54 protein-coding genes and 1 pseudogene (1 of these 55 running past the window's edge) are annotated in these 57671 nt (G+C 56.1%); 29 read left to right on the forward strand and 26 right to left on the reverse strand.

Features of this window, described 5'->3' with window-relative positions; translation table 11 throughout:
- Positions 1–116: 116 nt before the first annotated feature.
- The 7 genes from ACR0JF_RS04130 to ACR0JF_RS04160 all read right to left on the reverse strand — a co-directional run bounded on the left by ACR0JF_RS04130 (position 117) and on the right by ACR0JF_RS04160 (position 6879).
- A complete protein-coding gene (locus tag ACR0JF_RS04130) occupies positions 117–536 on the reverse strand; it encodes a secondary thiamine-phosphate synthase enzyme YjbQ (protein ID WP_170662359.1) in 420 nt (139 codons plus the stop codon).
- A 112-nt stretch (positions 537–648) separates the two neighbouring features.
- Positions 649–1512, reverse strand: a complete 864-nt coding sequence (locus ACR0JF_RS04135) for a sugar phosphate isomerase/epimerase family protein (RefSeq protein ID WP_170662361.1) — start codon at positions 1510–1512, stop codon at positions 649–651.
- An 11-nt stretch (positions 1513–1523) separates the two neighbouring features.
- Positions 1524–2414 (reverse strand): NAD(P)-dependent oxidoreductase, encoded by an 891-nt coding sequence (locus ACR0JF_RS04140; protein ID WP_170662363.1) that lies wholly within the window; start codon positions 2412–2414, stop codon positions 1524–1526.
- Positions 2415–2637: 223 nt separating this feature from the next.
- Positions 2638–3819 (reverse strand): mannonate dehydratase, encoded by a 1182-nt coding sequence (uxuA, locus tag ACR0JF_RS04145; RefSeq protein ID WP_170662365.1) that lies wholly within the window; start codon positions 3817–3819, stop codon positions 2638–2640.
- Positions 3816–4868: a Gfo/Idh/MocA family protein gene (locus ACR0JF_RS04150; RefSeq protein ID WP_170662366.1), complete on the reverse strand. Its 1053-nt coding sequence runs from the start codon at positions 4866–4868 to the stop codon at positions 3816–3818. The genes uxuA and ACR0JF_RS04150 overlap by 4 nt, the downstream gene beginning before the upstream one ends.
- A complete protein-coding gene (locus ACR0JF_RS04155; protein ID WP_170662368.1) occupies positions 4865–5866 on the reverse strand; it encodes a Gfo/Idh/MocA family protein in 1002 nt (333 codons plus the stop codon). The genes ACR0JF_RS04150 and ACR0JF_RS04155 overlap by 4 nt, the downstream gene beginning before the upstream one ends.
- A complete protein-coding gene (locus tag ACR0JF_RS04160) occupies positions 5863–6879 on the reverse strand; it encodes a Gfo/Idh/MocA family protein (protein ID WP_170511765.1) in 1017 nt (338 codons plus the stop codon). Before ACR0JF_RS04160 ends, ACR0JF_RS04155 begins: the two co-directional genes overlap by 4 nt.
- A gap of 123 nt (positions 6880–7002) precedes the next feature.
- On the opposite strand from ACR0JF_RS04160, the gene uxaC reads away from it, so the two are divergent.
- Both uxaC and ACR0JF_RS04170 read left to right on the forward strand, forming a co-directional pair.
- Entirely contained in the window at positions 7003–8346 is a 1344-nt protein-coding gene (gene uxaC, locus ACR0JF_RS04165; RefSeq protein WP_170662579.1) for a glucuronate isomerase, read from the forward strand.
- Complete coding sequence (locus ACR0JF_RS04170) at positions 8347–9543, forward strand: mannitol dehydrogenase family protein (RefSeq protein WP_170662370.1); 1197 nt, start codon at positions 8347–8349, stop codon at positions 9541–9543.
- Here the strand turns inward: ACR0JF_RS04170 and ACR0JF_RS04175 are convergent.
- From ACR0JF_RS04175 to ACR0JF_RS04220, 10 genes are all read right to left on the reverse strand, one after another.
- Positions 9530–10393: a sugar kinase gene (locus tag ACR0JF_RS04175; protein WP_170662372.1), complete on the reverse strand. Its 864-nt coding sequence runs from the start codon at positions 10391–10393 to the stop codon at positions 9530–9532. The two genes, ACR0JF_RS04170 and ACR0JF_RS04175, sit on opposite strands and share 14 nt — an antisense overlap.
- Positions 10390–11271, reverse strand: coding sequence for a DMT family transporter (locus ACR0JF_RS04180; protein WP_170662374.1), 882 nt, complete (start codon positions 11269–11271; stop codon positions 10390–10392). The genes ACR0JF_RS04175 and ACR0JF_RS04180 overlap by 4 nt, the downstream gene beginning before the upstream one ends.
- 3 nt (positions 11272–11274) lie before the next feature.
- Positions 11275–12210, reverse strand: coding sequence for an NAD(P)-dependent oxidoreductase (locus ACR0JF_RS04185; protein ID WP_480524752.1), 936 nt, complete (start codon positions 12208–12210; stop codon positions 11275–11277).
- A gap of 90 nt (positions 12211–12300) precedes the next feature.
- Positions 12301–13305 (reverse strand): Gfo/Idh/MocA family protein, encoded by a 1005-nt coding sequence (locus ACR0JF_RS04190; protein ID WP_170662378.1) that lies wholly within the window; start codon positions 13303–13305, stop codon positions 12301–12303.
- Positions 13302–14804: an altronate dehydratase family protein gene (locus ACR0JF_RS04195; RefSeq protein ID WP_170662380.1), complete on the reverse strand. Its 1503-nt coding sequence runs from the start codon at positions 14802–14804 to the stop codon at positions 13302–13304. Before ACR0JF_RS04195 ends, ACR0JF_RS04190 begins: the two co-directional genes overlap by 4 nt.
- Positions 14805–14828: 24 nt before the next feature.
- Complete coding sequence (locus ACR0JF_RS04200) at positions 14829–15779, reverse strand: phytanoyl-CoA dioxygenase family protein (RefSeq protein ID WP_170662382.1); 951 nt, start codon at positions 15777–15779, stop codon at positions 14829–14831.
- Positions 15780–15789: 10 nt separating this feature from the next.
- Positions 15790–17412 carry a TRAP transporter large permease gene (locus ACR0JF_RS04205; RefSeq protein ID WP_142634770.1) on the reverse strand — a complete coding sequence of 541 codons (1623 nt, stop codon included), beginning with the start codon at positions 17410–17412 and terminating at the stop codon, positions 15790–15792.
- Entirely contained in the window at positions 17412–18158 is a 747-nt protein-coding gene (locus tag ACR0JF_RS04210) for a TRAP transporter small permease subunit (protein ID WP_480668903.1), read from the reverse strand. The genes ACR0JF_RS04205 and ACR0JF_RS04210 overlap by 1 nt, the downstream gene beginning before the upstream one ends.
- 112 nt (positions 18159–18270) lie before the next feature.
- A complete protein-coding gene (locus tag ACR0JF_RS04215) occupies positions 18271–19440 on the reverse strand; it encodes a mandelate racemase/muconate lactonizing enzyme family protein (protein WP_170662383.1) in 1170 nt (389 codons plus the stop codon).
- A 79-nt stretch (positions 19441–19519) separates the two neighbouring features.
- Complete coding sequence (locus ACR0JF_RS04220; protein WP_152458529.1) at positions 19520–20533, reverse strand: TRAP transporter substrate-binding protein; 1014 nt, start codon at positions 20531–20533, stop codon at positions 19520–19522.
- A gap of 198 nt (positions 20534–20731) precedes the next feature.
- Between ACR0JF_RS04220 and ACR0JF_RS04225 the strand changes: the two genes are divergently transcribed.
- Entirely contained in the window at positions 20732–21382 is a 651-nt protein-coding gene (locus ACR0JF_RS04225; RefSeq protein ID WP_170662385.1) for a GntR family transcriptional regulator, read from the forward strand.
- On the opposite strand, the gene denD is transcribed toward ACR0JF_RS04225, so the two are convergent.
- A complete protein-coding gene (gene denD / locus ACR0JF_RS04230) occupies positions 21379–22314 on the reverse strand; it encodes a D-erythronate dehydrogenase (RefSeq protein WP_480668904.1) in 936 nt (311 codons plus the stop codon). The genes ACR0JF_RS04225 and denD overlap by 4 nt on opposite strands.
- A 29-nt stretch (positions 22315–22343) precedes the next feature.
- Entirely contained in the window at positions 22344–23228 is an 885-nt protein-coding gene (locus tag ACR0JF_RS04235) for an NAD(P)-dependent oxidoreductase (RefSeq protein WP_170662389.1), read from the reverse strand.
- Between the two features lie 30 nt (positions 23229–23258).
- On the opposite strand from ACR0JF_RS04235, the gene ACR0JF_RS04240 reads away from it, so the two are divergent.
- Genes ACR0JF_RS04240 through ACR0JF_RS04260 form a run of 5 tightly spaced genes read left to right on the forward strand, consistent with a single transcriptional unit; the run spans position 23259 to position 28241 of the window.
- Entirely contained in the window at positions 23259–24065 is an 807-nt protein-coding gene (locus ACR0JF_RS04240) for an SDR family oxidoreductase (RefSeq protein WP_480668905.1), read from the forward strand.
- Positions 24062–25858 carry an IlvD/Edd family dehydratase gene (locus ACR0JF_RS04245; protein ID WP_170662391.1) on the forward strand — a complete coding sequence of 599 codons (1797 nt, stop codon included), beginning with the start codon at positions 24062–24064 and terminating at the stop codon, positions 25856–25858. Before ACR0JF_RS04240 ends, ACR0JF_RS04245 begins: the two co-directional genes overlap by 4 nt.
- Before the next feature lie 11 nt (positions 25859–25869).
- Positions 25870–26718: a fumarylacetoacetate hydrolase family protein gene (locus tag ACR0JF_RS04250; RefSeq protein ID WP_170662393.1), complete on the forward strand. Its 849-nt coding sequence runs from the start codon at positions 25870–25872 to the stop codon at positions 26716–26718.
- The gene (locus tag ACR0JF_RS04255; protein WP_170662395.1) at positions 26711–27634 is read left to right on the forward strand and encodes a 2-hydroxyacid dehydrogenase; all 924 of its coding nucleotides are present in this window, start codon (positions 26711–26713) and stop codon (positions 27632–27634) included. Before ACR0JF_RS04250 ends, ACR0JF_RS04255 begins: the two co-directional genes overlap by 8 nt.
- A 16-nt stretch (positions 27635–27650) precedes the next feature.
- On the forward strand, positions 27651–28241 hold the full coding sequence (locus ACR0JF_RS04260; protein WP_170662397.1) for a LysE family translocator: 591 nt from the start codon (positions 27651–27653) through the stop codon (positions 28239–28241).
- Positions 28242–28288: 47 nt separating this feature from the next.
- Here the strand turns inward: ACR0JF_RS04260 and ACR0JF_RS04265 are convergent, their stop codons facing one another.
- Entirely contained in the window at positions 28289–29056 is a 768-nt protein-coding gene (locus tag ACR0JF_RS04265) for an SDR family oxidoreductase (RefSeq protein WP_170662399.1), read from the reverse strand.
- A gap of 69 nt (positions 29057–29125) precedes the next feature.
- On the opposite strand from ACR0JF_RS04265, the gene ACR0JF_RS04270 reads away from it, so the two are divergent.
- From ACR0JF_RS04270 to ACR0JF_RS04280, 3 genes and pseudogenes are all read left to right on the forward strand, one after another.
- The gene (locus ACR0JF_RS04270) at positions 29126–30184 is read left to right on the forward strand and encodes an L-idonate 5-dehydrogenase (RefSeq protein WP_170662401.1); all 1059 of its coding nucleotides are present in this window, start codon (positions 29126–29128) and stop codon (positions 30182–30184) included.
- Complete coding sequence (locus ACR0JF_RS04275) at positions 30177–30998, forward strand: phytanoyl-CoA dioxygenase family protein (RefSeq protein ID WP_170662402.1); 822 nt, start codon at positions 30177–30179, stop codon at positions 30996–30998. The genes ACR0JF_RS04270 and ACR0JF_RS04275 overlap by 8 nt, the downstream gene beginning before the upstream one ends.
- A gap of 241 nt (positions 30999–31239) precedes the next feature.
- A pseudogene (locus ACR0JF_RS04280) lies at positions 31240–31850 on the forward strand (DDE-type integrase/transposase/recombinase); the annotation flags it as partial.
- Between the two features lie 193 nt (positions 31851–32043).
- Here ACR0JF_RS04280 and ACR0JF_RS04285 read toward each other — a convergent pair.
- The 4 genes from ACR0JF_RS04285 to paaG are packed head-to-tail and all read right to left on the reverse strand — an operon-like array spanning position 32044 to position 35191.
- Complete coding sequence (locus ACR0JF_RS04285) at positions 32044–32640, reverse strand: TetR/AcrR family transcriptional regulator (RefSeq protein WP_170662404.1); 597 nt, start codon at positions 32638–32640, stop codon at positions 32044–32046.
- A gap of 3 nt (positions 32641–32643) precedes the next feature.
- Positions 32644–33954, reverse strand: a complete 1311-nt coding sequence (gene paaK, locus ACR0JF_RS04290; protein WP_170662406.1) for a phenylacetate--CoA ligase PaaK — start codon at positions 33952–33954, stop codon at positions 32644–32646.
- Between the two features lie 23 nt (positions 33955–33977).
- Entirely contained in the window at positions 33978–34403 is a 426-nt protein-coding gene (gene paaI, locus ACR0JF_RS04295; RefSeq protein ID WP_170662408.1) for a hydroxyphenylacetyl-CoA thioesterase PaaI, read from the reverse strand.
- A gap of 2 nt (positions 34404–34405) precedes the next feature.
- Complete coding sequence (gene paaG / locus ACR0JF_RS04300) at positions 34406–35191, reverse strand: 2-(1,2-epoxy-1,2-dihydrophenyl)acetyl-CoA isomerase PaaG (RefSeq protein WP_170662410.1); 786 nt, start codon at positions 35189–35191, stop codon at positions 34406–34408.
- A 103-nt stretch (positions 35192–35294) separates the two neighbouring features.
- On the opposite strand from paaG, the gene ACR0JF_RS04305 reads away from it, so the two are divergent.
- From ACR0JF_RS04305 to ACR0JF_RS04390, 18 genes are all read left to right on the forward strand, one after another.
- Positions 35295–37328, forward strand: a complete 2034-nt coding sequence (locus tag ACR0JF_RS04305) for an FAD-dependent oxidoreductase (protein WP_170662411.1) — start codon at positions 35295–35297, stop codon at positions 37326–37328.
- 70 nt (positions 37329–37398) lie between these two features.
- On the forward strand, positions 37399–38418 hold the full coding sequence (locus tag ACR0JF_RS04310) for a TRAP transporter substrate-binding protein (RefSeq protein WP_170473496.1): 1020 nt from the start codon (positions 37399–37401) through the stop codon (positions 38416–38418).
- 57 nt (positions 38419–38475) lie between these two features.
- Positions 38476–38982 (forward strand): TRAP transporter small permease, encoded by a 507-nt coding sequence (locus tag ACR0JF_RS04315; protein ID WP_170375287.1) that lies wholly within the window; start codon positions 38476–38478, stop codon positions 38980–38982.
- Positions 38979–40331 (forward strand): TRAP transporter large permease, encoded by a 1353-nt coding sequence (locus ACR0JF_RS04320; RefSeq protein WP_170662413.1) that lies wholly within the window; start codon positions 38979–38981, stop codon positions 40329–40331. Before ACR0JF_RS04315 ends, ACR0JF_RS04320 begins: the two co-directional genes overlap by 4 nt.
- Positions 40331–41518 (forward strand): cytochrome P450, encoded by a 1188-nt coding sequence (locus ACR0JF_RS04325; RefSeq protein WP_170662415.1) that lies wholly within the window; start codon positions 40331–40333, stop codon positions 41516–41518. The genes ACR0JF_RS04320 and ACR0JF_RS04325 overlap by 1 nt, the downstream gene beginning before the upstream one ends.
- Before the next feature lie 119 nt (positions 41519–41637).
- Positions 41638–43668: a phenylacetic acid degradation bifunctional protein PaaZ gene (gene paaZ / locus ACR0JF_RS04330; RefSeq protein WP_170662417.1), complete on the forward strand. Its 2031-nt coding sequence runs from the start codon at positions 41638–41640 to the stop codon at positions 43666–43668.
- Positions 43669–43717: 49 nt separating this feature from the next.
- Complete coding sequence (locus ACR0JF_RS04335) at positions 43718–44533, forward strand: PaaX family transcriptional regulator C-terminal domain-containing protein (protein WP_170662419.1); 816 nt, start codon at positions 43718–43720, stop codon at positions 44531–44533.
- Positions 44534–44730: 197 nt separating this feature from the next.
- Entirely contained in the window at positions 44731–45933 is a 1203-nt protein-coding gene (gene pcaF / locus ACR0JF_RS04340; protein WP_170662421.1) for a 3-oxoadipyl-CoA thiolase, read from the forward strand.
- Positions 45934–45949: 16 nt separating this feature from the next.
- Positions 45950–46513: a phosphohydrolase gene (locus ACR0JF_RS04345; protein WP_170662423.1), complete on the forward strand. Its 564-nt coding sequence runs from the start codon at positions 45950–45952 to the stop codon at positions 46511–46513.
- Positions 46514–46537: 24 nt separating this feature from the next.
- The gene (gene paaA, locus ACR0JF_RS04350; RefSeq protein WP_170662425.1) at positions 46538–47515 is read left to right on the forward strand and encodes a 1,2-phenylacetyl-CoA epoxidase subunit PaaA; all 978 of its coding nucleotides are present in this window, start codon (positions 46538–46540) and stop codon (positions 47513–47515) included.
- A 23-nt stretch (positions 47516–47538) separates the two neighbouring features.
- Positions 47539–47823: a 1,2-phenylacetyl-CoA epoxidase subunit PaaB gene (gene paaB / locus ACR0JF_RS04355; RefSeq protein WP_142639870.1), complete on the forward strand. Its 285-nt coding sequence runs from the start codon at positions 47539–47541 to the stop codon at positions 47821–47823.
- Positions 47823–48581 (forward strand): 1,2-phenylacetyl-CoA epoxidase subunit PaaC, encoded by a 759-nt coding sequence (gene paaC, locus ACR0JF_RS04360; RefSeq protein ID WP_170662427.1) that lies wholly within the window; start codon positions 47823–47825, stop codon positions 48579–48581. The genes paaB and paaC overlap by 1 nt, the downstream gene beginning before the upstream one ends.
- Before the next feature lie 6 nt (positions 48582–48587).
- Positions 48588–49049: a 1,2-phenylacetyl-CoA epoxidase subunit PaaD gene (gene paaD / locus ACR0JF_RS04365; RefSeq protein WP_170662429.1), complete on the forward strand. Its 462-nt coding sequence runs from the start codon at positions 48588–48590 to the stop codon at positions 49047–49049.
- A 13-nt stretch (positions 49050–49062) separates the two neighbouring features.
- The gene (locus ACR0JF_RS04370; RefSeq protein WP_170662431.1) at positions 49063–50136 is read left to right on the forward strand and encodes a 2Fe-2S iron-sulfur cluster-binding protein; all 1074 of its coding nucleotides are present in this window, start codon (positions 49063–49065) and stop codon (positions 50134–50136) included.
- A gap of 13 nt (positions 50137–50149) precedes the next feature.
- Positions 50150–50911, forward strand: coding sequence for a Phenylacetic acid catabolic protein (locus tag ACR0JF_RS04375; RefSeq protein ID WP_170662433.1), 762 nt, complete (start codon positions 50150–50152; stop codon positions 50909–50911).
- Between the two features lie 513 nt (positions 50912–51424).
- Positions 51425–52357, forward strand: coding sequence for a helix-turn-helix domain-containing protein (locus tag ACR0JF_RS04380; protein WP_170662435.1), 933 nt, complete (start codon positions 51425–51427; stop codon positions 52355–52357).
- 110 nt (positions 52358–52467) lie between these two features.
- Positions 52468–53874, forward strand: coding sequence for an aldehyde dehydrogenase family protein (locus ACR0JF_RS04385; protein ID WP_480668906.1), 1407 nt, complete (start codon positions 52468–52470; stop codon positions 53872–53874).
- A 22-nt stretch (positions 53875–53896) separates the two neighbouring features.
- Entirely contained in the window at positions 53897–55873 is a 1977-nt protein-coding gene (locus ACR0JF_RS04390) for a copper amine oxidase (RefSeq protein ID WP_170662437.1), read from the forward strand.
- 301 nt (positions 55874–56174) lie between these two features.
- Here the strand turns inward: ACR0JF_RS04390 and ACR0JF_RS04395 are convergent, their stop codons facing one another.
- Positions 56175–56363: a DUF2783 domain-containing protein gene (locus ACR0JF_RS04395; protein WP_170549697.1), complete on the reverse strand. Its 189-nt coding sequence runs from the start codon at positions 56361–56363 to the stop codon at positions 56175–56177.
- Between the two features lie 4 nt (positions 56364–56367).
- Positions 56368–57671: the 3' portion of an FAD-dependent oxidoreductase gene (locus ACR0JF_RS04400; RefSeq protein ID WP_170662439.1), read on the reverse strand. The gene runs 310 nt beyond the window's last position; the window shows 1304 of its 1614 coding nt (coding positions 311–1614); the start codon falls outside the window, past its right edge; its stop codon occupies positions 56368–56370.

Genomic DNA, 57671 nt, shown 5'->3' on the forward strand with positions numbered 1-57671 from the left:
GACCGGTGGTCTTTCTGGCCTCTGCCGCGTCTGACTTCGTCAACGGTGAAATCCTTGTCGTCGACGGGGGCTGGATGGGGCGTTAGCACCGCCAACGCTCTATTTGACCCGAAACCTCAAGTCCCGATGTAGTGAGCCTTCAATCGGCGATTTTTTGGCGCCTCTCGATGTTCGAACAGGTACAGGCTTTGTACGCGGCCCAGCGGAAGCTGCCCCTGTTCGACTGGGATCGATACCTGAGTTTGCGTCAACAGCGCTCGCAGATGCGATGGAGCGTTGTCGTCCTCGGTCGGGCGGTGGTGATACTTGCCTGGTGACTTGGGTACCAGTTTCTCAAAGAACGTCTCGATGTCCTTGAGCACCTCGGGATCGGCATTGGCTTGCACCAACAGCGCAGCACCCGTGTGGATGCACCAAAGGGTCAGCAGGCCCGAGACAAACTCATGTTCGGACACCGCACGCTGAACCTTCCCACTGATGTCGGTAAGGGATTTGCCGGGAGTTTCAATGGACAGCTCAAAAAACTCTTGCTTCATCCAGCAGGCCCTTTCCATTATTTCGCGAGAACGCGCTCAGCTTTCTACACTCCGCTTGGCGTTCAGTAGCGGGGTTCAAACATATGATTTTGAACGCATATTGGCTGTACCCTTATGCAAACAGACTTTTGAACTTGTCCACACACAGACGAAAACCATCTTCGAAGTTCCCGTTGCCGGGGTGATAAACGCTCTCGAAGGAAATCACGCCATCAAAGCCGTCGGATCTGAGCGCGCCCGCGATGGGTTGGAACAGAGGCGCAAGCTGACCTTCCCCCATACGGCGCACTTCCAGCGTTGCCCGGGGTGTGTCGACCTTTACGTCCTTGATGTGAATGTGACCCAAGTAGCCGCCGCGCAGTTCTTCATAACCGTCTGGGTATGCCAGTTCATGGCACCAGCAGTTGTTTCCGGGGTCCCACAGCACTTTCAAGGTGTCTTTTGCGTCTAACTCGTCAATCAGCTTGCGGGCTGTGTAGTTGGAATTAACCAGCGTGCCGTTTCCGGTTTCCACGACGAGAGTCACACCCTCAGCTCTTGCCAGTTCAACCGCCGGCGCGATCAGAGGCGGCATCGTGTCCCATACCCCATGCGCTACGTTCCACTTTTCGGCGCCGTTTTTTCCCCAGAGTATCTGCTCCTTTCGTTGCGTCATGATCCGAACGAGCGGAGACCCAACAACATGAGCCATGTCAATCACGCGTTTCAAAGCGTCCATGTGCCGAGTGTGCAGGTCGTCGCCGGGTCTGTTGGCAGCTGTCATCCCTGCAAAGATATGGCGCGACAGACACGACACAGGTTTGCCCCGGTCGCGCAAGAGCGCGTCGATCTCGGCAATTTCCTGCGGGGAATGGTCTCCGACCTCCGTATCGCCAACGAATTGAAGCTCTGCATAGTCCAGACCGAATTCGTCCATTACGTCCACGGCATGCCGCAGATCGCGGGAAATGCCGTCGCAAATTACACCTAATTTCATGTCCGGTCCCCTCAGCGATGCAATTCAGCGCCAACGATCTCTTCGATGACGCGGGTACATACCCAGTTGTCGCCGTTCGGGTATTTGGTTTTTCCGGCGTGAAAGATCTGCATTGCGGATGACGCTGTGTGCATGGGAACGCCTAACGCACTGGCCAGTGCGAGAGAGATCGTCAGATCCTTATGCATGGTTGCGATATGGCTGCCGGTAGCTTCGAACTTGCGATCAATGATGTTTTCAAGGGCGGTATTCACGACTCCACACCCTGCGCTGGACGAGGAGAACACATCAAGCAAGGCCTGACCGCTGACACCGGCTTTGGCCGCGAGAGCCGCAGCCTCAAACGTGGCGGAAAAGATTGATCCGATGAGGGATTGGAGGCAAGCTTTCACGGTTTGCCCGTCGCCTGCGTTTTCTCCGACCCGATGAATGGTTGCCGACACTGCCTGCATGACTTCGGCATTTCGGTCCAGCACATCCGAAGCTCCGGCAGCCATCATCGTCAATGTGCCGTTCTGCGCGCCGGGAAAACCACCCGAAACCGGGGTGTCGATAAGGTGGATGCCCGAACCTTCCATGTCTTGCCCGATAGCGCTTGCTTCGGCCGGGGTAATGGTCGCCGACAGGATGACCGTTCCGCCTTTGGCCATGTTCGCAACCAGGCCATCTTCACCCAGAATGACAACGCGGGCCTGATCTCCGTTCATCACCATGACAAACACACTGGCAGCGTGACGACCGACCTGTCCCACGCTGTCCTTGGCCAGGCCGCCCATGTCGTTAAATGCCGTCATGCGTGTCTCGCTCAGGTCGAAACCTGATGTTTCAAAGCCATTCTTGATCAGGTTCTTGGCAAGGCCGCTGCCCATGTCGCCAAGACCGATTACGCCTGCTGTTTTCATTTAGAATCCACCCGTTTTCCGCCATTTCCGTATGGCAGACGTTTCGAAAAATGATGCCCAATCGCATCGGTTTTCGCGGGAGTTTCACGCGTCTTGAGCAGACGTCGGGCGAGTCCGGAAGACACCCCGCTGCCCGTTTACGTGCCGTAAGTAAACGAAGAATGCGGCGCTCAGGCAAGCAAAGAAGTGTTGCGGGCGGAAAGAAACTGCCTGATCCGACGCGTTACGAGAACGCCGCCATTATGCCGCGCAATTCCGCCAGCCCGCGCATTCGTCCGATCAGCGGATAGCCGGGAGTGCTGTGTCCGCCCAGATCGCTCAGCAGTTCTTGTCCGTGGTCGGGCCGCATCGGAATTTGCCAGTCGCCACGCCCTTGGGATTTGCGTCGGCGTTGTTCGTTCATCAATTCGCGAATGGTGCCGACCATGTCGGTATCGCCCTCCAGATGCGGGGCCTCAAAAAAGTCCGGCTTCTGATTGTCTGATCCGGCGATGCGTTGGGTATTCCGCAGATGGACAAAGTGAATCCGGTCGCCATGCCTGCGCACGAAGTTCGGCCCATCGAATTCAGGGGACACTCCAAGCGAACCGGTACACAGCGTTGCGCCATTCGCCAGCAAATCAACCGCATCCAGAACGGCGCCGTAGTCATCGGTGCTGGACATGATCCGCGGCAGACCGAGCAACGAGAACGGCGGATCATCCGGATGACAGCACAAGCGCAGATCCAGTTCTTGGGCCACTGGGGCGACCTCAGACAGGAAGTCGATGAGGTTTGCACGAAGCCGGTCACGGTCGATATGCGTATATGTCTGCAACAAAGCGCGCACGTCCTGCACGCTCCACTGATCATTGGCGCCGGGCAGCCCCGCAGTGACATTGTGTTGCAACTGGGCCTTGGATTCATCCGACATGCGCAAGAAGCGATCCTTGGCCGTTTGCTGAACGTTGCTGGAATAGTCTTCGGACGCGCCCGGACGTTCAAGAATATGAATGTCGAAAGCGGCAAAATCGGTCAGGTCGAACAGCATGGCCGTTCCGCCATGCGGCTGCGGGGCGCGAAGGGCGGTGCGCGTCCAATCCAGGATTGGCATGAAGTTGTAGCAAACGACTTTGATGCCACGGGCGGATAGAGCCCTGAGGCTGGATTTATATGCCTGCAGATGCTCGGCCATGTCTGCGGACTGCGTCTTGATCGCCTCCGAGACGGGCAGGCTTTCGACAACGTCCCAACTGTACCCGGCAGCAGCCAGAACTGTCTGCCGATCGGCGATGCTCGGTTCGTCCCAAGGTTGTCCCGGCGGGATGTGATGCAAAGCGGTAACGATGCCCTGAACCCCAACTTGATGGAGATCAGCCAGAGCGATCGGATCATCGGGTCCGAACCAACGCCAGCATTGTTTCATGGCAGCCATCCTTCATACAGCGGGTGATCGGGCCTGATGGGAAGGGCAACACGCTGCCCGGTGCGCGCCGCGTGATAAATCGCCGTCACAAGGCCGATGGACGCTGCGCCGTCCTGCAGCGTAACGGCCGAATTTGCCTCGGATCGCAATGCCTTGCCGACTTCGGCAAAGAAGCCTTCGAAACCAGTTGGCTCGGCGGCGGAGGCCGCAAGAGCCTCGTCGACAGCGGCTTGATCCACCGGGGCCCGCGCGACGAATGTCCAGGGCGATTGACCTGGGGCATAGGGTTCCGTACCTGAGGTGGCGGTCACCTTTTCAAAGACGAACCGCAGGCGGGTTTCGTCCGTGGCGGCGCCTAGTGTGATATTGCTTGTGCACAAAGCTCCGGAAGTCGTGCCAAAGCAGATCGCTGCGCAATCTTCGGTCTCGATCGGGTTGACCCGCGTTGTGGCCATTGCAGACACCCAGGCGATATCACCCGCGATATGAGTCAGTAGATCATGGTTGTGGATGGCATGGCCCAGCACTGCGCCGCCGCGTTCACCGGCCCATGTTCCCCGCCACGGAACCGCGTAATAGTCTGCCCCTCGGGACCAATGGGTTTCAAGCGCGGCAGTTTGAACCGCTCCGGTCAGGCCTGCGCGTTGCAGGTGGCGCAATTGGGCCAGTGACGGACCCCACCGGTATTGAAAAACTGGAAAAACATACTTGCCCGCGCTGCAGGCGGCTTCCGTGATCCGATCCACATCCTGCATCGAGGTCGCAAGAGGCTTTTCGCAGACAACGTGTTTTCCTGCGGCCAGTGCGGCAAGCGTGGTTGGTACATGCAGATGCGGCGGCAGGCAGATGTCGATGACATCAATCGCCGGATCATCCAGAGCGTCCTGAATGTTGGTTAGTGCTCGAAAATCCGAGTTCTGCCGTATCTGTTCGATCCGGTCCGTATTCTGGTCGACCACGGCGACTACGCGGAAGGTGCGGTCAAGCCGTTCCAGAGCGTCCAGATGTTGCGCACCTATACCTGCGCCAAGGATCGCAACGTTGATCATCTGCGTTCCGCCATTTCCTGCGCGTGCAGTGCCAGTTCCATGACCGTAAAGCAGTGGGTCTGTGTCATCGCGGTTTCGGTCCGGTTGCGGATGTCATCGGCGAGGCGCGAAAAATAGGGAAGACCGGCGTTGGTTGCGTCGATCTTTTGGCAGGTTTCACCATTGACGAGGATCAGATGGTCCGTCCCTTTGGCCCCACCCACATCAACGTATTTCCGCAACTCAATATAGCCTTCGGTGCCCAGGATCGTCAGGCGGCCATCCCCCCAGTTTGGCAGGGCATCCGGCGTAAACCAGTCAACCCGGATGTAACCGGTGCCATTCTCGCTTCGTAGATTGACCTCGCCAAAATCCTGCAATCCGGGATCGTTGGGGTTTGCGTAGTTCGCCACATAAGCGTTTGTGATTTCAGCGGTTTCCGAACCTGTGTAATGCAGGAATTGGTCAATCTGATGCGAGGCGATGTCGGTCAGAATACCTCCATAGCGGTCACGCTGAAAAAACCAATCCGGCCGGGTTGCCCGGTTCAATCGGTGCGGGCCAAGCCCAACCGTCTGGATCACGCGCCCGATGGCACCGGACTCGACCAACTCGGTCGCCCGGGTGCTGACGGGCGTTTCAAATCGTTCGGAAAAATTCACCGACCAGATTCGACCGGTGTCGGCGACAGCTCGCTTGATCTGGTCGAGTTGCTCGAACGTCGTGCAGCCCGGCTTGTCGCTCATGACATCCATGCCGTTTTGCATGGCGCGGATCGTCAACGCGACCCTATCTGCCGGTATTGCCGAAATCAGCGCCAGATCCGCCCCACAGGTTAGGGCGTCTTCCAGTCGGGCCAGCCGCGGAATATCGGGAAACCTTTTGACGTAGCCCGGTAGCGTTTCCGGATCGCCTTGTGTCCAGTAGCCAACGCAGTCCACGCCGATTTTACGCATGTTTTCCGTCATGCCATAGATATGGCGGTGGTCCAGGCCAAGGGCGACGCAGGTCAGTCTCATGAGATGACTCGTGTTTTCTGGCCGGTTCGATTGGCGATCTGCATCGCGTCTATGACGGCGTGGGTCAAAAGGGCACTGCGTCCGGTGGCCATGGGCAGCGTGCCATCGGCAACAGCCTTGGCGAAATCCTCGATGACCGCCTGATGCCAAGCATGGGTGAACGCCATGGGATCGGCCCCTCCGCCTGTGGCGGACGTTTCGCCAACCGTGGATTTATGACCATCGAAAGTCGTTAAGGTCAGGACACCTGACTCCAGATGCGCTTTGGCGCGTGTGCCTTGGATGGTAATGGACTCAGCGGCCCCGGGATATTCGGCAGTAGTCGCCATCATAGTGCCCACGGCGCCTCTATCCGTTTCAAAGACTGCACCTGCCCAATCCTCAGCTTCGAGATCGTGTAACGGAGTTTTTCTCATCATGGCTTGAATGTCCGAGATCGGCCCCAGCAGCCACATCGCAAGATCAAGCGTGTGGATTGCCTGCGAGATCATGACACCGCCTCCGTCGCGCGCATAAGTGCCGCGACCCGGCTCGTCATAGTAGCTCTGATCGCGCCACCAGGGGACACGGATCTCCACCGTGGCGATCGCGCCCAGCTCACCCTGTTCAATGGCTGATTTCAGCGCCTGCGAGGCGGCGCGGGCGCGGTGCTGAAAGATTATGCCCAGCGGCACACCGGATACCTCGCACTGCTCGACGATGGCTGTCGCGGCGCCCAGCGTTCTCTCGATGGGCTTTTCCATCAGGATCGGTTTCGAAGCGCTCGAAAGAACCCGAACCAACTCTGAGCGCTGATCGGGCGGTGTTGCGATGATCGCAAAGTCGACGTTTGGGTCGTCTGCGATTTCCTCGATCGAGCCGAATGCGCGGGTGCCGTTTCGCCGCGCGAACTCCGCTGCTTTTTCAGAGTTGCGCCCGAGGACGCCGGCAAGACTGAGGCCTTGATCCGATGCTTGAATGGCAGCGACATGCGTGCCCGAAACCATCCCCAAACCAATCAGCGCAATATTCATTCATTCCCCCGGATCACACGGTCAGTCTGCGGGTTCGAACGGGAAAGATGCAACCATTAAAAACTGTGTTAACAATTGCGGGCGGCAGTATCGGAGGCAGAATTGACTGGCAATTTGAATGGGATGGCAGAAGACCTGTACCTGGGCATCAAGGACCTGCCGATCGTATCTCCGCATGGTCACTGCGATCCGGGGTGGTTTGCAACCGACGCGCCGTTTCCCAACCCGGCAGAGCTGTTGGTGGTTCCCGACCATTACGTGTTCCGTATGCTCTATTCGCAGGGCGTTCCCTTGTCGGAACTCGGCGTTGGGGAAGAGGGGCGAAAGAAGGATCCTCGCGCCGTTTTCCGCACCTTTGCCGAGCACTGGCATCTGTTTCTTGGAACGCCTTCCCGGATCTGGATGAACTACGTACTGCATGAAACGCTGGGCGTGTCCGAGGAGTTGTCTTCTCGCACCGCAGATCTGATCTACGACAAGATCGCGGAAAAGTTGGCGCAACCCGATTTTCGCCCGAGGGCATTGTTCGACAGGTTCGGGATCGAGGTTCTGGCCACTACGGATTCGGCTCTCGACACTCTCACACAGCATCAGGAGATCCGTGCAAGCGGTTGGGGCGGGCGGGTTGTTCCGACTTTCCGCCCAGACGGGGTCTTGGATGGGGCGGACCCGGAGTTCGTACAGAACCTGGACAAGTTGGCCGAGCTGACAGGCTGCGATCTGGACAGCTATGATGGCTATCTCAACGCACTGCGGATGCGGCGAGCTTATTTCATCCAACTGGGCTGTACCGCCACCGACCACGGTATCGAACGTGTACAGACCGAGTGGCTTGAGGACCCGGATGCGCTGTACCAGCGGCTGAGACGGCGGGAGGGGACCGAACAGGACGCCCGCCGTTTCTACGGGCATATGCTGATCGAAATGGCGCAGATGTCTGTCGATGATGGTCTGACCATGCAGATACATGCGGGCAGCAAACGCAACACGAACAACGCGGTAATGCGGGATTTCGGACGGGACAAGGGGGCCGACATTCCAATCGCGATGGATTGGGTCACGGGCCTTGAGGCGCTGTTGAACCGGGTCGGAAACTCGGCGGAACTGCGCATCATTTTGTTCACACTGGACGAAGGCACCTACGCCCGTGAACTGGCACCAATGGCGGGACATTGGCCGTGCCTTCGGATCGGGCCGCCTTGGTGGTTCCACGACAGTCCAGCCGGGATTGCGCGGTATTTTGATCAGGTCGTTGAAACGGCCGGGTATTACAATCTGGCCGGGTTCAATGACGACACACGGGCTTTTCTGTCCATTCCTGCACGACACGACCTCTGGCGGCGGGGCGTGGCGATTCATTTGGCGGAGCAGGTTGCGCGCGGTTACTTCGGTCGGGACAGTGCCGAGCATCTTGCTCGGTTGCTGGCGGTCGATCTGGCGAAACAGGTTTATGGATTGCAAAGCTAGATGGGTACAATTCTTCACTTCGGCCTCGGCAACTTTGCCCGGGCGCATTTGCTGGACTACACCGATCAAGCGGGTGGATGGGACGTTGTCGGCGTCAGCCTGCGTTCATCCTCGGTTCGGGATGGATTGGCCCGGCAGGGTTTCGAGTACGATCTGTGTGTACAGGGGCAGGGCGTCCGGCGCATCAAAGCTCTGCGCGACGTTCTGGTCGCGCCCGAGGATCGCGCAGCGGTTTTTGATGTGATGGCGGATGCCGAGATCATCTCGGCGACCGTGACCGAGAAAGGTTATCATCTGGATGCCGCGGGCAAGCTGAACCTCCAGGACCCGGCGATTGCCGCCGATCTGGCGGGGCAGGGACCCGCAACGCTGATCGGGTTTCTTGCCTTTGGTCTTGCGGAACGGCGCAAGCCAGTGACGGTGCTAAGCTGCGACAATCGTATGGAAAATGGCAAGACGCTCGAGACGGCCGTTTCCGATTTCGCGAAAGCAGCCGGTCTGGACGTGGATTGGGGTGTCGTTCGCTTTCCCAACGCGATGGTCGACCGGATCACCCCGGCCACCACTGACGCCGTTCGCGCAATCAGCGGTGACCGAATGGCTGTTCCGACCGAGGCGTTCTCTGAGTGGGTGATCGAAGACAATTTTGCCGGACCGCATCCGGATTGGCCGGGCGTGCAACTGGTCGATGACGTGGCCCCGCACGAGATGCGAAAGCTGCGCATGTTGAACGGGGCCCATTCCCTGTTGGCTTATGCCGGGTTGGAGTGCGGCCTGACCTACGTCCACGAGGCGGTTCGAGACCCGGTTCTGCGCCCGCTGGTTTCCGAGTTGATGAAAGATGCGGGCGCAACGCTGCCCGCTGCGGTGCAAGCACAGGTTCCGGACTATGCCGAGGCTCTGTTGCGCCGCTTTGAAAACCCCGAGTTGGCGCATCGTCTGGACCAAATCGCGATGGATGGAAGCCAGAAGCTGCCGTATCGATTTGTTCCCACACTTCGTGAGACCGACTCTCAGGCGGTGATCGCGGGGATGCGGGCCTGGGTCTCCTATTGCCTGTCCGAGACCGCCAAAGGTCGGGCGCTGAACGATCCTTGCGCGTCGGAAATCGCTTTGGCTGTCAAGCAGCCAGATCCGCTAGTGCCGCTTTTGCGTCTTGTCGGAGCCGAGGATCTCGCGCCGCTTATCCGGGAATGATCGCGCCGCGGAACTGAACGACGGTGGATGCCAGATTGTGTCCAGCCATCAGGGCCTCGGCCTGTGTTTTTCCCGTCAGTAACGCCGCGAGGTACCCACCGTTGAAACTGTCGCCCGCCGCGGTCGTATCCAGCACGTTTTTGGCAGGCTCATAGGTTTGGTCAATGCTCTGACCAATGGACAGGGGGCCATTCTCTCCGCGCTTCAACGCTCCGATTCCGTGATGACCCGCAAAGCGTGCGGCCACCTGTTCGGCGCTTTCCCCGAACAGTGCCATCTCGTCGTCGATGGATGGCAGGGCAATGTCCGCACGTCGCCAAAGCCGCTGGTTGATCTGCCGGGCGTGTTCAACGCAATCCCAAAGACGCGGACGAAAGTTGCTGTCATAGACCAACCGGACTGAAGCGCCTTCGAGCCAGTCCAGAAGCGCAAGCCTTACCGAATGCGGAAGAATGGCCACGGAAATCCCCGACAAGTACAGCACGTCATAGCCGTTCAACGAGCTGAAATCGTGATCGGAAAAAAGCTGACGGGCGGCCGCTTCGCTGCGCCAATAGGTAAAGCTGCGTTCCCCATCCGCAGAGGTCGTGATCGCGTACAGGCCCGGAGAGGCGTTCGGAATGATGCGGATGCCGGATGTCCCGATGCCATGACTGGCGATGAAGTCCGCGATGCGCCCCGAGAACGGGTCGTCGCCCAAACATGTCACATACTCCACCTGCAGGTCAGGCGCTGCGCGGTGCATGTAGATGGCCGTGTTCAGCGTATCGCCCGCGACACCCACCTTTGCGCCGGTTTCCAGCATGGACAATTCAATCATTGCTTCGCCGATGCAGGCAATTCGCGTCATTTCTTTTCTCTTTTCCAGATGATGAGACCGGCAACCATGATCAGCGCAGCCCCTGCCAAAGTGAATGTGTCCGGTACCGTGTCAAAGAACAGATAACCCCAGATCGCAACATAGATCAGGAACGAATAGGTAAATGGCATCAGCTGGTTCGCCGTTCCGAACCGATGCGCGTTCGTCAGCAGTTGATGCCCGCACCATCCAAAGACGCCAAGACTGATCAGGACGATCAGGCTCCAGGTGTTTTCCGGTTGGATCCAAAACCAGATGGCGAAGGGCAGCAGGACCACCGTCCCGGTAAGCCCGAGGTAGAATTGCATGGTGTCCACGGCAACAACCCCGGACAGCCTGCGCGTCATGATCGAGTACAAAGCCAAAGCGGTGGCGTTGTAGACGATCAGCAACATGGTCGGATGAAAGGCCGAACCAAACGGCCGCACGACAACCAACACCCCCAGAAAGCCCAGTATGATAGCCGCCCAACGCCATGGTCCCACGCTTTCTTTCAACACGAAAACGGATAAGAAGCACACGATGACCGGGCTTGAGAACATGATTGCTGACACAACGGTCAGAGGCAAAAACCGCAGGGCATAAAAGTTGAAAACGGTCGCCGAGATCAGCAGTAAGGCCCGACTTATCACCTGCCATGGATGGTCGGTCTTGAAACGGCTGGCGTCAATCCCGCCCTTGGCGATCACACCCACTGAGATCACGAAGTGACCCGCATAGCGCATGAACGCCAACTGAAATGCCGGCACGCCGGCCAACGCCAACCACTTGGCCCCGAGGTCCACAAGCGAAAAGAATAGCCACGCCGTCAGCATCAGCACGATGCCAAGGCGCGGCAGGTCCGCATTGGGGTTGGCGGTGACGGCCATCGATCAGGTGCTGAAACGCTTGACGTAGTAGTCAACCATCTGGCTGACCATGTCATCCGCCTGACCGTGGTCGCGCGCGTCATTCAGCGCCGAAAGCGCACACTGCGACATCACGCTGGTAACGCCTGCATCGCGTGCCATACGGTCATAATACCCAAGGTCTTTTGCCGCGTTCTTGATGGCAAAAGCCAGCTGGTTTGGATCATTCTCGACGCCATAGGCTTTGACGAAATCCATCATTCCAGAATGCAGCGGCCCTGCGGCCATAACGTCATACACCTGCTTGCGGTCAACACCGGTAATATCTGCCATGGCAAAGGCTTCGGCCATAGCGTTCGCGACGGTCATTCCGAAGAAGTTGTTGATCAGCTTGATCGTGTGTCCGGACCCAACGGGGCCAAGGAAAAAGACGTTTTCGCCCAAATCCTTCAGTGTCGGCTTGGCCTTGTCAAAGGCAGCCTTATTGCCGGACGTCATGATGTTGAGCTTGCCTTCTAGCGCGTGCGAAGGCGTCCGGCCAAGTGGCGCATCCAGGTAGCTTCCGCCAGCTGCGGCAACCTCCTCGGCCAAGGCGCGTGTGCTGCCTGGGAGCGAGGTGCCAAAGTCGATGACGATAGCCCCAGGTTTCAATCCCGCAATCACTCCATCTGGGCCGCGCATTCGGCTCTCGACCTGTTCGGAGGTGCCCATGCACAACATCACGATGTCGTTGGCCTCAGCCAGTTCTTGGGCGTTTTGCATCTCGCGGGCGCCCCGGTCAATCGCAGCGTCCAGGTATGTGCGGTCGCGGTTTCCCAATACAGCGACCGAGTATCCCAGGTCCAACAGTCGGCTCACCATGGCTCCGCCCATTAGTCCCAAGCCGATAAACCCGATTGATGGTTTGCTCATTGGTTTCCCTTTCCGTGAATGTGTCTGGTTTTTATTCTTGTGTCTGATGCGGGCGGCTTTGCAGTTTGAATGCTCATATTGCCCGGCGGATAATCATTGGTCTTTGTGTGGTCCGGTATTTGCCGGACCGCATGTCCATCAGGCCGGCGCCCGCGCTCGAGCTGTTCGCGCCTTCAGCCCCTGTTCGATCCATGATGTGACCTCAAGCGTCCGGGCTGCATCCTCCACGTCGATCAGTGGAGGGGCGCCGTCGATCACGTCAAGGAAGTGATCCAGTTGCGCCTCAAGTGGTGCGCGTTGTTGTTCTGGTCGTGTAAGTTGGTCTTTCTGGGCCGCAGTGCCCCAATCCTTTCCACGCCACAGGGTCATGGAGGGAAAACTGACAGCGCCGCTGGTTCCCGTGATCCACATCATGTCCTGGTGGGTCGTGCCGATATTCGGGTTTTCGCCGGTTCCGGCCTCAAACCCCCAAGGGCTAGGTGCGGTGTCGGCAAAGCTGATAGTCCCCGTCGCGCCGTTTTCGAACGCGATGGCAACAGCCCCGCTTTCTATTCTATCCGATCCGCGGATTGATGCTCCGGGCAGGGCGACGACATCCGAGATTTCTCCGATCACAAAGCGCAAGACATCGATATCATGCACCAGATTGATCATGACTGGACTGCCATCAGATGTCCGCCAGTTCTGTTCAAAATAGCTCTCGGGTTTACGCATGGCCCATAGCAACGAGACGTTGATGACTTTTCCGATCGTACCTTGCGCGATCACCTCTTTCAGGTGCTGCAAGGTTGTGTGATACCGCCGATGGTGGCCTACAAGGCTGCGGACATCGGCCTTGCGAACGGCCGCCCTCAAGCGCTGGGCATCATCGATCGATGCTGCAACCGGCTTTTCGATCAGCATGTGCCAACCGCGGGATGCGGCCAGAATGCCATGTTCGGCATGCAGGCGGGTCGGCGTCGCGATGATGACGCCATCCACCGGGTCCTGCACCTCGTCCATACTGGCAAAACGCGGCGCGTCGATCTGGATCGAGCCATCTGGATCGGCCAACCCGACCAACACGCAGCCGGGATGCTCGATTACGGCGCGCACGTGGCGGATACCGATCAATCCACCGCCGGCTACAAGGATCCGTTTCACATCACCGCTCCGATTTGCCAGGGAACGAATTCGTAGTTACCCAGGCCCTGCGCCTCGGACTTGGTTCGCGCGCCCGAGGCGACTTGGAGCAACCGTCGGTATATTTCCTGTCCTTTCTCTTCGACGCTGGCACCTTTGGTCAGAATGTCGCCCGCATCCACGTCCATGTCTTCGGGCATGCGCGCTGCCAACTCAGAGTTAGTAGCGATTTTCAGCGTCGGCGCCGGTTTCGACCCAAAGGCAGAGCCGCGCCCCGTGGTAAAGCAAACAAGGTTGCACCCGGCCGCGATCTGCCCGGTCACCGAGGCCGGGTCATATCCGGGGCTGTCCATGAAGGTGAAGCCTTTGGCGGTGATGGGTTCGGCGTATTTGAATACACCGGTCAATGGGGTGGTTCCGCCCTTCGCCGCTGCCCCCAGCGATTTCTCAAGGATGGTCGTCAGACCCCCTTGCTTGTTGCCGGGGCTTGGGTTGTTGTCCATCGAACCGTGATTGCGGGCAGTATAGTCCTGCCACCAATCGATCAGTCCGATCAGTTTCTCCCCAGTTGCGCGACCAAGGGCGCGGCGGGTCAAAAGATGTTCGGCTCCGTAGATTTCGGGCGTTTCCGCAAGGACTCCTGTGCCACCTTGGGCAACCAACAGGTCGCAGGCATGTCCGAGTGCCGGGTTCGCGGTCACACCTGACCAAGCGTCCGATCCACCGCATTGCAGCGCAACCATCAGTTCGGACGCCGGGGCTTCGCTGCGCCGCGCCTCATTGGCAATGGGCAGCATCTGGTTGATCTTGCTGATGCCCATTTCCACGGTCCGGCGCAATCCCGCGACGTTCTGGATGTTCATCGTCTGGAAGGTTGGACTCTGCTTCAGCCCATACGCGTCCAGTAGCCAGTCGATCTGGTTCATCTCGCAGCCCAGACCGACCATCAGAACAGCAGCATGGTTGGGATGTTTCGCAAACCCCCACATGACCCGTTGAAGAGCTTCGAAACCGTCGCCGGAATCCGCCATTCCGCAGCCCGTTCCGTGGACAAAGGCCACCACGCCGTCGACGTTCGGAAACTCGGCCAGCTTGTCCGGCGTGAAGTGGTTGGCGATCATGCGGGCCGCAGTCGCGGAACAGTTCACGGTGGTCAGAACCGCGATGTAATTGCGCGTGCCGACCCGACCGCTGTCCCGGTGGTAGCCCATGAACGTATCGACCGATGTGGCAGGTTTCGTGGGTCTGTGATCCGTCGCAAACTCGTAGTCCACGCTGGTGTTGCGGAACTCGACATTGTGGGTGTGCACATGGTCGCCGGGTTCGATCGGTTGGGTGGCGTAACCGATGATCTGGGCGTATTTTCTGACGGGATCGCCGGGTGCAAGATTCCGCGTGGCAACCTTGTGTCCCGAGGGGATGCGCGTATTAGTCATGATACCCTCGACCATACTGCCGACGTCCAGGGGCCGAGTTGCAACCACCACGCTATCCGTTCGATCTAAACGTACAAAAGTCATAGTCAGCTTTCTTGGGGGCAGCAGCTAGGCGCAGAACGGCGAGTCCGATGTCCACCGGTGAATATCTATAAGCGGTTGTCCAGACAGCCTTGCTCGCGCCGCTTCCCAATTGGACTTGCAGACGCGCCAATCTCGCAGCTCGGTTTCTGGGCGCGATCTGGACCTTGCGATGAAGCTGGGGAAATGGTCTCGACCGGTGGGTTGGCCCGCCGCACTGAAGCGGATGTCGAACGACCAGCGGAACCGGTCCGTTTCGTTGACCAGCGAAGCGTGCGGCGTCAGAGGGTGAAACAGGATGATCCCGCCCGCCTTGACAGGAAGGGGCACGGCTCGGCCTTCGTCGATGAACCCGTCGGCAATACCAGTCTGCGTCCGCGCGCAATGCGGCAGGATGGATTGGTCCTGTGCCTTTGGCAGCACTTGTAGGCAGCCGTTTTTGACCGTTGCATCGTTGACGGCGATCCACACCGTGACCATGTTGGTCTGGTCCGCATCCTCCAACGCAACCGCCCGGTCCTGATGCCAGTCTGTTGCGGTGATGTGCGCGCGCACCTCATCCTTGGACAGCTTGAGGGCAGGGGGCTTCAGCCGAACGTGCTGGATCGGATTGCTGACCAACTCTGGCCCGATCAACTGTTCGACAATGTCAAGCATGGGCTGGGCCGTCAGCAAGTCGAACACTGCGGGCCCAATATGGAAAGGTGTGTCCGCCATGATCCGATCGCCAGGCAACGAGATGTCCAGCGGCTGGAAATAGTCGCAACCGGCCTGATAGGCGGACAGAAGTTTGTCCCAGAAGCTCATTCCTGACGGTTCGTCCTTGACCAGCCCTTTTTCGTACCAACCGTCATAGAGCCGGTTCAGGACATCCGAATATTCAGCCTGTACCCGATCCAGCACATCGCTGGGAATTACATCCTTGACCACGAGGTATCCGTCCGTCTGGAACTTGCCAATCTGATCTTGTGTCAGCATGGGTGCGACCTCACAACAGCAGCGCGATGATGCCCGGCCAGATCAGAAGAACGGAAAGCGCCAGCAACTGGATCCCGATGAATGGCAGGAAGCCGCGGAAGATATCCGTCAGACTGATATGCGGCGGGGCCACCGATTTCAGGTAGAACGCGGCCGGGCCGAAAGGGGGCGAGAGGAAGCTGACCTGCATGTTCATACAGAACACGACGCCGAACCAGATGGCGACATGACTCGGCTCCAACTGGCCAAAGACACCGATTTCTTCGATAGGAAGGCGCAGGACGATCGGCAGAAAGACCGGAATGATCAACAGCACGATGCCGACCCAATCCATGAATGCGCCCATGAACAGCAAGATCAGCATCATCACCAGAATGACCAGCATGGTCGGCAGTTCCTGACCGACGATAAGGTCGGCCACGTACTGGGGCCCGCCAGCAATGGTGTATGCACCCGCCAGCGCGGCAGCCCCGATCGTAACCCAGATGATGGTTCCTGTGGATTTGAGCGTCCGCATCAAGCTGTCCCAAACCAGCTCGAACGATCCTTCGCCCCTCAGGATGGCGATGATCAGAACGGCAAAGGCGCCCATGCCTGCAGCCTCGGTGATACCTGTGATCCCGCCATAGATCGAGCCGAGCACGACGCCGATGACGACTAGCGGCGCAACGAGGCCTTTGCCCATTTCCCACCCGATTTTGGCGCGCTCTCTGCCAAAGACGAAGAAGATCAGCAGAAGGGCGACGATCGTGATGCCGGCAAACCAGGGCAGGTAGTCAGCTGTCCCCAATCGCGCTGGTTCACCCTGGCTGGCAGCGTTCGAGCCTGAGAGCTCGAAAAACGCGGCCCGGATAAACAGAACGGTGGAAAATCCGGCGACGACGATGCTCATGAAGGCCCCAAACAGTTTGCGTTTTTCTGCCGGTTCGGGGTCGTTCGGGTCCGGTTCCGGCAGCGGAGCGTGATGAGGATTCAACTGCGTGCGGATGATGATGTATAGGATGATCATCGAGGCAAGCATGAAGCCCGGAATGAAAGACGCCGTGAACAGCGACTTGATCGAGGTTTCGGTGATCAGCCCATAGATGATCAGAACGATCGAGGGCGGGATCATAGTGCCCAACGACCCCGAGGCGCAGATGACGCCGATCGCGAGATTCTGGTCGTAGCCTAGGCGCAGCATCTGGGGCAGGGCGATAAGGCCCAGCAGGACAACTTCACCACCGATGATACCGGACATCGCCGCCATGATCACCGCCATGATCGAGGTCACGATTGCGATGCCGCCGCGTGTTCTGGACAGCCAGACATTCAAAGACGAATACATGTCACGTGCGATCCCGGATCGCTCTAGCAGCGACGCCATGAAGATAAACAATGGAACTGATATGAGCACGTAGTCCGTTAAGAGCCCGTATATCTTTTGCGCCAGGATGTAGAGCGGCCCAGTGCCTGGCCGACCGGTGAGAACCCCGTCGCCAAATGAAAACGGGTTCAAAAGCAGTGTCGGTTCGAACTTCAGGACAAGAACCAGAACCGCAAGGGAAGCCGAGGCCAGACCCAAGGGCATCCCGATCGCCAGAAGCACGATCAGGGCGACCATCAGGATGAGTGAGATTGTTCCAATATCCATCAGTCTTGTCCCACCGCTCGTTTGATCATTTCAATTTCGTCTTCGTCCGGTTCATCTGTGTGGATTTCCGGTTCTTTGTTCCAATCCGCGACTAAGTTCAAAATTGCTTGCATTGCGACGAGCGTAATCACGATCAGCACCATCGGCTGCAACGTCGCTGGGATCGGAGGATTGAAGGCAGAGCCATAAAGCTCCCATTTATAGAGCTTGTTGACGAACACCTGTTTGTAGCTGCCGTAGACCAGAAAGAAGGCAAACAGCACTATCAGTATTGTCGAAACCGTATCAAAAACGCGTTGAAGCCATCGTGGAACTGCGTCGTAGAGCAGGAATATCCGAATGTGACTGCGTTGCTGCATGGCGTAGTAACCAGACATCAAAAACACAAAGCTGGCGAACCAGAGTGTCATTTCATTGGCCCACTCGGTCGGCTTTTCCAGGATATAGCGCATGAAGACTTCGTAGAGCATGACGACAGTCATGATTGCGATCATCATCATCGTCACTCGGCCTATGAACAGGGCGAAACGATCCATAGCCGTCGAGCCTTCGAACTCCATCGTCGCTGGGCGCACGGTCTTGGTACCAATCACTGCAAGAAACGGGAGAAGGACGAGCGCGGCCACGTCGATGATGTCGACATACCCCCCGAACACGCCAGACAATTCTGGCGTGATGTCGCTGCGCAGATATATTTCTGTTACCTGACTTTTCAGGGATTCAGAGGTGTACGGCAGCCAATCCAATAGGAATGCTGGGAGATGCCAAACAAGCCAACTGGCCGTCGCGACGAAGGCCAACGGTATGAGCCATTCAATTGGTCCGCCTGAATTCTTGTGCATCGCGTAACCCTCGTCCCTATCCTTCGATCCTGTAGTGATCGATAAAGTCTCGATCCGGTTCGACACCCAGTCCAGGGCCAGTCGGGATCATGACACGGCCGTTATTGGCCTTGACCTGATTTTGAATTTCCAGCGGAACGGTCAGCAGATCGTCCCGAAACTTGTTGTCCGTTGTGTCGAACTCCAGCATCGGCTCCCATGGATGCAAGCCGCCTGGAATTGGGGGCATGGCTGCCAGTAAATGCAGATTTGTTGCGACAGCGATGGCGCTACCCCAGACGTGATTTACGACCGGAGTGAAATGTGCGTGGCATAGGGCCAGTACTCTGAGAAACTCTGAAACACCGCCCAAAGCGCAAACTTCTGGCTGCGCTATATCGATGCCGCGATTTTCAAGAAGACTGCGCCAGGCCCAGCGATTGAATACCGTCTCACCGCCCGAGATGTTGACCTTCAGCGAAGTGCGCAATTCGCGGTATCCGTCAATGTCTTCTGGCGCGACGGGTTCTTCGAACCAATATGCGTCCAGTTCTTCCAGCGCCCGACCAACAACAAATGCGTCCGAAGTCGTATAGGCATGGTTTGCATCGACCATGAATGGAAAGTCATCACCAACCCCGCGTCGAACTGCTTCGCACAGCTTCACATCAGGCTTCGGGCCAAAGCCCGTTTTCATTTTGGTGGCGGTGAATCCCATCTCCTTGATCTTTGAGGCTTCATCCTCAAAACGGCTAGCCAGATTGGCAATCGGTTCATCCCGGAGCATCATGCCGTAGCCGTAGCAAGGAACGCTTGCGCGATGTGCGCCGCCGACAAGCTTATGGAGGGGGAGGCCAGAGACTTTGCCGGTGATGTCCCAAAGTGCGATGTCCACACCGGACAAAGCCTGTATTGGCATTCCGCTTTGGCCATGGTCTCGCAAAAGGTTGTACACCTTGTGCCAGATCACGTCTTTGTCCAAAGGGTCCATGCCAAGGACCATTGGCTGGATGACCTTTTCCACGATGGATTTGTTGGCAATGGCTACGTTTCCGGGACCAAAGCACTCCCCCCAACCAGTTACCCCTTCATCTGTCTGAACCTCGACCAGATGGGTTGTGCGTTTGTCATAATACTGTTGCGAGTAGCCCAGAACTTCCGGCATGTCGTACTGCAGTACGTGACTTATTATTCTGGTGATTTTCATGAAGTTCTGGATCCCGGCACCGATCCGGAGAGGCCGCTAGTGCGGCCTCTCCGTGTGTCGTCAGTCGGTCGCAGCCTGATTACTGCATTGCGCCTAGGTCACGCAGGAAGTTGATGTGGCTTTCCAGCAGCGCCTGTGCTTCAGGGGTCGTTGCGAACTCAGTCCAACCGACCTGAACGGCCGCGCGATAGGCTGCCAGGTCTTCAGGCGACCATTCGTACAACTGAACACCTTTTGCTTTCAGGTCTTTCGCAGTCTGAGCGTTCTGCACTTCGTTGATGGTCGCATTGTGCAATGCCAGGCTGTCCATTGCGACTTCCATGATCTTCTTATGGTGCGCAGGCATCGCTTCCCAAACATCTTTGCGACAGGCCAGGTGATCTGCGGGCATCGAGTGGAAACCGGGATAGTTTGTGTGACCTGCGATCTCGTACAGGCCCAGACCAACGTTGTTCGTCAGGTTCGCAGCATCCGCACCATCAATGATGCCGGTTTCCAAAGCCGTGAAGATTTCGTTGAAGTCCATCACGATCGGAGAAGCACCAAGTTCCGCGAAAACCTTGGTTGCAAGGCCTGGAGGCGAGCGGAACTTCCAATCCTTGAAGTCTTCCACTTTTGCAATCGGCTTGGTCGAAGACAGCGACTCCGGCCCGGGGATCCACCATCCGATGAATTCCATATCGTAGCCGTTGTACAGATCATTTACAGCTTCTCTTCCGCCGCCATGAAGAAGCCATGCCATTTGCTGATATGGGTTCTGATACCCGCCGAGCAGGTCGCCCGCAAACTGGAAGGCAGGATTTTTACCGGTCTGGTAGCCGCCGCCCGTCATGTCGCAATCCAGAATTCCCGTAGCTGCGGCATCGAAAGTTTCAACTGATTTGACCACCGAAGAGGAATAGAACATTTCAACTTCGATTTCGCCGTTCGACATCTCCTGAATGTCTTCAACGAATTTTGCAGCCATCTGGCCAGACAGAGTTTCGGGCGAAAAATGGGTTTGAATTCTAAGCTTCGTGGTTTCAGCCATCGCGAAACCGGCTGCCATTGTCGTGGCTACGGCCGCCACGGCCGCTGTCTTGACTATTTTCATATTGTCCTCCCAGACGTTGAGCGTTGCGCGGAGAGGGAGATCTTGCCGCCTCCTTTGCCGTCACGCAGATAAACGTTAAGCCGACGAATCGAATGCAACAAGAAGAATTTGAAATTTCTAAAAATTTCGAGATTCTTGCGTAAATTCGAAAATGGGCTTAGGACCCTACTTGGACAAAATTTGAAGGCGCACACCGGGATGAAAGAAGAAATCGATATTTATCAAAATCTTAAGATGCGTCTCATCTCGAATGGATTCGAGCATGGAGCCAAGGTGCGGGCCGAAGAATTACGTAAAGAGTATGGCTGTTCTGCGAGTGCAGTTCGTGAAGTCCTTTTTCGATTGTCCGCTGTAGGGTTGGTGGACTTTCAGGAACAAAAAGGTTTCCGCGTGCCAATGCGTTCGCCGCAGAAGCTTATCGAATTGACACATGTCCGTGTTTTGTTGGAGGCCGAAGGTACCGCGATGTCGATCCGTAGTGGCGGGGTGGATTGGGAAGCAAGACTGACGGCCGCGCATCACAAACTCAGCCATATCGAAAAACGCATACATGCCACAGACGACCCGAGCGGCCTTATCGAGATATGGTTTGCCTCGGAGAAGGAGTTTCACCAAACGCTTATTTCTGCCTGTGGCTCGGAAACCTTAAAACAAATGCATGGCCGAGTTTACGCGCAATTCAGACAGCAGTTGATGGTGGCAGACCGGAACTTTGAGTTCATTTCTCAGAACATAAGACACCATGCCGATATACTGGAGGCAGCATTGTCAGGGGATGAGCAGCTAACACGAGTGAAAATTCACGATCATCTGAAACGCCACCTAACTGGAAAGACGATGGGCGACTAGCGCCGAAAATCGTCTTCCAAATACACCCGAATGATTTCGTCGAAGCTTGATTCCGCCTCGAACCCCAACTCCAGAGCGCGATCTGTTTGAAAGTCGCGCGGCCAATTCTTGACTATTCGTTCGATTGCCTCGTCGCGTTCTCGCCTGACAAGGCCAACTGCATCTTGACCGGCCGCGGCGCGCAACGCCTCGATTTGTTCGGCGACGGTGCAACTTACGCCCGGCATGTTCAACGCGCGTCTGTCGTTCAAAAGCTGCGTGTCCATTGTTGCAGCATGGGTCAAAAAAGTCGCAGCAGCGCGGGGGCTGGCGTGCCAGTGGCGAACAGTTTCGGCAACAGGTAAGACAGCCTCAACCCCATTCAATGGCTCGCGGATTATACCTGAAAAGAAGGACGAAGCGGCAGCGTTGGCTTTGCCCGGGCGCACACACAAAGTGGGCAAGCGCAAGGAAATACCGTCGATATATCCTTTCCTGCTGAAATCCGTGATCATCAATTCAGAGGCCGCTTTCTGCGCTCCGTAACTGGTCAAAGGTGCCGAGAGGAACTCGTCGCTTATCTTGTCGGGGAACGGTGCCCCGAAAACAGCTATCGATGAGGCAAAAACCAGACGAGGCGTGTACTCGCCTCCTGATGCCTCGTGTTCATCTCTGAATGCGTTCAGAAGTGCCCAGGTCGCCATAAGGTTGACATCCCAGCCCAACGCAAAGTCTGTCTCAGCTTGGCCTGAAACGATAGCTGCAAGGTGGAATATGACGTCCGGGCGTTGAGCCGCAACAGACTTGGCGATGCCTGACGTGGTCAAGTTCCCCACAATTTGCCTACCTTGCGCACTGTCGAGCGGGAACGAGAGATCGAAAAGTGAGAGATGAGCATCTGCTCCAAAAGTTTCTTGGGTCGAAATGCGATGGGCCAGTTTCTGGCCCAGCATTCCTCCACCGCCTATAACAAGGATCCGCGTCACAGCATTCCATTCCGTTTTTTGAGTTCCAAATACAAAGCCGAATGATCCAGCTCGGCCCCATCCATTTCGTTTATCAAATACTCGAAACGGTCGCGCACAGATTGGGTGCTGGGTAGCTCAACGCCAAGGCTGCGCGCTTCTTCTAGTGTGTTGTCCAAATCCTTTATTTGAAACTTAGACAATCCTCCGGGGACAAAATTTCCATCAGACATGCGTTCGCCATGTTGTTGTAAGATAATGCTATCCGCAAAGCCCCCTTTCAGTGCGGCCCTCAACGCGGTCGGGTCTGCACCGCCTTGTTGAGCCAGCAATGTCGCTTCGGCGACAGCCGATATTGTCACAGCGACAATTGTTTGATTGGCCAATTTGCACAATTGACCAGAACCACTTGGGCCAACATGCACAGGGCGCCCCATTGCTGTCAGAACCGGTCGCACGCGCTCCATAACGTCCTGATCGCCACCGACCATGATCGCGAGGGTGCCAGCTTCGGCACCCTTGGTGCCACCGGAAACCGGGGCGTCCAGATGCTGCACCCCCATCAAGGACAATTGCGCGGATTGCTCTCTGGCATGTTCGGGTTTGGCGCTGGACATATCAATCCAGATCATCCCTGGTTTGAGTTGTTCGCGGAAAGCCTCGTCAGAAAGTAGCGCGCGGGTCGCGTATCCATCCGAGAGCATCGTTATTATTACGTCTGCACCCGAAATCGCCAGCGGGGCAGTTTCCGCCAACGTCGCGCCTTCTGCTGCTAACGGTTTTGCCTTTTCTAAGCTGCGGTTCCAAACAGTGAGCGGAAATTCCGCGCGCAAAATATTCCGCGCCATGGGGGCACCCATCAGGCCGGTTCCCAACAGAGCCACTTTGAACTGCTTGCTCATCATCTACGTCCTTCCCAAGGTGCGCCACGCATGGTTATGGCCAAACCAAAATCTCTGTCATACGCTAACGGCTCTGGGCCCACATGCCAGAAGTCGTTGCTAAACCGCCAAGGTTTCTTTGCTTTTCGGTTGATCTGTGGAACGAAACAACGCGTGTTCAACCGCCACCTTATGAGTCGGAATGTTTATATGTTAGAAAGGCTTAAGGAGAAGCGCGACCTGTCCATAGCCACCTCACAAGGGATCAGAATTGCAAGCACGATTGCATCGGCAAGAAGGGGTGCGAAAGTCTATGCGACGGATATAAACTCCAAAAATCTAAATTCGATTCGCGGTCAGAATCTCGAAAATTACGAAATTTTCGAGATGAATGTGGCGAATAATAGCAGTATTCAACATGGGGTCGCGCGATTGAAGCCAGATGTTTTGTTCAACGGCGACGGGTTCGTGCATCACGGAACTATTCTTGATGCAACGGATGGTGAATGGGATTTCGCCATGGACCTCAATCTGCGCTCAATGGTGCGGACGACAAAGGCTGCCGTTGTTGGGGTGACGAAATTGGTGACCGTGGATTTCATAGTGCGAAAAATTCGGCGCAATTGTACTTGCCCTGGAACAGTCGAGAGTCCCAGCAGGCGTGACCGCGTAGATGCGCTGGGAGAGCAGCTGGGCCGCAGAGAAGAAGCCTTTGCACAATTTGTGGCGCGCCAGCCTACGGGGCATGTAGCGAAAGCAGAAGAGATTGCTGAATATGTCGTCTATCCGGCGTGCGATGAGAGTGCATTCACCACAGGACACACACGTAAAATTGACGGAGGTTGGTCAGCCCAATGACAAAAGTATCAAAGGACGATCTGCGATCTCGTAAGTGGTTTATGAATTCCGAGAACCTTGAGATGACTGCATTGTATCTGGAAAGATACCTGAATTACGGGTTGACCCGTGCGGAGTTGCAATCAGGCAAACCGATCATTGGTATTGCTCAGACTGGCAGTGATTTGAGCCCCTGTAATCGGCATCATATCGAGTTGTCCAAACGCGTTCGCGACGGGATCATCGCCGCCGGGGGAACGTGTATCGAAATACCGGTCCACCCGATACAAGAGACCGGCAAACGGCCTACGGCCTCGCTTGACCGCAATCTGGCTTATCTGTCCTTGGTCGAGAGTCTATTCGGGTATCCGATTGATGGCGTTGTTCTAAACATTGGTTGTGACAAGACCACTCCAGCGCTTCTTATGGCCGCTGCGACTGTCAACATCCCGGCGATTGCCTTGTCAGTTGGTCCAATGCTCAACGGTTGGTGGAAAGGCGAGCGCGCCGGATCAGGCACGGTTATCTGGAAAGCGCGCGAAGACCTTGCAGCTGACGAAATCGACACCGATGAGTTCATGGAAATCGCAGCCGCCGCCGCTCCTTCGGTGGGGTATTGCAATACGATGGGAACAGCAACGACCATGAATTCGCTTGCTGAGGCATTGGGTATGCAATTGCCCGGATCAGCAGCCATACCAGCCCCGTATAGAGAGCGCGGTCAAATCAGCTATGAAACCGGTAAACGTATTGTGGACATGGTCTGGGAGGATCTTCGCCCCAGCGATGTGATGACACGTCAGGCTTTTGAGAATGCGATTGTTATAAACTCGGCGATTGGTGGATCGACGAACGCGCCAATCCACCTGAATGCAATCGCCCGGCATCTTGGTGTTCCACTGACCAACGATGACTGGCAGAAGCTTGGCCACGACGTTCCTTTGTTGGTAAACATGCAGCCTGCGGGTGAGTATCTGGGCGAAGATTACCAACAGGCCGGGGGTGTTCCAGCCGTTGTCGGAGAGCTTCATGATGCTGGATTGCTGCCGCATCCCGATGCGATAACGGTGAACGGCAAGACGATTGGCAATAATTGCTCGGCGCGCCAGTCTCAGAATAGCCAAGTAATCAAGCCAGTCGGTAGCCCGGTTAAGCAACAGGCGGGGTTCATCAACCTCTCGGGCAACCTGTTTGAGAGCGCGATTATGAAAACATCTGTGATCTCAAAGGCATTTCGAGAGACCTATCTGTCGAACCCGGATGATCCTAATGCATTTGAGGGCAGGGCGGTTGTATTTGATGGGCCTGAGGACTTTCACCATCGGATCGATGATCCCGCGGAAAACATCGACGCAAACTGTATTCTGATCATGCGCGGAGCAGGCCCAAAAGGATACCCGGGTGCTGCAGAGGTCGTGAACATGCGTCCGCCCGCATATTTGATAAAGCAAGGCATCGAAGCCCTTCCTTGTATCGGTGATGGACGGCAATCGGGTACATCAGGAAGTCCGTCTATCTTGAATGCTTCACCCGAAGCTGCGGAGGGTGGTGGGTTGGCCTTGGTGCGAAATGGCGACCGACTTCGTATCGATCTTGGCAAAGGCACAGCAAATATGTTGGTTTCGCTTGAAGAACTGCATGAACGCGCCCGCGACCTGGAGGCAAGTGGCGGGTATTCAATGCCGCCGAACCAATCCCCGTGGCAGGAAATTTTCCGCGAAAAAGTAGATCGTTTGGATCGCGGAATGACGCTCAAGGGTGCAGAAAAGTACCGCGATATCGCGCGGGGCTTCATGCCACGCGACAATCACTAAAAGGAACAGAAATGAAACTTGTTCGTTACGGAGCCGAGGGCTCGGAAAAGCCGGCCCTGGTCGACTCTGGGGGTCAATTGCGGGATCTGTCCGCCCATATCAACGATATCACGGGTGACGTGCTGGATGATGGAACGCTTGATAATTTGCGTTCATTGGATCCGAACAACCTGCCAATTGTGGAGGGTGATCCTCGTATCGCACCATGTGTCGGTGACATTGGTAAGTTTCTCTGCATCGGTTTGAACTACTCGGACCATGCCGCAGAAACCGGCGCAGATATTCCCGAGCATCCGATACTTTTTTTCAAGGCTAACTCAGCCGTCATTGGGGCCTATGACGATGTTGTCATGCCGCGGGGATCTACACACACCGACTGGGAATGCGAACTGGGTGTCGTCATCGGCAAGACGGCCAAATACGTATCTAAGGCCGACGCGCTCGAACATGTTGCGGGCTATTGTATCGTAAACGACGTGTCGGAAAGACATTTTCAAACTCAACTGACCGGTCAATGGACCAAAGGCAAGTCTTGCGACACATTCGGCCCTACTGGTCCGTGGCTAGTGACCCGGGATGAGGTGCCGGATCCTCAAAGCCTTGGGATGTCACTGGATGTAAACGGTCAGCGCATGCAAACCGGGAATACTGCTACGATGATCTTTTCCGTTGCCGAGATCATTGAGCACCTAAGCCAACTTTTCACACTGCACCCTGGTGACGTCATTTCAACTGGAACACCGCCTGGTGTCGGAATGGGGATCAAACCGGAACCAGTTTACCTTAAAAAAGGCGACGTCATGGAGCTTCGCATCGATGGGCTTGGTGTTCAGCGGCAAGAGGTCGGCCAAGATGACTGACTTGTTGCAAATCGGAGGGATCACTGAACGGATGCGAGAGCGCCTGTCCGCAGCGTTCGACATTCATCAATTGGACGATTTCGACGCAGAAAGTGTTACGCATATCGTTACAAATGGGCATGATGGTGTTCCGCATGACCTGATGACATCACTCAGTAATTTGAAGATGATCAGTGTCTATGGGGTCGGCTACGACGCCGTCGACGCGAATGCCGCGGCTGAGCGTGGGATTGTTGTGACACACACACCCAATGTGTTGAACAAAGAAGTCGCAACCACCGCCGTTCTGCTGTTTCTGTCATGTTACCGAGAGCTCATACGTGACGATGATTACGTTCGGTCCGGACGGTGGGAAGTTGAAGGAAATGCCCCTTTGACGCGATCACCGGACAATCAAAAAATAGGTATTCTTGGTCTTGGTCGCATTGGTCAGGCGATCGTTGATAAGTTGGAGCCGTGGGCCCCCGAAATCTCTTATCACACCCGCAATCAAAAGGATGTCCCATACCGGTATTTCGACAATTTGGTTGAAATGGCAGAACATGTGGACGTCCTCATGTGCATCACTCCCGGCGGTCCGTCGACGAATAAGCTGGTCAACGCTGAGGTACTGCGCGCTTTAGGGGCAGGCGGCACTTTAATAAACGTTAGCCGAGGTTCGGTCGTCGACGAAACTGCCCTTATCAATGCATTGCAAAACGGTGAGCTCGGGTGGGCGGGGCTTGATGTCTTCGAGGACGAACCGCGTGTTCCAAAAGCATTGCGCGATCTGCCCAATGTCACCTTGCTCCCTCACGCTGGTAGCGCGACTATTGAGACGCGTGCAGCAATGGGTGACCTAACTGTCGACAATCTGCTGCAACACCTCAAGGATGGATCGGTGATCACAGCTGTGCCGGAATGCAGAGATCTGTAAAAGGTCAATCTGAAAAGTGCTTGAGTTTGCTGTTGCGGTTTTCTTTCTGCTGATTACGCCGGGCCCGGGTGTTCTGACAACTGCGGGCATCGGATCAGCATTTGGTTTTCGAGCTGGACTCGCTTTTGTGGCTGGTTTGATGCTGGGCGGGTTCGTCAACATGATGTTGGTTGTCTCCGGAGTCGCTGCAGTAGCTTTGGCTATACCGGTGCTTAGAACTTTCCTGCTATTTGCCTCTGTCGGGTATTTGGGATTTCTCGCGTGGCGTATTGCGAGCGCTGGCTCAAAGGTCGGGTTTTCCCCTGCGGTCTCGCCACTTGGTTTTGCGAACGGGCTGACACTTCAGTTCATTAATCCCAAGGCTTACGTGGTCGGCACAGCATTGTTTTCAGGGTTTGCCTTTTTGCCCGATGCGCCCGTTTGGGAGGTCGTCATAAAAATCATAGTTTTCAATATGATTTGGGTGCCAGTGCACATGATTTGGCTGGGTGCTGGCGCAAAGCTGGGCAGACTTGATTTAAGCGAGAGATCGCATCAAAGGATCAACTTTGCGATGGCGGCTTCGTTGATGGTTGTTGTGGTGATTGCATTGGCGTCGGCGCTTTAAACGACGCGTACGTCAGTCGTACCTAACAGTCGATTGAACGCCACAAATCAAAGTGAAGCCGTTATTCCACCATCGACGTAGAGCGTATGTCCATTGACGAAACTGGAAGCGGGGGAGGCAAGGAATACAGCGGCACCGACAAGTTCTTCTACATTGCCCCAGCGACCGGCTGGGGTACGTTTCTCGAGCCATGCACTAAACTCTGGGTCAGCAACCAATGCGGCGTTCAAAGGTGTATCGAAATATCCAGGCGCAATGGCGTTGCAGTTCAGGCCATACTTGGCCCAATCAGTTGCCATTCCTTTTGTCAGGTTGGTTACAGCACCTTTTGTTGCCGTGTAGGGCGCAATACCTGGTCGTGCCAATGCGGATTGAACCGACGCAATGTTGATGATCTTACCTGACTTTCTTTCAATCATGTGCCGTGCCACAGCCTGACCGACGTGAAAGACGGACGCTACATTTGTCTGTAGTAGGCGCTCGAAGGCATCAGCGGGGAAATCCTGTAACTCCGTCCTGTGTTGCATACCGGCGTTGTTGATCAAGATGTCTATGGGGCCGACGTTCTCTTCAAAGTTGTCCACAGCAGATCGGACACCTTCGTGATCGGTTGCATCGAATGAAAGTTCACGTACTGAGGCGCCTGTTTCACTCAACTCGGACGCTGCTGCCGCTAGTTTAGAAGTGTCGCGCCCGTTCAAAACGACCTGCGCACCGGCGGCAGCCAAGCCACGAGCCAACGCAAATCCAATGCCTTGGCTAGAGCCCGTTACGAGTGCGCGTGTTCCCTTTAAGTTGAACATTTCAAGCGTCATGCAAAAATCCCTTGGTTGTCAGCACCGACTATCCGTATCTTTTGGCAATCTGTATAGGGAGTCTGTGCAATGTCTTCGGCCAGTGTTGCTGTTGTTATCCATGCCGCAAAAGATCTGAGGTTGGAAAACCGAGACGTACACGACGTGGGGCCAGACGAAGTCTTGATTGCTATGCGCGCGGGTGGGATTTGCGGCTCTGACCTGCACTATTACAACCACGGTGGTTTCGGTGCGATCAAGTTGCGTCAACCTATGGTGCTAGGACATGAAGTCGCCGGGGAAATCGTGAAAGTTGGGTCAAGCGTGCAGGGGCTACACCTAGGTCAACTGGTTGCAGTTTCTCCATCCCGCCCTTGCCAAGTCTGCACTTATTGTCTGAACGGTGAGCAAAACCACTGTCTTGATATGAAGTTTTATGGCAGCGCGATGCCGTTCCCACATATCCAAGGCGCTTTTCAAAGCAAGCTCGTGGCGAAGGCCAGTCAATGCGTTCCGGCAGATGGGTTGAGCCCTGCGCAGGCCGCTATGGCCGAACCTCTGGCGGTCTGTTTGCATGCGATTAAACAAGCTGGGAACCTCCTAGGTAAAACGGTACTTATCACGGGATGCGGTCCGATCGGCTGCCTCACGATCTCGGCGGCACGTCGTTCTGGGGCGGCCAGAATAGTGGCGACGGATATCTCGGACCAGACCCTCGCTCTGGCGCGTGAATGCGGGGCAGACGACGTCATCAACACCTACGCCGATCCTGAAAAACTGGAGCAGTTTGAAAAGGACAAGGGCCAGGTTGATGTACAACTGGAGTGTTCCGGGGCTCAATCGGCTCTGGCTTCTGGCGTCACATGCTTGCGACCAGGTGGAACATTGGTTCAGCTTGGTCTGGGCGGAGATATGACAGTGCCGATGCAGGCGCTGACTGCAAAAGAGATTGTACTTCGCGGGTCTTTCCGTTTCCATTCCGAGTTCTCAGTCGCGGTCCAGATGATGCGAAGCGGACTAATAAATGTCGACCAGTTGGTGACGCATTCCTTCGAGGTTGGCGAGGCTGTCACTGCTTTCGAGGTTGCGTCTGATCGAAGCCAATCAATGAAGGTGCAGTTAACCTTTCCGGACAAGGACAATGGATAGACGAACGCGTGATATTGCAAAGACTTATGAACGAGATGGTTTCGTAGCTCCGCTGGATATCCTGACAGCTTCTGAGGTCCAAACGCTGCGCGATGATTTTGAGAAAGCGGAGCGCATTATCAGAGACGACCCAGAGAAACTCAAGCTTGTATATTCTTATCCGGACAGGCTGATACCATCATTCGATGCACTTGTTCGCCATCCGAAGCTGATTGAGGCTGCTTCAACAGTGTTGGGGCCGGACCTCATGGTTTGGAGCGGTGCACTTTTCGTTAAAGAAGCGCGGTCACCGAAAATAGTCTCGTGGCACCAGGACTTGACCTATTGGGGGTTGGACGATGCTGAAGAGGTTACTTGTTGGGTTGCGATTTCAGAAGCGTCTGAGCAAAGCGGGTGTATGAAGTTTGTTCCTGGCAGCCATAAAAGCCGTATCGTGCCTCACGTGGACACCTTCAGCGAAAACAATCTGTTGTCTCGTGGGCAGGAAATCGCAGTCGATGTGAACGAACAAGATGTAGTCGCTGCCGAATTGCGTGCGGGGCAGGCGTCCATGCATCACGGGCATCTTTTCCACGCATCAGGGCCCAATAACACAGACGATAGACGCATCGGTGCGGCGTTGCGTTTCATAAAGCCCTCAATGAAACAGCAAAACGGCGTGAAATCTTTGGTTGCGCTAGTCGCAGGGCGAGATGATTTTGGGCATTTCTCAGTTGCGTCCTCCCCTCAGGGCTTTTTGCATGAGGAGGATTTCGTTGTGTGTCAAAGGGATGCAGGCCGCAAAAAACAAATACTTTTCGCAGGAGTAAAGTGACGCCCTTGGCAAGCTCAGAACCACTGTTCCATCGGTCCGGAAGCCGACCTAAATCGCGAAAACTAGTGGATATTCAAAAGTTCTCGTCGCAGCTCAGCCTTTCCTCCATTCGGGCGAAAAGTAATATAGGCGATCTGCGGCAAGTTCTAAATCAAAATAGTCACTGCAAGCTCTTAAAGTATTCGGTCTTGCTATAAGAACTTGGATTGAGGCCTGCAGGGCGCTCTCGTAGCCTTCGCGCATGATCAAGCAATCGCCATTCAAGTACTTCAAAACCAGTCCACAGGTCATTAGTCTGGTAGTAATGCTTTACGTTCGGTTCCACCAGTTGCGGGTATATTCAAAATCGAAATGGCATGTGGATGAAGTCTTCATATAGATAAACGGCAAGCTTAGGTAAGCGGCAAGCGGCATTGTCCACGGCGCGCAGTAGATTATAAAAACGAGTTGCTGGAAGTCGTGGTCACCAAACGTCTAAACAAGTTGGCGGTATTGAGACACCTCAGGAAATTGATGAAGCTGCACGGCAAAGCGAGCGAGTTGGTCACGGATCTTTTAGCGTAATACCGGGCGGCACTCAGAGAACTCAGTGTGACGGAAAAGCAAAAAACGGGCAGGTGGCTCGATACCCGAGTTGAGAACTCACACCTCCCGTTTTAACTACGAGAACGCGCAATTTAACTACGAGAACGCGCAATGCAGCGCTTCAGGCGGATGCGAAGTTTGCAGAAATTCGCCGCCGTCCATTCCTTTGTTTGCAACCACTTCAATCAGGAAAGATTTCTCACCAGCCGAGTCACCTTCGAATTGACACGCACCGCTTCTCTCGCTGAGCGGCGCGAGCTTGGTGCAACATTAAGGGCAGCTCTACTGGCCTACCTGAGCCTGGTTCGGATTTGTCTGACAGCAACACCAATACACTCATTCCAAGTGTCGGACTACCCGGCATCTGATCGTCTCCTCAATCGATATTGCAGCCGTCTTGAATGAGGCCTCACCGTGGAAACCAATGAGAAACTGTTCAACGAAAAAGTGTGCTTCCCGCCTAAAGCTTTCGAATGCCGTGGATCGTCAGTGTGCTGACCAGATCAGCGTAGTCTTCACGCGCCTTGGTTCCGGCTCCTGTATTCCACATGTAATACCAGTTCAGCATGCCAAAGACTGACATTGTAGCGCCGCGCAGCTTGGCCTTGTCATTACCCAATGTCTCTGGAGACAGCTCCTGTAGGATATTGTTAATGAAGTTGACCATATCACGCTGGTACTCGCGCAGTTTCTTTTGCTGATCGTCGGCGAGGGCGTTCATACCGCTGATCTGAACCCGGTGCTCGTCATCTGCACCTTGATAGGCGAACAAGATTTCGCGGACAGCCTTTCGAAGTTTCTCTTCAGGCTCAAGCCCTTCGAAATCAACGTTGCAAATGCGGTCACGTAAATCACGCAGATAGGTCTCAAGGATGTCATACAAGATGGCATCCTTACTGTCATAATAATGGTATATGTTCGCCTTGGAGATTCCGCACTCTTTTGCCAACAGGGTCATTGAGGCGCGGTCGAACCCCTGGTCCGCAAAGATTTTCGCAGCTCTTTTGAGTATCTGTTCCCGCTTCTGGTCGTGGTCTTTGGCGATTGTCCTGGCCACGGCTTATTCCTTATCGCGGTTGTCGATGACGCGTTTCGCCTTGCCCTGAGAGCGTTCGACGTCGCCTTGATCACCTACAACAATTTCAGTTGAAACGCCAACAACGTCCTTGATGCGCTTAGTCAGCATTCGGGCTGCGGCAGTCTTTGACATCTCGTCGGTCGAGTCTGCTGATGCTTCGACAAACACCCGCATCGCGTCCATTCGGCCGGATCTGTACAGTTCGATCTGATAGTAGGGGGCCAGACCGCCCGTCGCCATGACCTGCTCTTCAATCTGGCTGGGGAAAACGTTGACGCCCCGCAGGATCATCATGTCATCGCTGCGGCCAGTAATCTTTGCCATCCGGCGCATCGAACGCGCGGTTCCGGGCAACAGACAGGTCAGATCGCGTGTGCGGTAGCGGATCATTGGCAAACCTTCTTTGGTCAAAGTGGTGAACACCAACTCGCCGGTTTCGCCGTCGGGCAGTACTTCGCCTGTGGCCGGGTCAATGATCTCTGGTAGGAAGTGATCCTCCCAGATCACGGGACCATCTTTTGTTTCGACGCACTCGCTCGCGACGCCGGGGCCCATGATTTCAGACAGGCCGTAGATATCGACTGCGTGCATGTCGAACGCGGATTCAACCTCCGTTCGCATCGCGTCTGTCCAGGGCTCTGCTCCGAAAATGCCGACCTTGAGAGAGCTTTTTCTCGGGTCGAGCCCGGATTTGTGGAACTGTTCAAGGATGTTGAGCATGTATGAGGGCGTCACCATGATCCCGTCGGGCTGAAAATCATGTATCAAGCCGACCTGTTTCTCGGTCTGCCCGCCGCTCATGGGGACAACGGTCGCACCCAAACGTTCGATCCCGTAGTGGGCGCCCAGGCCGCCGGTGAAAAGGCCATAGCCATAGGCGTTGTGGACCAAATCGCCCTTACGCAAACCTGCCGCCCGCAACGAACGCGCACCCAAATCTGCCCAATTATCGATATCAGCTTTGGTATAGCCCACCACAGTTGGTTTACCGGTGGTCCCGGAAGACGCGTGCAGTCGAATAATCTCACTGCGTGGGACCGCGAAAAGGCCGAAAGGGTAGTTGTCGCGCAGATCGTTTTTATACGTAAACGGGAACTTCGAAATATCCGAAAGCTGTTGCAAATCATCCGGATGGACACCCGCCTCATCAAAGCGCTGCTTGTACATCGCCACGTTTTCGTAGGCATGTCGGACCGACCATTTGAGGCGTTCAAGCTGTGTCGCACGGATTTCGTCGATCGATGCGATTTCGATCGGGTCCAATTCAGCTTTGTTGGGGGACAGGGCGTCCATTGCGTTGCTCCTCCAGCGTATTTCTATTCGACAAAATTCTGACCACCAACCGCGCGGGACATGCCCCGGAATTCGGCGACAGTCATGCCATCTTGATTTGTGATGCGTACGTCATAGACGCCGCTACGACCTGCGACAGCGGTTTCTGTCGCGGTTGCGGTCAGGCGGTCTCCCAGGCGTCCGGGTGCGAGATAGCTCATCATTGTATGCTGGCCGACGGTCGCCACGTTGCGACTGTTGCAGGCAAAGGCAAACGCGCTGTCTGCCAAGGCGTGGGTGACGCCGCCGTGGCATATGCCATGGCCGTTGCAGTGATGAGTTGCGACGGTCAGTGCCAGAACGGCGCGGCCTTCGGCGACGTCAACGAGTTCCATGCCGAACCATTTGCTGGCCTCATCATTGGCCCACATAGCAGCGGCAGATTTAGCGGCGCGTTCTTGCGGGGTCATCGTCATTTGCCCTGAAAACTTGGTACGCGTTTTTCGAGGAAGCTGGACACGCCTTCGGCATAGTCCGCGCTTTCCCCACAGATTTTCATAGCGTCCGCTTCGATTTCAAGATGATCAGAAAGGGTGGTGGTTGCCGCGGCCTGAATGCACTGCTTGGTTTTGCCCAGCCCAACGGTCGGACCGTTGGCAAATTGGTTTGCCAATGCGCGGGCTTCGGTCATCAACTGCTCATCGGGCAGGGCTTTCCAGATCAGGCCCCAGTCTTCTGCTTGTTTTGCTGGCAAGGGTTGTGCCGTAAGCGCCAGTCCTTTTGCTCTGGCCTCTCCCAATAGGCGGGGCAGGTGCCAACTGCCGCCAGTATCAGGGATCAGACCGACCTTGGCAAAACTCTGAATGAACTTGGCGCTTTCACCGGCCAAAACCATGTCACAGGCCAGTGCCAGATTTGCCCCGGCTCCGGCAGCAACACCGTTCACAGCACAAATAACCGGGAAGTTCAGCGACCGGATCAATCGCACTAAAGGCGCATAAAAGGTCCGCACGGTTTTGCTCAGATCAGGCGGGCCGTCCATTTTCGATGGATCGCGGTCACCAAGATCCTGTCCGGCGCAAAATCCGCGACCTGCACCGGTCAAAAGGACGGCGCGCGCGCCGTTGTCTCGGGCGGATTTCAGCGCGTCTTGCAGCGCGTAATGCATCTCATCATTGAATGAGTTCAGTTTGTCGGGACGATTCAGTGTAATCTCAACCCAGGTCCCGTGATCTTCTACAAGAATCGTATCGCTCATGACTGCTCTGCCAGATGTCGTTTCATTTTTATCATTGCATTAACCGAACGGTTGGTCAATATATAAACAAGACTCGAATCCAGAGCGCTTGAAGGGCACACCCATGTCTCAGACCTCACTTGTGAATGTTGAACTCAAAGGCGATGTCGCCTGGGTCACCATTGACAACCCGCCGGTCAATGCGACCTCGCAAGCGGTCCGGCAGGGGCTTGCAGATGCTGTGGATGCGGTCAAAGGCGCGCGGGTGGCCGTGTTGCGATGCGCTGGCCGGACTTTCGTCGCGGGCGGGGACATGTCCGAATTCGACAAGCCGCCGGTCGAGCCGCATTTGCCCGATGTCGTCCAAATGATCGAAGACAGCGATGTCCCTTTCGTCGCCTGTATGCACGGGAATGTTCTGGGTGGGGGACTCGAAATTGCGATGGCCTGCGCATGGCGGATTGCAGCGCCCGAAACGGGATTTGGTCTGCCAGAGGTCAATGTTGGATTGATCCCCGGCGCCGGCGGCACGCAACGTCTGCCACGCCTTGTGGGGATGGAAGCGGCAATCGATCTGGCCTGCACAGGCAAAGTGCGGAAGGCCGAGGAGATGCAGCAGCTTGGGGCCGTCGATTTGGTGGCCGACGATCTTGAAGCGGCGGTCGAGAGTTTTGTGGCCGATCTGCCCGACCGTCCTGTGCCTGTCAGCCAACGTATTCTCGCTGATTTTGCGCCGGATCTGATCGAGACCTCTCGGGCATCGCTGAAAAAGCGTGCCAAGGGGCAGCAGTCGCCGTTGGAGAACCTGACCGCGTTAACCTGGTCCCAGAAGCCGTTTTCCGAAGCACAGCCGATGGAGCGGACGCGCCATCTGGTGCTTCGCCAAACTGCGGAAAGCCGCGCGCTGCGTCATGCGTTCTTTGCGGAACGCAGCGTATCAAAGCCCTCTCTGATCAAGGATGCCCAACTGCGTGATATCAGCCGTATTGCTGTTGTGGGTGGCGGCTTGATGGGCGCCGGGATCGCAACGGCCGCTCTGACGGCTGGCCTGTCTGTAACGTTGATCGAGCGCGACTCCGAGGCCGCATTGGCAGCCCATGATCGGGTTGAAGGCCTGTTGAAGGGTGCGGTCAAACGCGGAAAGATGACTGAGACGCAATGCCTGACTTGCCTGTCCCGATTTCGCGCCGTTGACAGCTATGCCGAAGCAGCCGACGCGGAATTGGCGATAGAAGCCGTGTTCGAGGACCTATCGGTCAAAAAGCAGGTCTTTGCTGAATTGGCCAAGAACATGGACGCCAACGCAATTCTTGCCACCAATACATCTTATCTGGACCCTGCTGAAATCTTCTCGGGCATCGAAAACCAGACACGGTGCATCGGGCTACATTTCTTCAGCCCGGCCCATGTCATGAAACTGCTTGAGATCGTGCACACCCCCCGAACCGCCCCAGAGGTGGTGGCCACAGGGTTTGCTCTGGGCAAGAAACTGCGCAAGGTCTCGGTGCTGTCAGGCGTTTGCGACGGGTTCATTGGCAACCGCATGTTGGCCGCTTATCGGCGCGCAGCAGATTATCTGCTGGCAGACGGGGCACTACCCCATGAAATTGATCTGGCGATGCGGGATTTCGGGATGCCGATGGGGCCCTACGAGCTGCAGGATCTTACCGGGTTGCAAATCGCCTGGGCAAACCGAAAACGCAACGCTGCCACGCGCGACCCGAACGAACGCTATGTCACCATTGCCGACCAGCTATGTGAGATGGAGCGGTTTGGGCAGCGATCCGGCAAAGGCTGGTACCTGTACGAAGAAGGAAATCGCAAACCGATCCGCGACCCCGAGGTTGAAGCTTTGATCGAAGGGTATTCCACAGCGCAGGGCATTACCCGCCGGACCTTTACGGCCGAGGATATATCGTCTCGCCTTCTGGCGGTCATGGCGAATGAGGGCGCTTTGATCATCCAAGAAGGGATCGCCGAAAACGCAGAAACCGTCGATATGGTTCAGATCCACGGCTATGGTTTTCCTCGTTGGCGAGGGGGGCCAATGAACTATCGCAAAGAAATCGGGAGTGACGTGTCCCGGTCGGTTATGCTGACCGTGGCCGAGGAAAGTCCGGCGTCTTGGGCCATCGCGGCCCAAACTATAGCGCTTTAAAAGTGTTGATGGTTACAAAAGCAACCATTAACGCATTCAGAATGCATGTTTCACAGGGAGGAGACAGAACATGAAACTCAGCAACTTGAGCACCTTGCTGGCTTCGGCGGCACTTGCCATTTCGGGTACCGTTGCGATGGCGGCAGACTATACGCTGACTATTTCCAGCTGGGCGCCGCCGACCCATGGCATCAACGCCAAGATGTGGCCGAAATTTGTCGAGATGGTTGAAGAAGCCACCGATGGCCAAGTCACTGCTGAACTGAAACTTGGCATCGCACCTCCACCGGCTCAGATGGACCTGATCATGGATGGGGCGGCGGATGCCTCGATCATTTTCCACGGCTACCAGCCGGGCCGCTTTGTCACCACCAAGATGATCGAACTGCCCGGATATGAGGGCTCGGCCGAAGCCGCATCGGTGGCCTATTGGCGCGCCTATGACAAGCACCTGAAGGCGGCGGACGAACATCGCGGCGTCAAGGTGATCGCGTTGCATACGCATGGACCGGCCCAACTACATTCCAGCAGCCCTGTTACCACGCTGGACGAGGTATCAGGCCTTAAGGTTCGCATCCCCGGAGGTGTTGGTGGCGATGTCGGTACAGCGCTGGGCGCAACCGGTATCCAGGTGCCTGCTCCGAAAGTGTACGAAACGCTGGCTTCGAAAGCAGCCGATGGCGTCGTGATGCCATTTGAATCCCGCAAGGGCTTCAAGCTGACCGAAGTGGCTCAGAACGTTTACGAAGTTCCGGGCGGCCTGTATCGCGGTTCTTTCGCCTTCATCATGAACGAAGACACATTTGCCGATCTGCCTGCCGAGCTGCAGCAAGCGCTGGAAGAGCAAGTCTTTGGCGAGCCGCTGAGCCGTGAAATCGGTAAAATCTGGGACGAAATTGATGCCATCGGGCGCGAAGCCACCGAAGGCACAGACGGCAATGCGATCAACACCGCATCTGCGGAAGACCTGGAAAAGTTCAACGCAATTGCTGTCGATGTCCGCGCCAAGGTTATTGACGAAGTCAACGGTGCCGGGGTCGATGCTCAGGCCGCCTATGACATGATCGTCAGTGAAATGGCCGCGCAATAACGCGAGCTGGTTGGCGGTCTCGCACCGCCAGCCGTTTCGACCGGGCGGGAATTCCTCATGCAATCTCTGGTATCCTTCGCGCGCCGCATCAGTGTTTTTCCGACAGTGATGGCCTGTGTGGCGCTGTTTATCCTTATGGTTATGACGTTTTGCGACGTCATTCTTCGGTCCATGTTCAACGCGCCGATCGAAGCGGCGACCGAGTTGACACGTATTCTGATGGCGATCCTTGTATTCTCGGTTCTTCCGATGATCTCGGCTGGAAAAGGTCAGATTGCAGTGGACCTGACGGACGGTTTGTTTGCGCGACTGCGCCTAAGCCGCGCCAGGGATGCGATTGTCTATCTGGTCTCGGGCATCATGCTCTTCTGGCCGATACAGCGGGTCTGGATCTTGGCTGAACGGGCGCGGGACTATGGTGATGTGACCGAGTACCTGTCGATCCCCGTGTTCTATATCGGCTGGTTCATTGCCGCGTCCGCAGCGATCACCGCCGTCGCGATGATCACGACCGGCCTTCTGCACATCTTCGCCCCCCATACTTTGTCGGAGCACCCTCAATGACTGCCGCACTGATCGGCTTTGGCCTTGTTCTTGTTCTTGTGCTTCTGCGCCTGCCGATTGTCTTTGCAATGGGCCTCGTCGGAACGCTGGGTTTTGCATACGAACGCGGAGGCAGTATTCTGTCCGAACGCGGCTTGAAAGCAGCGATGTCGATGGTGGGTCGTCAGATCACCGACACGGCACAGGACTACGGCCTTTCGGTTATACCACTGTTTATCCTGATGGGTTTGTTCGTGAACAAAGGCGGGCTGGCGCGCGAGCTTTACGCCGTATCAAACGCGTTTCTGGGCCATTTCAAAGGCGGGATCGCAATGGCTACGGTGGCGGCCTGTGGCGGGTTTTCGGCCATCTGTGGCTCGTCCCTGGCAACGGCGGCAACGATGTCCAAGGTCGCCATGCCGGAAATGCGCCGCTATCGCTATTCAGATGAGCTGTCGACCGCCTCCATTGCGGCAGGCGGCACGCTCGGCATTCTAATCCCGCCCTCCGTGATCCTTGTAATCTATGGTCTGCTGACCGAGACATCCATCGGCAAGCTGTTTGTTGCCGGTATCATTCCCGGCGTGCTTGGCATCCTTCTGTACCTGTTTGCCGTTCGCTGGACCGTCTGGCGCAAACCCGACTCCGGACCCGCAGGAGAAAAACACGGCTGGGGCGAAAAACTGACAGCGTTACGGTCGGTTTGGGCGGTGTTGCTGTTGTTCTTTCTTGTCATTGGCGGGCTTTACGGCGCGTTTGATTTCCACCCACTGAACCTGACCTTCAGCCCGACCGAAGCCGCCGGCATGGGCGCCATGGGGGCGTTTCTGATCGCCTTGTCCCGCGGTGGGTTGACTCTGAGTTCGACCTTCGAGGTGTTGAAAGAAACAACTTACACCGCTGCCGCCCTGTTCTCGGTCCTGATCGGGGCCCAGATCTTTTCGAACTTCATCAACCTCGCTGGCCTGCCAGAGGCGTTGATCGGCCTGGTCACGGCCTATGACGTGGAACCGTTCGTGGTGATCCTGATGATCCTGGGAATCTACATCATCTTGGGCTGCGTGTTTGAATCGCTGTCGATGCTTTTGTTAACCGTGCCGATCTTTTTCCCACTGGTGACGTCGTTGGGCTATGACCCGATCTGGTTCGGGATCGTGGTTGTTGTCGTGACCGAGATCAGCCTGATCACCCCGCCGGTCGGATTGAACGTGTTCATCCTGAAAGGGGTGGTCGGGGACGTCTCAACAGCAACGATCTTCAAAGGTGTCACGCCCTTCTGGATCGCCGACATTTTCCGACTGGCCCTGATCGTTCTGGTGCCCTGGCTGGTACTGGTGCTGCCCGAACATATGGGGGCGATGGGTCACTGATGTTTTCCCTGACGGCGCTTCCCGAAGGGTTTCACGAGGACCCTTATCCAGCCTATGCCGCGCTGCGCGAGGATATGCCGGTTTGCTCCCAGCCCGACGGTTCGGTGATCCTGTCGCGATACGAGGATCTGGATCTGGTCTATCGGGATACGACGCGGTTCATCTCGGACAAAAAGGCGGTGTTTGGGCCCAAATACGGGGTCGACAGCCCGTTATACGAACACCACACCACAAGTCTGGTGTTCAACGATCCGCCCCTGCACACCCGCGTCCGCAAGGTGATGGTAGGCGCGATGAACCCGCGTGCCTTGGCGCAGATGGAGCCTGGATTGATCCAGCTCGTCGACAGTTTGCTGGATCAGATGCAAGCCAAAGGCACAGTCGAGTTGATCGAGGATTTTGCCGGGGCGATCCCCATCGAAGTGATCGGCAACCTGTTGGGCATTCCCAAGTCCGAACGCGAACCACTACGGGACTGGTCTCTGGCTATTCTTGGGGCTTTGGAACCACAATTGACGCCTGAGCAGGAAGAGTGGGGCAATCGTGCCGCCTCCGAATTCAAAGAATTTCTGCGCCATATCATTGAGGATCGAAAAGCCAACCCGGGCAATCCGGAAACGGATGTTCTGACACGGCTGATGCAAGACGATGCGGATGGCGGCCTGACCGACGTTGAGCTGTATCAGAACTGTATCTTTATCCTGAATGCCGGGCACGAGACCACGACAAACCTGATAGGCAACGCGCTGGATTTGCTGGATCGGCACCGGGATAAACGCGCGGAATTGCTGAACAATCCCGACCTGATTTCCACAGCAGTGGACGAATTCTTACGTCTGGAAAGCCCAAACCAGTTCGGCAATCGCCTGACAACCGACGATGTGACATTCCACGGCCATACCATCCCGGCAGGCACGGATGTTCACCTGTGTATCGGCGCCGCCAACCGCGACCCAAGGCAGTTTGACCGGCCCGACGACATGCTGCTGGACCGCCGCCCGAACAAACACCACGCCTTTGCCGGTGGCCCGCACACCTGCGTCGGTCTGACTCTTGCTCGGATGGAGGGCAAGATTGCGGTCAGTCGGTTTTTGAACCGCTTTCCCAACTATCAGTTCACAGAGGGCGTAAAGCGTGGTGGGCGAATTCGTTTTCGCGGGTTCGCCCAGCTTCCTGCAAAGGTTTGACGTGACCGAACAAGAAAATGAATCGGCCTTTTTATTGACCGACCGTACGGTAAATATTATAGCTACCATAACCGCGCGCTTAGGGCCGCGTAGATCATCTCAGGACTGAGGAGAGGCACATGACGATCCAACAGATTTCAAGTTTCGCGGCCGGTGAGTGGGTCGCGCCGGGCGAGGGTGCCCGCAACATTGCCAGTGCTGTGACCGGTGAAGTGATCGCGACCGCTGGCAACACTGGCTTGGATGTACAGGGCATGTTGGACTATGCGCGCAACGTTGGTGGTCCGGCGTTGCGTCAGATGACCTTTCACGAGCGCGCCAAGATGCTCAAGGCATTGTCGGTGCATTTGGGGCAGCACAAGCAGGCCCTGTATGACCTGTCATTCAACACGGGCGCGACCCAGTCAGACCATCTGATCGACATCGACGGCGGGATAGGCACGATGTTTGTGTTTGCCTCGAAAGGCCGCCGCGAAATGCCCGATGGGTGCGTCTATCTGGACGGGGACGTCGAACAGCTATCGCGGAATGGGACCTTTGTCGGTCAGCACATCTGCACGCCGCTGCAGGGTGTGGCGGTTCATATCAACGCGTTCAACTTTCCGGTTTGGGGCATGTTGGAGAAGCTGGCTCCGACCTTGCTGGCCGGTGTTCCGGCCATCGTCAAACCGGCGACGAATTCCTGCTACGTGACCGAGTTATGCGTGCGGTTGATGCTGGACTCTGGCATTCTGCCTGCCGGGGCGCTCCAGCTTGTGTCGGGTGGTCTGGGTGACATGTTGGATCGCCTGACGATGCAGGACGTGGTCAGCTTTACCGGCTCGGCCGATACTGCGCTGAAACTACGGTCTAACCCCGTCATTCTGCAAAACTCCGTCCGTTTCGTGGCGGAACAGGACAGTCTGAACTGTTCGGTACTGGGCACTGACGCCCAACCGGGGACACCGGAATTTGACCTGTTCATCAAGGAAGTTCAGCGCGAGATGACCACTAAAGCGGGTCAGAAATGTACCGCGATCCGCCGGATCATTGCGCCCGAGCCGCATGTGCAGGCGGTGATCGAAGCGCTTTCCGCGCGGCTGGCAAAAACGGTTATCGGCGACCCTAGGCTTGAGACAACGCGCATGGGCGCGCTGGTCTCGAATGATCAAAAACTGGATGTACTGGAAAAGGCTGCGATCATTTGCCAAGAGGCCGAACGTGTGTTCGGCAACCCGGATGATTTTGCCGTTGATGGCGCAGATGCCCAAAAAGGGGCTTTCCTTCCGCCGATGCTGTTCCATTGCGCCAACCCGGACGCGGCACAGCGCGTTCATGACACTGAAGCCTTCGGGCCGGTCAGCACGATCATGGGGTATCGCGACACCGACCACGCGATTGAGCTTGCGAACAGGGGACAGGGGTCTCTGGTCGCGTCGATCATTACCCACGACCCGGTTGTAGCGCGCAAATTCGCCATGGGTGCCGGGGCGTATCACGGGCGGCTTTATTTCAACAACCGAGACTCGATGAAAGAGGCTACGGGCCACGGTTCACCCTTGCCGCATATGGTCCACGGCGGCCCCGGTCGCGCGGGTGGCGGTGAGGAAATGGGCGGCGTTCGGGGCGTGAAACACTACATGCAGCGCACAGCCATTCAGGGCTCACCTGACCTGTTGACGGCGATTGGCTCGAAATGGGTCTCGGGCGCTACCGAGATCGAAGGCCCGGCGCATCCTTTCACGCGGCGCTACCACGATCTGGCAATCGGTGAGACAATTCACACGGCGCCGCGCACCGTCACGCTCGAAGATATCGAGCACTTTGCGGAATTCACCGGCGACACCTTCTATGCGCACATGGATGAGGCCGCCGCGGAACGAAATCCGTTCTTCCCGGGTCGTGTCGCGCACGGATACCTGCTGTTGTCGTTCGCCGCCGGTTTGTTTGTCGAGCCTAACGAAGGTCCTGTTCTGGCCAATACAGGCTTGGATGGGTTGCGTTTCATGAAACCAGTTGTGGCCGGGGACAACATCAAAGTGCGCCTGACCGTTAAGTCAAAGACCAAACGAAACGATCAGTATGGAGAGGTTCGCTGGCAAGTTACGATGACTCAACAGGATGATGACCTTGTTGCTGAATACGAACTGCTGACAATGGTGGCCTACTGACGAAACCGGGCCGGATGGTAATTCGATCCGGCCCAGCTATACTGCGGCCATGAAAGACGCTTCCACAGACTGGTTCGACCATTGCGTTCGTCATTTGACCTCCGAAGGGTCTCTGCGGGTTTGGTCTGTGCTTGTCACGATCTTTGGCGATCTGGCGCAAAACAAATCCGATCAGATAAGCGGATCATTGATCACTGCGCTGACGAGCCTTGTGGGAATCAAGGCCGAAGCGACCCGAGTGGCGTTGCATCGATTGCGCAAAGAAGGCTGGATCGAAAGTACGCGCGTTGGACGCGCAAGCGTCCATCAGCTTACGGACTATGGCCGTACTCAAAGCGCAGCCGCTGCGCCACGCATTTACGCCCGCGAAACGGCCAAACCAGACATCTGGCATGTGCTGATGTCGAGCAGCTCGGAAACATCCCGAAAGGAACTGTCCGATCTGTTGCTGACTGGGGAATATATCTCATTAAACCCTTCCACAGCGATGGCAGCGGGAACCATGCCGCGCGATCTGGAAGACCTGCTAGGTTTTGAGACCACCGCGATTTCAGTACCAGATTGGTTCACAGAGCTATGCGGGCCAGAGTCGCTGAAAACCGCGTATGACGAGTTTTGGACATCAATCCAGGTGATCGACGATCTGCTACCCGAGACCGGTGTGGATGATCCAATGAAAACGGCAGCTCTGCGTGTCCTCCTTGTGCACAATTGGCGCCGCATCATCTTGCGACATCCGGCTTTGCCCTCGGATTTTCTGCCAAGTGACTGGAAGGAGCCCGCCTGCCGCGAGGCGGTCTCTAGGATTTTGGACAGGCTGCCCCGACCACAACTCAAAAATTTGGAGGCAGAGTTTAGCACTTAGGTTTTTGGGACAAAGTCCCTCCCGATATCTCAAAGGATGATGGCTTGCTTTAACAGCAAACTGATTTCTTTTTATGTTACGAGAATGTGCGGCGATATCAAAATTTGGTAACATAATGCTTGCCTCGAATCGATGGCGGCAATATAAACCGACCATACGGTCTATAATTAGACTTGAACGCCCGGGAGAATTCACAGATGGATGCATTCATTTGCGACGCGACGCGCACGCCGATTGGGCGATACGGCGGGGCATTGTCGTCGATCCGCACGGATGACCTGGCGGCCATCCCGTTGGCTGCCGTGAAAGAGCGGAATCCGCAAGTCGATTGGTCGAGCGTGGATGATATCATCTATGGTGACGCCAACCAGGCCGGTGAAAGCAACCGAAACGTGGCGCGTATGGCGGCCTTGTTGGCTGGATTGCCGATTGATGTTCCGGGGACCACCATAAATCGCCTGTGTGCCAGCGGCATGGATGCTGTTGGAATGGCCGCCCGAGGCATCAAGGCGGGTGACTATGATCTGGCGATCGCGGGCGGGGTCGAAAGTATGTCCCGTGCTCCCTTTGTGATGCCCAAGGCGACATCAGCATTCACGCGCAGTAACGCGGTTTACGACACGACCATAGGCTGGCGCTTTGTAAACCCGAAGATGCAGCAGTACTACGGCATCGATTCGATGCCTCAAACCGCTGACAACGTTGCCGACGACTATGGCATCAGCCGCGCAGATCAGGACAGTTTCGCAGCGCGTAGTCAGGCCCGATGGGCCGCCGCGCATGAAGCGGGGCTGTTCGCGGATGAGATCACTCCGGTCTCGGTTCCACAACGTAAGGGTGACCCGATAGTGGTCGATACCGATGAGCATCCCCGCCCAGGAACAACGGCCGACAAGCTGTCGGGCCTCAAGGGAGTGAACGGGCCCGACAAAACCGTCACGGCGGGCAATGCTTCCGGTGTAAACGACGGAGCCGCAGCCATTTTGATGGCGAATGAGGCGGCGGCTGCAAAGAACGGCCTTACTCCGATTGCGCGGGTTGTGGGAATGTCGGTGGCTGGCGTCGCGCCGCGCGTCATGGGCATTGGCCCTGTCCCGGCCAGCCGCAAAGTTTTGGCCCGGGCCGGGCTAACCATTGAGCAGATGGATGTGATAGAGTTGAACGAAGCTTTTGCGTCGCAAGGGCTGGCGACACTTCGTGAACTGGGCCTTGCTGACGATGCACCGCATGTGAATCCGAATGGCGGTGCCATTGCCATGGGGCACCCGTTGGGCATGTCCGGAGCGCGGCTGGTGTTGACCGCTGCATATCAACTGCAGCGGACAGGTGGGCGGTATGCTCTTTGCACGATGTGTGTGGGCGTCGGGCAGGGCGCAGCCCTGATTCTGGAACAGGTTTGATTGGGAAAGCACTGTTTTGACTGAGGCGATCCAGATAATCGACCACAGCGAACGGGTTGAGCGGCTGTTTGAGCCGTATCAAGATGTTCTCGGCGACGACTACAAGGCTTATCGGGGCCATGTTTATCGTGTGGTTACTTATGCCATGCACTTCCTTGGCTGCGATGACACGCATCGTGCATTGGTCGAGACGGCCTTCGTCTACCACGATATCGGACTGTGGACGAAACACGATCTGGCATATCTAGAGCCATCCGAAGAACTGGCGCTGAGGGACAACGCTGAAAAGGGTTGGGGGCTGAATCCAGAGCTGCTGCGCAATGTCATTCATTGGCACCACAAAGTTACACCCTACCGCGGGCCAAATGCCGACGTGGTAAACGCCTGCCGAAAAGGTGACTGGATCGATGCGACAGGGGGCAAGGTGCGAAAAGGACTGTCACGTGATCAGGTCGCCCAGGTCGAAGCCGCCATACCCAGCTACGGATTTGCGGATGTTTTACAGCGCTTGGCAAAAGACCTTGGTGGCTCCGCACTAAAAGGAAACATGCGGGTTTTAAGCCACGTCTTCAAAATCTGATCCCATCCGAGAGGAGGAAACACGATGTACGCACAAATGGTAAAGTCCGAGGCCACAAACGATGACCCTGAAAAGCTTGCCGAGTTTCAGGCAAAGATTGACGCGGACATCAAGATCGAGCCGAAAGACTGGATGCCGCAAGGCTATCGCAAAACGCTGATCCGCCAGATCGGTCAGCACGCCCATTCCGAAATCGTCGGACAACTGCCCGAAGGCAACTGGATCACCCGCGCTCCAACGCTGGAACGCAAGGCGATCCTGCTGGCCAAGGTGCAGGATGAGGCTGGGCACGGGCTATACCTGTATTGCGCGGCAGAAACACTGGGCGTCAGCCGGGACGAGCTGACCGAGATGCTGCTGGACGGTCGGATGAAGTATTCGTCGATCTTCAACTATCCCACATTGAACTGGGCCGATATCGGTGCGGTTGGCTGGCTGGTCGATGGGGCCGCGATCATGAACCAGGTACCGCTGCAGCGGACATCTTATGGTCCGTATTCGCGCGCCATGATCCGGATCTGCAAGGAAGAGAGCTTTCACCAGCGCCAGGGTTACGATGCTATTCGCAAGATGGCCGAAGGCACGCCCCAGCAGAAGAAGATGGCGCAGGATGCGTTGAACCGGTTCTGGTACCCATCGCTGATGATGTTCGGGCCGTCCGACAAGGACTCGGTCCATTCGACCCAATCCATGGCCTGGAAGATCAAGATGAACACCAATGACGAGCTTCGTCAGAAATTCGTCGATCAGACCGTGCCGCAGGCCGAATTTCTTGGCCTGACCGTCCCCGACCCGGAGCTGAAATGGAACGAAGAACGCGGCCATTACGATTTTTCGGAACCCGACTGGACCGAGTTCTTTGATGTCATCAAGGGCAACGGCCCTTGCAACACCGACCGCCTGGCCGCGCGCAACAAGGCCTGGGACGACGGACAATGGGTGCGCGACGGCTTGCTGGCCCACGCCAAGAAGAAACGCGCCGGTCAAGTGGCCGCTGAATAAGCCTGACCTGAGGAGGAAACCCGATGAAAAACGAATGGCCCTTGTGGGAAGTCTTTATCCGCGGTCAGCACGGTATGAGCCACCGTCATGTCGGCTCATTGCACGCACCCGACGCGGAAATGGCGATCAAGAACGCGCGCGATGTCTATACGCGCCGCAACGAAGGCGTGTCGATTTGGGTGGTCGAAGCGAACAATATCTCGGCCTCATCCCCTAGTGACAAAGGCCCGCTGTATGAGCCCAGCGAAAGCAAGGTTTACCGCCACCCGACATTCTTCGACATCCCCGATGAAGTGGGGGCGATGTGATGACCCGCGACGAAGCCTTCCTACAGTTTCTGCTGAGAATGGGTGACAACACGCTCATCCTTGGCCACCGGGTGAGCGAGTGGTGCGGCCATGCGCCCGTGCTTGAAGAAGATATCGCATTGGCCAATACCGCGCTGGACCTGATCGGCCAAACCCAAATGTGGCTTGGCCTTGCCGGCGAAATCGACGGTGGCAAAAGCGCCGATGATCTGGCGTTCCTGCGCGATGCCTGGGATTTTCGCAATTTTTTGATGGTTGAGGTTCCGAACGAAGACTTTGGCCGGACCCTGATGCGCCAGTTTCTGTTTGATGCGTGGCACTCGATCATGCTGGGGCGTCTGATCAAATCGTCAGACGACCGTGTTGCAGCAATTGCGGCCAAGGCCAGCAAGGAGGTCGCCTATCATCTGGAACGCTCTGGCGACACGGTTGTTGGCTTGGGCGACGGAACAGCGGAAAGCCACGACCGGATGCAAGCGGCGCTCGAGTATCTGTGGCCCTATTTGGGTGAGATGTTCGCCAGCGACGATGTGGATACCCAGATGGCAGCCGCTGGTATCGCCCCCAATCCCGCCGATCTGCGCGATGAATATGACGCTTTGGTTCAGCGGGTCTTGGCGGATGCGACGCTAACGATCCCAGACAGCGATTTCGCGCATAAGGGCGGGCGTACCGGGCAGATGCATACCGAGCACCTGGGGCACTTGCTGACTCAGATGCAGTGGCTGCAACGCGCCTATCCCGGCGCAAGCTGGTAAGCCGATATGGAACGGGTGACCACAGATCAAATTTGGGACTGGCTGGATGCCGTCCCCGACCCTGAAATACCAGTCATTTCCGTGGTTGATCTGGGGATTGTGCGGGATGTGCGCTGGGATGCCGAAACCTTGAAGGTGACGGTGACACCGACCTATTCCGGCTGTCCAGCAACGTCGGTCATCAGCATGGACATTGAAACAGCGCTGCGGGATCACGGGATCGAAGATATCCGGATCGAGACCACTATTTCGCCCGCCTGGACCACCGATTGGCTCAGCGAAAAGGGCCGCGCCCGGTTGGAAGAATACGGTATCGCCTCGCCGCAACCGGCAGGCGGCCCGGAACGGTGCCCGCATTGTGGCAGCAAGGCGGTTGAGAAGGTTAGCCAGTTCGGCTCGACCCCGTGCAAGGCGCACTGGCGCTGCACCGACTGCCTGGAACCTTTTGACTATTTCAAGTGCATCTGAGGAGGAGCACCAGATGGCACGTTTCCACGACCTGAAGGTCACCGACATCCACAAAACGATCCGCGACGCGGTGGTTTTGACGCTAGAGCCCATGAATGGTGCCGCGCAAGAGTTTGACTTTACCGCCGGTCAATACCTGACGTTCCGCCGCGAGTTCGACGGCGAAGAATTGCGCCGGTCCTATTCGATTTGCGCAGGCAAGGACGACGGTGTCCTGCAGGTTGGCATCAAGCGCGTCGACGGCGGGGCGTTCTCGGGCTGGGCGAATTCGGAACTGAATGTCGGGGACATCGTACAGGCCATGCCGCCGATGGGCAGCTTCCACGCTCCGATCGATGCAGATTCAGAAAAGCAATATCTCGGTTTTGCCGGTGGTTCCGGGGTGACGCCTGTTCTATCGATCCTCAAAACGACGCTCGCCCGTGAACCCCGGTCGCGGTTTACGCTGATCTATGCCAACAAAGGCATCAACACGATCATGTTCCGCGAAGAACTAGAGGACCTCAAAAACCTGTATATGGGTCGCCTTAACGTGATCCATATTCTTGAGACGGATTCCCAGGAAATCGACCTGTTCACCGGGCTGGTCACGCGGGAAAAATGCGCCGAACTGTTCAAGCACTGGGTCGACATCGAAAACGTCGATACGGCGTTCATTTGTGGTCCTGAACCCATGATGCTGGGGATAGCAGCGGCCCTGCGCGACCACGGGCTAGACGACAGCCAGATCAAATTCGAACTTTTTGCCAGCGCCCAGCCGGGTCGCGCAAAACGCAAAGCAAGTTCGGCAGATGCCGGTCGGACAGACAATCAGACCAACGCGTCCATTACGCTGGATGGGTCAACCCAGACTCTGACCATCCCCAAGGACCTGTCCATTCTGGATGCTGCTTTGGAAAACGCGTTGGACGCCCCCTATGCCTGCAAAGCCGGGGTCTGTTCGACCTGCCGCTGCAAAGTGCTGGAAGGTGAGGTCGAGATGGTCGCAAACCACGCGCTTGAGGATTACGAGGTCGAGAAGGGCTATGTGCTCAGCTGTCAGGCCTATCCGATAACGGACCGTGTGGTCGTGGATTACGATCAGTAGAGGAGAGGTAGACATGACCGATACGATGACTCTCGACAGCTATCTTGCCGCGGGCGGCGTGCTGACCAACCCGTCAAACGTTCCGCCACGCTATCGTGCGGAACTGCTGAAACTGATGGCAACTTTTGTTGACAGTGAATTAGCAGGCGCTGCCGGTTTTGCTGACGTAATTAACCTCGGGCCGGGAATTAAAGAACGTATCGCTGCCGCGAAGATCGTGCTTGAGAAAACGGATCATGCAAATCGTGTTCTGAACATCATGGGAGAGTTTGGAGCCGACACGGAACGCTACGCCAATCATCATCCGTGGACGGCCCGGTTAAGCCGGGACGCGGACATCGGAGCAACGCGTTCCGAACATGACATGCGCTTGGCTGTGTTCAACTATCCGTTCTCGGGTTGGACGGATGCCGTGATCATGAATCTGCTCATGAGCCGCGCCGTCGCCGAACAACTGGCTGAGTATTCGACGATTTCCTACCAACCCCTGGCCGAGGCGTTCCGCTCAATTGCTCCGATCGAAGCACACCATGGTGAATTGGCTATGGAAGGCGCAATTAAGTTGATCGAACGAGGCGAAGCTGAGCAAATGCAGGTCTCGGTCGACTACTGGTGGCCTCGCGTCGCGGTGTCTTTCGGGGGCGACGATCCGAAACGGTTCGAGTTGTTGAAATCTCTTGGTCTGCGGCGGAATAAAAACAGTTCCCTGAAAGAGCGCTGGAGCCAGACGATGAATGACACGCTGAAGACTTTTGGACTGAGAACGCCTTTGTGAATCGCTTGACTGGACCGATTTTGGGTCCGTCCTCTAGTCTGAGGCGAGGCCCAAGTTCCTGGGATGACAAGAAAAATAGCAGTGTAGGGCTGGGGTTTGTCGGACGTGGCCTGACGACTGATCGCAATGGGCCATTCGGTAACACTTCAGATCCTCGACTATCCGGGGGTTCAGAAATTCGCTCAATGGGGAATGACAGAACTATTGGATTACGCGAATAAAAAGGCTGAAAATCTTGGTTCCTTGCTGTTCACAAGTGAGATCGCTCTGCAACCAATTGGCCAGCCCGTCGGTTATCGTCTCACCGCCATCAGTTTGGGCCAATTCCTAAAACGAAACACCTTGGAGTGAGTTACATATAGCCCGACAAGTACACGCGAAATCCACCGGTATTAAACCTTACAAAACGTTTTGCTGAAAACTCACATCACGGGTACTCTTTACGCTGATCCAGTCACAGCAAGCCCAACACCCATGAAGCCACAACCAGATAGCGCATATTTTTAACCGCTTGTGCGGACGAATTTGCGTTCACGATCTGTAGAAGGTTTTTCTCAGGATCTAGAAAAGATCTGCGGGCAGTTTGCTGTCGAGTCCAGTTTTGCCACGCGCGGACGCATTGACGGGGATATCTCCACCTTGCCGGTCTCGCGCTTTGAGACGGCAATCGTATCACTCGACGCACAAAGGGTTTTTCGGGACGAGCGTATGATCCGACAAGACCCCGGAGAACACTTGTTTCTTCTCATCCAGGACAAGGGAAATTGTCGTATCCATCAGAATGATACATCGGTTTTGCTGGGACCGGGCGACATGTATCTGGTCGACAGCGCGAAACGCTCCGAGTTTGTGTATGACGGGATGAACTCGCGTCAGGTTTCGATCCATTTGCCACGCGACGAGATGGTCCACAGATTCGGTGAGATCTGCACGGGAGGTATTTCGGTAGATCGAAACGACCCCCTGTTTTTCGCCATGCGTGCCGTGCTGGCCAAGATATTTACCGAAGAAGCCGCTGTGGCCCCTCATTTGGGCGAAGCATTTCTGAGCTTGTTAGGTGCGTATTTCCGCTGTGTCAGCCATCAGGAAGACCAACGTGGGCGAGAAGCTAATGCGGTTCTGTCGCGCGCTCTTCAACTGATTGACCAGAACGCGATGGATCCTGCATTCGGACCGCAGGCATTGGCCGAAGCATTGCAGGTTTCGCCTCGGACGCTGCAGCGTCATTTTGGAACCCTTGGGGAAACCGCCAGCAAACGCCTTATGTCCGTGCGGCTTGAAACAGCGAAAGCCCGGCTAAAAGAGGTGAACTCTGACGTAGGGCGCGACACGATCGCTGCGGTTGCGTATGATTCCGGTTTCAACGACCTGTCGTATTTCTACAAGGTCTTTCGGGAACGATTTGGTGTCTCACCCGGGGCGGTGCGGAAAAATATGTCGTCCTAAGCCATAGTTTTTGGCGCAAAACCCCAAGACTCGACCGACCGGTCGGATAATAGTGCTCCCCAGCCTTGCTGCGTTCGCGCACAGGCATCGCGATTTAGGGAGGACAAGCCGTGATCGAATACGATCTGACTATAGGGGGTGAACCAGTATCTACCGCCGCCAGCTTTGACGTATTGAACCCGTCAACCGGTGAAGTCGCAGGGCGTGCGCCCAATGCGACACGCGCTGATCTGGATACTGCTGTTAAAGCTGCGAAAGCTGCTTTAGAAAGCTGGTCGGCCAAGTCGGACGAAGAACTGCAGGCCGCATGCGAGGCCGTAGCGCAGAAGATCGGAGAACATTCCGAGGAGCTTGCACAGGTTATCACAGCCGAACAGGGTAAGCCGCTTAACGGGCTTGGATCGCGCTGGGAAATGGGCGGGGCAGGGGCCTGGGCAGGATATACTGCCGGGCTGTCCCTACCAATGAAAGTGCTGCAAGATAACAACGAAGGCCGCGTTGAACTGCACCGCAAGCCGCTGGGGGTTGTGGGGTCGATCACGCCATGGAATTTCCCGGTGATGATTGCGATCTGGCACATCATGCCTGCGCTGCGCACCGGCAATACTGTGGTTATCAAACCCTCGCCTCTGACCCCACTGTCAACCTTGCGCCTTGTTCAGATCATGAACGAAGTACTGCCTGCGGGTGTCGTGAACGTGATCACCAGCGACGACAAAGGCGACAATATCGGAGGGGCCATGTCGGCCCATCCCGATATCCGTAAGATTGTCTTCACTGGTTCTTGCGCTACCGGGCAAAAAGTCATGGCCTCGGCCGCGGAAACCATGAAACGCCTGACCTTGGAACTGGGTGGCAATGATGCCGGTATCGTTCTGCCCGACGCAGATCCGCAAGCGATTGCCGAAGGTTTGTTCTGGGGCGGTTTCATCAATAACGGCCAAACCTGCGCTGCGATGAAACGTCTTTATGTCCACGAAAGCATCCATGACGAGGTTTGCGACGCGCTGGTGGCCTTCGCCCGAAATATCCCGGTGGGAGACGGCATGGACGACAACGCGATCCTGGGTCCGGTCCAGAACAAGATGCAGTTTGACAAGGTCAGCCGCCTGGTGGCCGATGCGAAAGAACGTGGCCAGGTCTTGCTAGGCGGTGCGCCGGGCGACGGGTTGTTCTTCCCTCCCACGATTATTGCAGGTCTGAATAACGGCGATCCGCTGGTCGATGAAGAACAGTTCGGCCCGGCGCTGCCAATCATCAAGTATTCAGAAGTGGAAGACGCAATTGCGGCCGCCAACGACAGCCCGAACGGGTTGGGTGGCTCGGTGTGGTCGTCCGATATCGACGCCGCCAAGGCCGTTGCCAGCCGCATGGAGTGTGGTTCGGTCTGGATCAACAAACATGGCGCCATTCAACCCAATGCCCCGTTCGGCGGGGTCAAATCATCTGGCGTTGGTGTCGAATTCGCGGACGAAGGTTTGGCCGAATACACCGATATCCAAGTCGTATTCAGCTAAGAACAAGACAGGAGAGGAAGAGATGAAGATCAGAAGTATCCTTGCCACAACTGCACTGGGCGCCGTTTTCGCCGGCAGCGCTTTGGCACATCCCCTGGACGGGTTAACGCCGGACGAACTCCAGCAAATCAACACGATCCTGAAAGACAGCGGCACCGTCACCGACGAGACACTGTACCCTTTGATCGATCTGCACGAGCCGTCGAAAGCCGAAGTTCTGGATTGGAAAGAAGGCGAAGCACTGGATCGCAAGGCGATGGTGCAATACACCACCGACGAAGGATTCAGCGAAGCTATCGTGAACATCACGCAAGGCACCGTTGAAGAAAACTTTGCCATCGAAGGCTCGGGTCAGCCGATGGTATTGTTTGCGGAATTCATCGGCGCACTGGAAGGCGCTCTGAGTCACCCGGATATGATCGCGGGGCTCGAAGCGCGTGGGCTGACAAATGAAGACGCGTTCTGTCTGCCGCTGACAGCGGGTAACTTCTTTACTCCTGAATTCGATGGCACCCGCCTGATGAAGGTGCCCTGTTATCAGAACCCGACAGGCTCAAACTTCTACGCAAAGCCGATCGAAGGATTGTTCGCAATCTACGACATCGGCAAGCAAGAGGTTGTCGAGGTCATCGACACCGGTGCGATCCCCCTGCCGCAAGACGCCTGGGGTTACACGGCCGAAGAGGTGGCCGAACGGGTCGAGTTGCGCCCGGAAACCAACAAGGTTCTGCTGACGCAGGAAGGTGGCCCGAATTACACCCTGGATGGCAACCATCTGGATTGGGACATTTGGCGCATGAATCTACGCGCGGAAAAGCGTGCGGGTCTGGTTGTCTCGAACATTGATGTCAACGATCAGGGCAATTGGCGTTCGGTCATCTATCAGACGCATTTGTCCGAAGTGTTTGTCCCTTATATGGATCCGACCGAGGGGTGGTATTGGCGGACCTATATGGACAGTGGCGAATACGGGTTCGGTCTGTTCCTGACGCCGTTGCGTGCGGGTGTGGATTGCCCTGAATATGCAACCTTCCTGCCTGCCGTAATCGCGGATGACGCAGGTATGCCGCTGGAAATTCCGGATGCGATCTGCATCTTCGAGCGCAACATTGGTGACCCTGCTTGGCGCCACTTTGAGATCTTTGCACAGACGCCCGACAACTTTGTACCTGCGGAAGGCCGTTCGGAAACCGAATTGGTTGTGCGTACTGCGTCTGAGGTCGGTAACTATGACTATCTGATCGACTACCGCTTCAAGCAGGACGGTCAGATGTTCATCAAGATCGGCGCAACCGGTCTGGACGCGGTCAAAGGCGTGGTTTCGACCTCGATGAATGATGAAACCGCTGCGGAAGACACCAAGTATGGCACGTTGATTGCACCGCATCTGGTTGCGGCCAACCACGACCACTACTTCAACTTCCGGATCGACTTTGACATCGACCAGCCGGTCAACCACATGGGGTTGATGGAAATCGTCCCGGCCGAAATACCTGCGGACAGCCCGCGCAAATCGATGTGGGCGTGGCAGCATGTTATGCCGGACAGTGAGCTGGACGCGCGCTATCGCTTCAGCGCCTCCAAACCACGTCACGTCCATATCTCGAACCCGCAATCGGAAGGGTATCTGGGCCACACTCCGGGTTGGATGATCCACCACGGCTCGATCGCATACGGTCCGTTCGACTTTGAAAGCGACCCGCCGTTCAAGCGCAACGCCTATATCGAGTACTCCTCGTGGACGACTGTCTATGACCAAGAGCAGCGCTATGCAGGTGGCAAATATGCGATGCAAAGCGACGGTTCTGACACGCTGGCGGAATGGGTCAAAGAGGACAAGACGCTGATGGGTCAGGATATTGTGTCCTGGTTCACCGCAGGGTTCCACCACATCCCGCGGATGGAAGACTGGCCTGTGATGTCGACCGAGTGGAAGACGGTTCACATCATGCCGTTCAATTTCTTCGCGCATAACCCGGCGTTGACGATCCGCGAGTGACTGATGGCAAATGAAATTAAAAAGGGCGGCCTGCAATAGGCCGCCCATTCATTTCTTGTTTTCATTAGTTTTGCTGCATCGAATGCAGACCATCCAGGATCTGATCAGCCTGCTCGATCGATGTACGTTTAGGGGCGGGGGAAGGATGATGTCGTTGGCGTCGATCCGTACCAAAACACCATCATCGTATAGCTACTGATAGATGCGGCGCATTTCGGGCGTGAGTTCAGGGTCTTACGGAGCGAATTTGTTTCTTTGGTCCCAGTACAGCCGAGAAGTTGTCGGGCGGGCAACCAAGAGGTCAACTTTCCTTCGCGGCCTCCAGTGCCTGTTTCAGTGTTTCTCGATCTCCGATGTGATTGGAGAGGATGAGAATGAGGCGCGCGTTCAGGGCTTCGCTTTCCTCATCCGACAGCCCTTCATGCACTGCGATGAGGTCTGCATAAAAATCATCCGGTGAATACAGGTTTGGTTCGGTAATCAGTGGCATCAGCTTATTCCTTTCCGCAAGCTTTAAGGACTGCTGAACGCAGTGCGGCCTCGTCGTAATCGCGCCAGCGCGCCGCGACATGCTGATCGGGGCGGACTAGGTAGACCGCCCGGCTTTCGGTTCCAAGGTAACGTTCCGCTAATGCGTCCGAAGCCATAAGGGACACGCTTCTGACCTTGATACCGTCGATATCGAGGCTGTTCGGAACTTCGGTGTTGAGTGCCAAAATCACGAAGTCGTTTCCAAGCTGATCCAGAAGGAAGCCGTCGCCAACCGGGGCATCCTTGCATGGAGATCCCACTCTGGACGTGTCAGGACCTCCTGCGAGGTCATCCGCTCCGTTCAGGGACGAGTGATCATAGGTACAGGGCACTGACAGTCGCCCCGAATTCACCAGAGGCCGCGCAAATGTATGGCGTTCGGCCAGACTAAGCACAGCGTCCCGGAAATTCTTGCTCACCTTCGATTTTGGTGTGATGAAATCGGTTGAACGGGTCGAATTCAGGATATTTTCATCCGCTCCGTAGATCCGTTCGTCATCATAGGTGTCCAGAAGGCTTTCCGGTGCCTTGCCCGAGATAACGAGGCCAAGCTTCCAACCAAGGTTGTCGACGTCCTGAAAGCCGGAATTCGCGCCGCGTGCCCCGAAGGGCGACACTTGATGCGCCGCGTCGCCAGCAAAAACAACGCGCCCGTGGCGGAATTTGTTCATACGCCGGCACTGGAAGGTGTAGATGGATGACCAGACCATTTCATATTCGACGTCATCGCCCAACATCGCATCCAGCCGCTTGCGGATGTTTTCCTCTTTCAATTCTTCCTTGCGATCGACATCCCAGCCGATCTGGAAGTCCACGCGCCACACGTCATCAGGTTGTTTGTGCAGCAAAGTCGAGGCGCCGGACTTGAAGTAGGGCTCGAACCAGAACCAGCGCTCTGTCGGGAACGTGTTGTTCTTCATCCGGATGTCAGCGATCAGAAAGCTGTCCTGAAAAACCCGGCCTTCAAAACCCAGATCCAGCATGTCGCGCGTTGGCGAACTTGCGCCATCGCAGGCGATCATCCAATCCGCCTCAAGCTGGTAAGGCCCGTCCGGAGTTGTGACGGACAGAACAACATGGTCGTCCTTGACGTCTACAGCTTCGACCCGGTTCTTGCCTCGGATTTCAATAGGCGCGCCGCGTTCCTGTTCCGCGCAAATCGCTTCGAAAATGAACTTTTCGAAATAAGGCTGCTGCAAGTTGATGAAGGCCGGGTTGCGATGGCCGGATTCAGGTAGAAGGTTGAACTCATAGACCTTTCGGTCGT

It is taken from the genome of Ruegeria sp. BG11, assembly GCF_056538565.1.

What these genes read in the sequence shown, in the direction of transcription:
- ACR0JF_RS04265 (WP_170662399.1), bottom strand. Translation starts at nt 29,056, where the DNA reads ATGACGCTTGAAATGTTCAACTTAAAGGGAACACGCGCACTCGTAACG.
- ACR0JF_RS04250 (WP_170662393.1), top strand. Translation starts at nt 25,870, where the DNA reads ATGAAACTTGTTCGTTACGGAGCCGAGGGCTCGGAAAAGCCGGCCCTG.
- paaB (WP_142639870.1), top strand. Translation starts at nt 47,539, where the DNA reads ATGAAAAACGAATGGCCCTTGTGGGAAGTCTTTATCCGCGGTCAGCAC.
- ACR0JF_RS04150 (WP_170662366.1), bottom strand. Translation starts at nt 4,868, where the DNA reads ATGATCAACGTTGCGATCCTTGGCGCAGGTATAGGTGCGCAACATCTG.
- ACR0JF_RS04205 (WP_142634770.1), bottom strand. Translation starts at nt 17,412, where the DNA reads ATGGATATTGGAACAATCTCACTCATCCTGATGGTCGCCCTGATCGTG.
- ACR0JF_RS04160 (WP_170511765.1), bottom strand. Translation starts at nt 6,879, where the DNA reads ATGAATATTGCGCTGATTGGTTTGGGGATGGTTTCGGGCACGCATGTC.
- paaA (WP_170662425.1), top strand. Translation starts at nt 46,538, where the DNA reads ATGTACGCACAAATGGTAAAGTCCGAGGCCACAAACGATGACCCTGAA.
- ACR0JF_RS04390 (WP_170662437.1), top strand. Translation starts at nt 53,897, where the DNA reads ATGAAGATCAGAAGTATCCTTGCCACAACTGCACTGGGCGCCGTTTTC.
- ACR0JF_RS04245 (WP_170662391.1), top strand. Translation starts at nt 24,062, where the DNA reads ATGACAAAAGTATCAAAGGACGATCTGCGATCTCGTAAGTGGTTTATG.
- ACR0JF_RS04240 (WP_480668905.1), top strand. Translation starts at nt 23,259, where the DNA reads ATGGTTATGGCCAAACCAAAATCTCTGTCATACGCTAACGGCTCTGGG.
- paaC (WP_170662427.1), top strand. Translation starts at nt 47,823, where the DNA reads ATGACCCGCGACGAAGCCTTCCTACAGTTTCTGCTGAGAATGGGTGAC.
- ACR0JF_RS04375 (WP_170662433.1), top strand. Translation starts at nt 50,150, where the DNA reads ATGACCGATACGATGACTCTCGACAGCTATCTTGCCGCGGGCGGCGTG.
- ACR0JF_RS04395 (WP_170549697.1), bottom strand. Translation starts at nt 56,363, where the DNA reads ATGCCACTGATTACCGAACCAAACCTGTATTCACCGGATGATTTTTAT.
- ACR0JF_RS04130 (WP_170662359.1), bottom strand. Translation starts at nt 536, where the DNA reads ATGAAGCAAGAGTTTTTTGAGCTGTCCATTGAAACTCCCGGCAAATCC.
- ACR0JF_RS04225 (WP_170662385.1), top strand. Translation starts at nt 20,732, where the DNA reads ATGAAAGAAGAAATCGATATTTATCAAAATCTTAAGATGCGTCTCATC.
- ACR0JF_RS04270 (WP_170662401.1), top strand. Translation starts at nt 29,126, where the DNA reads ATGTCTTCGGCCAGTGTTGCTGTTGTTATCCATGCCGCAAAAGATCTG.
- ACR0JF_RS04140 (WP_170662363.1), bottom strand. Translation starts at nt 2,414, where the DNA reads ATGAAAACAGCAGGCGTAATCGGTCTTGGCGACATGGGCAGCGGCCTT.
- ACR0JF_RS04200 (WP_170662382.1), bottom strand. Translation starts at nt 15,779, where the DNA reads ATGCTGACACAAGATCAGATTGGCAAGTTCCAGACGGACGGATACCTC.
- paaK (WP_170662406.1), bottom strand. Translation starts at nt 33,954, where the DNA reads ATGGACGCCCTGTCCCCCAACAAAGCTGAATTGGACCCGATCGAAATC.
- ACR0JF_RS04325 (WP_170662415.1), top strand. Translation starts at nt 40,331, where the DNA reads ATGTTTTCCCTGACGGCGCTTCCCGAAGGGTTTCACGAGGACCCTTAT.
- ACR0JF_RS04235 (WP_170662389.1), bottom strand. Translation starts at nt 23,228, where the DNA reads ATGAGCAAGCAGTTCAAAGTGGCTCTGTTGGGAACCGGCCTGATGGGT.
- ACR0JF_RS04275 (WP_170662402.1), top strand. Translation starts at nt 30,177, where the DNA reads ATGGATAGACGAACGCGTGATATTGCAAAGACTTATGAACGAGATGGT.
- ACR0JF_RS04170 (WP_170662370.1), top strand. Translation starts at nt 8,347, where the DNA reads ATGGGTACAATTCTTCACTTCGGCCTCGGCAACTTTGCCCGGGCGCAT.
- denD (WP_480668904.1), bottom strand. Translation starts at nt 22,314, where the DNA reads ATGCTGGGCCAGAAACTGGCCCATCGCATTTCGACCCAAGAAACTTTT.
- ACR0JF_RS04175 (WP_170662372.1), bottom strand. Translation starts at nt 10,393, where the DNA reads ATGACGCGAATTGCCTGCATCGGCGAAGCAATGATTGAATTGTCCATG.
- paaG (WP_170662410.1), bottom strand. Translation starts at nt 35,191, where the DNA reads ATGAGCGATACGATTCTTGTAGAAGATCACGGGACCTGGGTTGAGATT.
- ACR0JF_RS04335 (WP_170662419.1), top strand. Translation starts at nt 43,718, where the DNA reads ATGAAAGACGCTTCCACAGACTGGTTCGACCATTGCGTTCGTCATTTG.
- ACR0JF_RS04310 (WP_170473496.1), top strand. Translation starts at nt 37,399, where the DNA reads ATGAAACTCAGCAACTTGAGCACCTTGCTGGCTTCGGCGGCACTTGCC.
- uxaC (WP_170662579.1), top strand. Translation starts at nt 7,003, where the DNA reads ATGGCAGAAGACCTGTACCTGGGCATCAAGGACCTGCCGATCGTATCT.
- ACR0JF_RS04305 (WP_170662411.1), top strand. Translation starts at nt 35,295, where the DNA reads ATGTCTCAGACCTCACTTGTGAATGTTGAACTCAAAGGCGATGTCGCC.
- ACR0JF_RS04195 (WP_170662380.1), bottom strand. Translation starts at nt 14,804, where the DNA reads ATGACTTTTGTACGTTTAGATCGAACGGATAGCGTGGTGGTTGCAACT.
- paaZ (WP_170662417.1), top strand. Translation starts at nt 41,638, where the DNA reads ATGACGATCCAACAGATTTCAAGTTTCGCGGCCGGTGAGTGGGTCGCG.
- paaI (WP_170662408.1), bottom strand. Translation starts at nt 34,403, where the DNA reads ATGACCCCGCAAGAACGCGCCGCTAAATCTGCCGCTGCTATGTGGGCC.
- pcaF (WP_170662421.1), top strand. Translation starts at nt 44,731, where the DNA reads ATGGATGCATTCATTTGCGACGCGACGCGCACGCCGATTGGGCGATAC.
- uxuA (WP_170662365.1), bottom strand. Translation starts at nt 3,819, where the DNA reads ATGAAACAATGCTGGCGTTGGTTCGGACCCGATGATCCGATCGCTCTG.
- ACR0JF_RS04370 (WP_170662431.1), top strand. Translation starts at nt 49,063, where the DNA reads ATGGCACGTTTCCACGACCTGAAGGTCACCGACATCCACAAAACGATC.
- ACR0JF_RS04315 (WP_170375287.1), top strand. Translation starts at nt 38,476, where the DNA reads ATGCAATCTCTGGTATCCTTCGCGCGCCGCATCAGTGTTTTTCCGACA.
- ACR0JF_RS04135 (WP_170662361.1), bottom strand. Translation starts at nt 1,512, where the DNA reads ATGAAATTAGGTGTAATTTGCGACGGCATTTCCCGCGATCTGCGGCAT.
- ACR0JF_RS04180 (WP_170662374.1), bottom strand. Translation starts at nt 11,271, where the DNA reads ATGGCCGTCACCGCCAACCCCAATGCGGACCTGCCGCGCCTTGGCATC.
- ACR0JF_RS04320 (WP_170662413.1), top strand. Translation starts at nt 38,979, where the DNA reads ATGACTGCCGCACTGATCGGCTTTGGCCTTGTTCTTGTTCTTGTGCTT.
- paaD (WP_170662429.1), top strand. Translation starts at nt 48,588, where the DNA reads ATGGAACGGGTGACCACAGATCAAATTTGGGACTGGCTGGATGCCGTC.
- ACR0JF_RS04255 (WP_170662395.1), top strand. Translation starts at nt 26,711, where the DNA reads ATGACTGACTTGTTGCAAATCGGAGGGATCACTGAACGGATGCGAGAG.
- ACR0JF_RS04215 (WP_170662383.1), bottom strand. Translation starts at nt 19,440, where the DNA reads ATGAAAATCACCAGAATAATAAGTCACGTACTGCAGTACGACATGCCG.
- ACR0JF_RS04155 (WP_170662368.1), bottom strand. Translation starts at nt 5,866, where the DNA reads ATGAGACTGACCTGCGTCGCCCTTGGCCTGGACCACCGCCATATCTAT.
- ACR0JF_RS04220 (WP_152458529.1), bottom strand. Translation starts at nt 20,533, where the DNA reads ATGAAAATAGTCAAGACAGCGGCCGTGGCGGCCGTAGCCACGACAATG.